We start from the raw sequence: 55087 nt of genomic DNA on the forward strand, positions 1-55087 counted from the left end.
GGTACTAATGGCCCGTGAGGCTTGACCATATAACACCCAAGGAGTCTGGATGACAGACGACGCCGGGTACGCGAGAGACGTATTGTCAGCAGGGTTACATTGACTTTTTTCGCCTGACGACCATAGCGAGTGGGCACCACCTGATCCCATGCCGAACTCAGCAGTGAAACCGCTCAGCGCCGATGGTAGTGTGGGAGTTCCCATGCGAGAGTAGGTCATCGTCAGGCACTTACATCAAAAAAATCCCCCGGGCCTTCCCGGGGGATTTTTTTATGTCCGAACGAACAGCCCGTGGTGCAGGTAGCGGTAAGGCGAATTTCCGGCATTGGGTCTGTTCCGATAGAATGTGGGTTTTCCTTGGTTGGGGCCTGTGCATGACCATCGGAGACCTGATCCGCTTGCTGAGCGATGGCGAGTTCCATTCCGGCGAACAGCTTGGGGAACGGCTGGGTGTTTCCCGGGCGGCGGTGTGGAAGCAGTTGCGTAAACTCGAGTCGCTGGGCATTTCCATGGAGGCGGTGAAGGGGCAGGGGTATCGCCTTGCTGAACCCCTGGAACTGCTCGATGGTCGTGCCATTGTGGCGGGGTTGCCGCGAGAGGCCAGGCGTTGTGTAACGCGTTTGTTCGTCGAGGAGGTGCTGCCTTCGAGCAATCAGTACCTTCGCGAGCGTTTCGAGCAGGGAGCCGGCCATGGCGAGGTTTGCCTGGTCGAGCAACAGAGTGCTGGCAAGGGGCGCCGTGGGCGGACCTGGGTGACCCCCTGGGGGCGTACCCTCATGCTGTCGGTGGGATGGCGCTTCGAGTCCGGCATCGCTGCCCTGGAGGGGTTGAGCCTGGCTGTCGGTGTCGCGTTGTCCCGCGTGCTGGAATCGCACGGTGTGGCACCGCTGCTCAAGTGGCCCAATGATGTGCTGTTGGAGACGTCGGAAGGCGCACTAGGCAAGCTGGCCGGCATCCTGGTGGAGATGAGCGGTGATGCGGCTGGCCCCTGTGAAGTCGTGATAGGTATCGGCATCAATGTCGACCTGTCCGCTGCGTTCCGAGAGGGTATCGAGCAACCGGTGTCTGCGGTCCGCGACCAGGCGCCGGATCTTGCGCGTAACCAATTGGCTATCGAGCTGCTCGCTCAGTTGATGCCGCTGCTGGCCGATTTCGAGCACCAGGGGTTTGCGGCTTGGCAGAGCGCATGGAATGCCCGTCATGCCTTTGCGGAGCGGGAGGTGGAGGTCATTCTGGGGGACCGGCGCGAAATTGCCATCGCCGAGCAGGTGGATGCATCGGGCAACCTGTGGGTCAGGCAGTCTTCCGACCGATGGAAGCTCTCTGGAGGCGAGATCAGCGTGCGGGGCCGTGTATGATTCTCGATCTGGATATCGGGAATACGCTATCGAAGTGGCGGCTCAAGGATGCCGACAGCAGTGAGATACGCTCTCGCGGTGCGGTCTGGACCCGTGAAGAATGGCGTCCGGGGGCGGATATCCCGGACCTGGATGTGGTCGAATCGGTGCGCATCTCCAGCGTGGCCCGCCAGGCAGTGCTTGCCCGAACGGTGACCCTGTTGAGACACCGGGTCGGTGGCGTGCATGTGGCCCGCTCCACGCCCGAGGCGCTGGGTGTGACCAATGGTTATGAAGACCCCGTGCGCCTGGGCGTCGATCGCTGGATGGGCGTACTGGCGGGCTACCAGCTGGCGGGCGGATGCTGTTCGGTGGATTGTGGTAGTGCCATCACCATGGACTTCGTGCTGCCTGGTGGCCGACACCTCGGCGGGTATATTCTGCCTGGGCTGCGCCTGATGAAGGAGAGTCTCCAGCTTGGCACCCGCAACGTGGCCATAGATCCGGACAGTGAGGCCGATGAGTTGCTGGAGCCGGGTGTGCGTACTGTCGAGGCGGTCAATCATGGTATCTACATGGCGGCGGTAAGCGCGGTGAATCGCATCTACAGCGAGGTGTGTGACCGACAGGGCGTCGCATTGCCGCTTCTGGTGACCGGCGGGGATGCCCGTGTCGTCTCCCGAGGTATTCAGGCCCCCCATGCCGTATGGCCCGACATGGTCTATGGCGGACTCGAGGCTTGCTTTCCCTTGACGGCGGCCGAGCGTGCCGGGCGAATGTCGGGGGCGCCAGTGGTGCCACGGCCGGTGGCGCTGGAAAAGATTCGCGCCGGCCTTGCATTCTCCATGCTGCTTTGACAGAATGCGTCGCGTTCCGGAGCGGCAATCCCCTGTGGGTAGGGATGTCCCGTCAGGATGATTGAGAAAACAATCACTTGACACGGAGAGCTGGAGCTGTAAAATGCTCCGCCAGTTGGAGGGGTTCCCGAGTGGCCAAAGGGAGCAGACTGTAAATCTGCCGCGAAAGCTTCGGAGGTTCGAATCCTCCTCCCTCCACCAGGTTTCTGCCGTGCTCGCCGGGCGAGAATGGCGCAAGAGTGGGCAGGCGGGCATAGTTCAATGGTAGAACCTCAGCCTTCCAAGCTGATGATGCGGGTTCGATCCCCGCTGCCCGCTCCAGTTTTTGGCATTTGATGCCGATTGTTAGTGCTCATGTAGCTCAGGGGTAGAGCACACCCTTGGTAAGGGTGAGGTCGACGGTTCAAATCCGTCCATGAGCTCCATTGCGAAAAGGCGAGCGAGCGCTCGCCTTTTCTTTTTCTCTCGGGAGTGAGCGTGCCGGGAGGGGTTGCCAGGCGAGAAGGCTTTCGCTATCATGGCGCCCGCTGTCGCTCGGGGTCGCTGCAAAGGCGGGCCTTGAAGGCATACAGGCCAGTAGCTCAATTGGCAGAGCAGCGGTCTCCAAAACCGCAGGTTGGGGGTTCGAGTCCCTCCTGGCCTGCCAGTCTTCCCCAGGCTGGCAATATCCCGTATACTGTCTTGTTTTCGATTGCTGCCCCTGAGGAGTCTCGTGGTCATGAAACATAACGCCGAGGTGCAGGAGTCGCGCCACGACGGGCTCAAGTGGGCGGTTGTCGTTGTTCTGTTGGTTCTGGCCGTGGTCGGCAATACATACTTTGCCGACATGGCTCTACTTTATCGTGTGCTCGGTGTCGTCGCGCTCAGCGTGGTGGCGGCGCTGGTGGCGTTGACCACCACGAAGGGGCGCGAGCTGCTCGAGCTGGCCCGCAATGCGAAGAAAGAGATTCAGCGCGTTGTCTGGCCGACTCGTCCCGAAACCATCCAGACGACCGCCATCGTGCTGGTCGCCGTGCTGGTGGTGGGGCTGATGCTGTGGCTCATCGACACGCTTCTTGGCTGGGCGATGTCCGGCGTCATTGGTTAGGAGTCCGCATGTCCAAGCGTTGGTACGTCGTACACGCCTATTCCGGCTTCGAGAAGCATGTCATGCGCTCGCTCAACGAGCGCGTGAAGCTGTATGGCATGGAAGATCGCTTCGGCGAGATTCTGGTGCCGACCGAAGAAGTCGTCGAAGTGCGTGACGGCAAACGCCGCAAGAGCGAGCGCAAGTTCTATCCCGGCTACGTCCTGGTCGAGATGGAAATGGCCGATGAGACTTGGCATCTGGTCAATGAAACCCCGCGTGTCATGGGGTTCATCGGTGGTACCAAGGAAAAGCCAGCACCCATCACGCAGCGTGAGGCGGACGCCATCCTGAGTCGTGTCAAGGATGGCACCGAGCAGCCGCGGCCGAAGACCATGTTCGAGCCGGGGCAGTCGGTGCGTGTCATCGATGGGCCTTTCGCCGATTTCAATGGTGTGGTCGAGGAAGTCAATTACGACAAGAGCCGCCTGCAGGTCAGCGTGCTCATCTTCGGTCGCTCCACGCCCGTCGAGCTGGAATTCGCTCAGGTCGAGAAAGAGTGACCCGAGCATGAACGTGGCGGTCGCCGTGGCGGCCGCTTGATCCGGGGAGCCGCAAGGCGTTACTACCCATCTGGAGATTTATCATGGCCAAGAAAGTACAGGCTTACATCAAGCTGCAGGTCGCAGCTGGTAAGGCCAATCCGAGCCCCCCCGTGGGTCCCGCGCTGGGTCAGCACGGCGTCAATATCATGGAATTCTGCAAGGCCTTCAACGCCGAAACGCAGAATCTCGAACCGGGTCTGCCGACGCCGGTCGTCATTACCGTGTATTCCGACCGCAGTTTCACCTTCGTCACCAAGACGCCGCCCGCGGCCGTCCTGCTGAAGAAGGCGGCTGGTATCAAGTCCGGCTCTGGTGAGCCGAACAAGAACAAGGTCGGTACCGTGACCCGTGAACAACTCGAAGAGATCGCCCAGGCCAAGGAGCCGGATCTGACGGCCGCCGATCTCGACGCCGCGGTGCGCACTATCGCTGGTAGCGCCCGTAGCATGGGCCTGAACGTGGAGGGTCTCTGATCATGGCCAAGCTGACCAAGCGTGCAAAGCTGTTCCGTGAAAAGGTCGACCCGAGCAAGGCGTACAGCCTGGATGAGGCCGTCGAGCTGCTTTCCGAACTGTCCACGGTGAAGTTCAAGGAATCTGTCGACGTTGCCATCAACCTGGGTGTCGATCCGCGCAAATCCGACCAGGTCGTGCGTGGCGCTACCGTCATGCCCAATGGTACTGGCAAGGACGTGCGTGTTGCCGTCTTTACCCAGGGCGCCAACGCCGATGCCGCCAAGGAAGCCGGTGCCGATATCATCGGCATGGACGACCTGGCCGAGCAGGTCAAGAAAGGCCAGCTCGATTTCGACGTGGTCATCGCCTCGCCGGATGCCATGCGTGTCGTCGGCCAGCTGGGCCAGATCCTCGGTCCGCGCGGCCTGATGCCGAACCCCAAAGTCGGCACTGTGACGCCTGACGTCGCGACCGCGGTCAAGAATGCCAAGGCCGGCCAGGTGCGCTTCCGTACCGACAAGAATGGCATCATCCACACCACGCTGGGCAAGGTCGACTTCGATGCAGCTGCCATCCGGGGCAACCTGGAAGCACTGATCGCCGATCTGAAGAAGCTCAAGCCGAGCACGTCCAAGGGTGTGTATTTCAAGAAGGTCTCCCTGTCCACCACCATGGGCCCGGGTGTGACCGTCGACCATTCCGCGCTGGTCTGAAGCGCGGCGCAGTAACAGGCAAGAAACTTTGCGGTCCCCGTGTGCTGTTTCGACAAGAGCCGGCGGGGCACCGTCAAAGACCGCAGGTGCCGCTTCTGCACGAAGCGGCTTAATCATCCTCCATGGAGGCCTGCGCAGATGGTGTGGCCGCCAGTCAGCTGGTGAGCACCATCACCCAGGACCCTCGTCGCTTGCGGCGAGGGAGATGGTAACCACCGGAACGCTCTTGTGAGGTTCCGGCACGAAGGAGTGATCACTGTGCCACTAGCACTTGAAGGCAAGAAAGCGATCGTTGCCGAGGTCAGTGAAGCGGCCAAGGATGCTCTCTCCGTCGTTGTTGCCGATTCTCGTGGTGTCTCGGTCGGCAAGATGACCGACCTGCGCAAGCAGGCTCGCGAGAATGGCGTGCAGATCCGTGTTGTGCGCAACACTCTGGCACGCCGCGCCCTGGAGGGCACTCAGTGGGAGTGCCTGAATGAAAGCTTCGTGGGTCCGACCCTGCTGGCCTTCTCCACCGATCATCCGGGCGCCGCCGCTCGTTTGTTCAAGGAGTTCGGCAAGTCAGAGAAGAACTTCGAAGTCAAGGCGCTGGCCTACGAAGGCGAGTTCATTCCGGCAAGCGATCTCGATCGCCTGGCAACCCTGCCGACCCATGACGAGGCCATCGCCAAGCTGATGTCCGTCATGAAGGAAGCGTCCGCCGGCAAGTTGGTTCGTACCCTTGCTGCGCTGCGTGACCAGAAGCAGGAAGAAGCCGCCTGAGCCAAGAGCTCGGGCGCGTCATGCGAATCGAACATTGAATCACCGAGTCGTCGAATCATCGAGGCTCCCGCAAAGTTAGGAACGTGAAAATGGCACTGACCCAAGAAGACATCATCAACGCCGTCGCCGACATGTCCGTGATGGAAGTCGCCGAGCTCATCGAAGCGATGGAAGAGAAGTTCGGCGTGTCCGCCGCTGCTGCTGTCGTGGCCGGCCCGGGTGGTGGCGAAGCCGCTGCCGAGGAAGAGCAGACCGAGTTCGACCTGGTGCTGACTGGCGCCGGCGAGAAGAAGGTCAACGTCATCAAGGCCGTCCGCGAGATCACCGGCCTTGGCCTGAAGGAAGCCAAGGGCGCCGTCGATGGCGTGCCGGCGACCCTGAAGGAAGGCATGTCCAAGGAAGATGCCGAAGAAGCCAAGACCAAGCTGGAAGAAGCCGGCGCTTCCGTGGAGCTCAAGTAACCCTTGGGCCTACGGCTTTACGCGCGGCGTAAGCTTGTACGGCTGGTGGCGGTACACCCGCTGCCGGCCTTTTTCTGTTGTCGCTAACCGGTGCTCCTTAGGAGCGCCGGTTGGCCGAATTCCGATGGCGAGCCTCTTCCGGGGGCTCGCCGTCAGCGCCTGACGGAGCCGACCCCGTCGGGTGGCGCCGACACGCATCGGTCACCCATGGTGAACAAGCTGGGGAATACAGATGGCTTACTCATACACTGAGAAAAAACGCATCCGCAAGGATTTCGGCAAACTGCCCCAAGTGATGGATGTGCCTTACCTGCTGGCCATCCAGCTTGATTCCTATTACGACTTTCTCCAGCAGGACCGCTCACCCGAAGAACGTCTCGACGTCGGCCTGCATGCCGCTTTCCGCTCCGTCTTCCCGATCGAGAGCTTCTCCGGCAACGCCGCTCTGGAATACGTCAGCTACCGTTTCGGCACGCCGGCGTTCGACGTCAAGGAATGTCAACTGCGTGGCGTCACCTACTCGGCCCCCTTGCGCGTCAAGGTTCGCCTGATCATCTACGACAAGGATTCGTCGAACAAGGCAATCAAGGACATCAAGGAGCAGGAAGTCTACATGGGGGAGATCCCCCTGATGACCGAGAACGGTACCTTCGTCGTCAATGGTACCGAGCGAGTCATCGTCTCGCAGCTGCACCGTAGTCCGGGTGTCTTCTTCGACCATGACAAGGGCAAGAGTCACTCCTCCGGCAAGCTGCTGTATTCCGCCCGGGTCATTCCCTACCGCGGTTCCTGGCTGGACTTCGAGTTCGATCCCAAGGACAACGTCTTCGTGCGCATCGATCGTCGCCGCAAGCTGCCGGCAACCGTTCTGATGCGCGCGCTGGGCATGAGCGCCGAGGAGATCCTCGACGAGTTCTTCGAGACCAGCACCTTCCACATCGAGAAATCCGGCTTCTCCGTGGACCTGGTGCCGTCGCGCCTGCGCGGCGAAACCGCGACCTTCGACATCAAGGACGGTGATGGCAATGTCATCGTCGAAGAAGGGCGTCGTGTTACCCAGAAGCATATTCGCCAGCTCGAGAAGAGCGGCCTCGAGCGCCTCGAAGTGCCGATGGACTATCTGTTCGGCAAAACCCTGGCGAAGGATCAGGTCAACCCCAACACGGGGGAGCTGATCTGTCCCTGCAACACCGCGATCACGCCCGAGCTGCTGGAAAGCCTGGGGCAGGCCGGCATCACCACGATCGAGACGCTCTACACCAATGACCTCGATTGCGGCCCGTTCATCTCCGATACGCTCAGGCTGGATACCACCGGTTCCCAGCTAGAGGCGCTGGTCGAGATCTATCGCATGATGCGTCCCGGTGAGCCGCCCACCAAGGAGGCCGCCGAGACGCTGTTCAACAACCTGTTCTTCACCGAAGACCGCTATGACCTGTCCGGTGTCGGTCGCATGAAGTTCAACCGCCGCCTGCGTCGTGATGCCGACACGGGATCCGGGGTGCTCGATCAGCGGGATATCCTCGATGTGCTGGGTGAGTTGATCAACATCCGTAACGGTTTCGGCGACGTCGACGACATCGACCACCTGGGTAACCGCCGCATTCGCTGCGTCGGCGAGATGGCCGAGAACCAGTTCCGCGTCGGCCTGGTGCGCGTCGAGCGTGCCGTCAAGGAACGCCTCTCCATGGCCGAGAGCGAAGGCCTGATGCCGCAGGATCTGATCAACGCCAAGCCGGTGGCCGCGGCGGTGAAGGAGTTCTTCGGCTCCTCCCAGCTGTCGCAGTTCATGGACCAGAACAACCCGCTGTCCGAGGTGACCCACAAGCGCCGCGTCTCCGCCCTCGGCCCGGGTGGCCTGACCCGCGAGCGGGCCGGCTTCGAGGTGCGCGACGTTCACGCCACCCACTATGGCCGCCTGTGCCCGATCGAGACACCGGAAGGTCCGAACATCGGCCTGATCAACTCGCTGGCCACTTACAGTCACACCAATAGCTACGGCTTCCTCGAGACGCCGTATCGCAAGGTGACGGACAGCCAGGTGACCGACGATGTGGTACACCTCTCCGCGATCGAGGAGGGCGACTTCGTCATCGCCCAGGCCTCGGCCACCGTGGACGAGAGCGGCCGCCTGGTCGACGATCTGGTGCAGGTCCGCCACCGTGGCGAAACGACCTTCATGCGCCCCGAGCAGGTCACCCTGATGGACGTCTCGCCGCGTCAGGTGGTGTCCGTGGCGGCGGCATTGATTCCGTTCCTCGAGCACGATGACGCCAACCGCGCCCTGATGGGGGCGAACATGCAGCGTCAGGCCGTTCCGACCCTGCGTGCCGAGAAGCCGCTAGTGGGGACCGGCATGGAGCGTTTCGTGGCGCGCGACTCCGGCGTCTGCGCCGTGGCGCGTCGTGGCGGGGTGATCGACTCGGTCGATGCCAAGCGTATCGTGGTGCGGGTCAACGAAGATGAGATCATCGGCGGCGAAGCCGGTGTCGATATCTATAACCTGACCAAGTACCTGCGTTCCAACCAGAACACCTGCCAGAACCAGCGTCCGATCGTGCGTACGGGCGATGCGGTAGCACGCGGGGACATCCTGGCCGACGGCCCGTCCGTCGACATGGGCGACCTGGCGCTGGGTCAGAACATGCGCATCGCCTTCATGCCGTGGAACGGTTACAACTTCGAGGACTCCATCCTGCTCTCCGAGCGGGCCGTCCAGGAGGACCGTTTCACGTCGATTCATATCCAGGAGCTGACCTGCGTCTCCCGCGACACCAAGCTGGGTGCCGAAGAGATTTCCTCGGATATCCCCAACGTGGGTGAGTCGGCGCTGTCCAAGCTGGATGAGGCCGGTGTGGTCTACATTGGTGCCGAGGTCGGCCCGGGCGACATCCTGGTCGGCAAGGTCACGCCCAAGGGCGAGACTCAGCTGACACCGGAAGAGAAGCTGCTGCGCGCGATCTTCGGCGAGAAGGCGTCCGATGTGAAGGACACCTCTCTGCGTGCGCCGACCGGCATGAAGGGCACGGTCATCGATGTCCAGGTGTTCACCCGCGATGGTGTGGAGAAGGATTCCCGGGCACTGTCCATCGAGCAGATGCAGCTCGATGAGGTGCGCAAGGATCTTCAGGAAACCTATCGTATCGCCGAGGACGCCACCTTCGAACGCCTCAAGCGGACCCTGTCCGGCCAGGCGGTCAACGGTGGGCCCAAGCTCAAGAAGGGCGACGTGCTCTCCGACGAGTACCTCGAGGAGTTGCCGCGCCAGCAGTGGTTCAAGCTACGCATGCAGGACGAGTCGCTCAATGAACTGCTGGCCCAGGCCGACGAGCAGCTCGAGAATCGTCGCAAGGAAATGGACGAGCGTTTCGAGGACAAGAAGCGCAAGCTCACCCAGGGCGACGACCTGGCCCCCGGCGTGTTGAAGATCGTCAAGGTCTACCTGGCCGTGAAGCGTCGCATGCAACCGGGCGACAAGATGGCCGGCCGCCACGGCAACAAGGGTGTCATCTCGGCGATCATGCCGATTGAGGACATGCCCTTCGATGACAATGGCGAGTCCATCGACCTGATCCTCAACCCGTTGGGTGTGCCATCGCGGATGAACGTCGGGCAGATTCTCGAGACCCACCTGGGTATGGCGGCCCGTGGCCTCGGCGTCAGGATCGAGGAGATGCTGCGTGAAGCTCGGGACCAGCAGGTCGGCGAGATCCGTGAGTTCCTGGGGCAGGTCTACAATACAGCCAGCAGCACCCGGGTCGAAGAGCTGGATTCGCTGTCCGATGACGAAGTCATCGCCCTGGCGAAGAACCTCAAGGCGGGCGTGCCGATGGCCACGCCGGTCTTCGATGGCGCCCGCGAGCATGAAATCAAGCACCTGCTGGACCTTGGCGGTCTGCCCGAGTCCGGTCAGATGACACTCTACGATGGCCGGACCGGCGAAGCCTTCGACCGCCCGGTCACCGTGGGCTACATGTACATGCTCAAGCTCAACCACCTGGTGGATGACAAGATGCATGCGCGTTCCACCGGTTCTTACTCGCTGGTCACCCAGCAGCCGCTGGGTGGCAAGGCGCAGTTCGGTGGTCAGCGTTTCGGAGAGATGGAGGTCTGGGCCCTGGAAGCTTACGGCGCCGCCTACACCCTCCAGGAGATGCTCACCGTCAAGTCCGACGACGTGGAGGGCCGCACCAAGATGTACAAGAGCATCGTGGATGGCGACCATGCCATGCAGGCGGGCATGCCGGAATCCTTCAACGTGCTGGTGAAGGAGATCCGCTCGCTGGGTATCGACATCGAACTGGAGAGCTGAGGCTGCCGTAACGGCGCTTCGCAGTATGACGGTCCGCGGGGGCGTGTGCGCCCCCGCCCATGACAACTCCGCAACGGAGCCGACCCATGAAAGATTTGGTGAAAGTCCTCAAATCGCAGTCTCAGTCCGACGAGTTCGACGCGATCAAGATTACCCTGGCGTCGCCGGACATGATTCGCAGCTGGTCCTTCGGCGAGGTCAAGAAACCCGAGACCATCAATTACCGTACCTTCAAGCCGGAACGCGATGGCCTGTTCTGTGCCAAGATCTTCGGTCCGGTGAAGGATTACGAGTGCCTGTGCGGCAAGTACAAGCGCATGAAGCACCGTGGCATCATCTGCGAGAAGTGCGGCGTCGAGGTCACCAAGGCCGCCGTTCGTCGTGAGCGGATGGGCCACATCGAGCTGGCCAGCCCGGTCGCTCACATCTGGTTCCTCAAGTCGCTGCCGTCGCGCATCGGCATGTTCCTGGACATGACCCTGCGCGATATCGAGCGTGTGCTCTATTTCGAGAGCTTCATGGTCGTCGACCCCGGCATGACCACGCTCGAGCGTGGCCAGCTGCTCAATGACGAACAGTATTTCGAGGCACTCGAAGAGTTCGGCGACGACTTCGACGCCCGCATGGGCGCCGAGGCGGTGCAGGCCATGCTCAAGGACATCGATCTCGATGAAGAGATCGAACGTCTGCGCGAGGAGATTCCGCAGACCAACTCCGAAACCAAGATCAAGAAGCTGTCCAAGCGCCTCAAGCTGCTGGAAGCCTTCCAGGGCTCCGGCAATGATCCGGCCTGGATGATCATGGAAGTGCTGCCGGTGCTGCCCCCGGACCTGCGTCCGCTGGTGCCGCTGGATGGCGGTCGTTTCGCGACCTCGGATCTCAACGACCTCTACCGTCGCGTGATCAACCGTAACAACCGCCTCAAGCGTCTGCTCGATCTCAATGCGCCGGACATCATCGTGCGCAACGAGAAACGCATGCTGCAGGAAGCGGTCGACGCCCTGCTCGACAACGGTCGTCGCGGTCGGGCCATTACAGGGTCGAATAAACGGCCTCTCAAGTCCCTGGCCGACATGATCAAGGGCAAGCAGGGCCGCTTCCGCCAGAACCTGCTCGGCAAGCGTGTCGACTACTCAGGCCGCTCGGTCATCACTGTCGGTCCGACCCTGCGTCTGCACCAGTGCGGCCTGCCGAAGAAGATGGCGCTGGAGCTGTTCAAGCCGTTCATCTATTCCAAGCTGCAGGCCAGCGGCCAGGCGTCCACCATCAAGGCCGCCAAGAAGATGGTCGAGCGCGAGCTGCCCGAGGTCTGGGACATCCTGGCCGATGTCATCCGTGAGCATCCAGTGCTGCTCAACCGGGCACCGACGCTTCACCGCCTGGGCATCCAGGCCTTCGAGCCGCTGCTCATCGAGGGCAAGGCCATCCAGCTTCACCCGTTGGTCTGCGCCGCCTACAACGCCGATTTCGACGGTGACCAGATGGCGGTTCACGTGCCGCTGACCCTGGAGGCCCAGCTCGAATCGCGTGCCCTGATGATGGCCACCAACAATGTGCTGTCACCGGCCAACGGCGAGCCGATCATCGTACCGTCCCAGGACGTGGTGCTCGGGCTGTACTACATGACCCGCGAGCGCATCAACGACAAGGGCGAGGGCATGGTGTTCTCCGGCCTGGACGAGGTCGAGCGCGCTTTCGGCACCCAGAGCGTTTCTCTGCACGCCCGTATCAAGGTGCGTCTCGACGAGGTCATCATCGAGGAAGAGGGCGCCGAGAAGACCTACAGTCGCAAGATCTACGACACCACCGTGGGTCGCGCACTGCTGTACCGGATTCTGCCCGAAGGAGCCCCCTTCTCGCTGGTCGACCAGCCGATGAAGAAGAAGGCGATCTCCAAGCTGATCAACGAAGTCTATCGTCGTGCTGGTCTCAAGCCCGCGGTGATCTTCGCCGACCAGTTGATGTATACCGGCTTCCGCATGGCCACCTGGTCCGGCGCTTCCATCGGCGTCAATGACTTCGTCATCCCGGATGCGAAGGCGGAAATCGTCGAAGGTGCCGAGGAAGAGGTCAAGGAAATCGAGGATCAGTTCTCCTCCGGTCTCGTGACCGCGGGCGAGAAGTACAACAAGGTCATCGATATCTGGGCGCGCGCCAACGACCAGGTCGCCAAGGCGATGATGACCGGCATCTCGAAGGAAAGCGTGATCGACCGTGAGGGCAATGAGGTCGAGCAGGACTCCTTCAACAGCGTCTTCATCATGGCCGATTCCGGGGCCCGGGGCAGCGCGGCGCAGATCCGTCAGCTGGCCGGCATGCGTGGCCTGATGGCCAAGCCGGATGGTTCGATCATCGAGACGCCGATCGTTGCCAACTTCCGTGAAGGCCTGAACGTTCTGCAGTACTTCATCTCGACCCACGGGGCGCGCAAGGGCCTGGCGGATACGGCACTCAAGACCGCCAACTCCGGTTACCTGACCCGCCGCCTGGTCGACGTGGCGCAGGACATGGTCATCACCGAGGCGGATTGTGACACCGAGAATGGCCTGACCCTGCACCCGGTCATCGAGGGCGGCGATATCATCGTTTCCCTGGCGCAGCGCGTGCTGGGTCGTGTGGTGGCTCAGGATGTCGTCGACCCGAACACCGAAGAGGTCCTGATTCCGCGCGGCACACTGCTCGACGAGAAATGGTGTGCAGAGCTCGACACCATGGGTGTCGACGAGATCGTGGTGCGCTCGACCATCACCTGTGGTACCAGCCACGGTGTCTGCTCGGCCTGCTATGGCCGCGATCTGGCGCGGGGCCATCAGGTCAACGTCGGCGAGTCCGTGGGCGTCATCGCCGCCCAGTCCATCGGCGAGCCCGGTACCCAGCTGACCATGCGGACCTTCCACATCGGCGGCGCGGCCTCTCGTGCTTCCGCCGTGGACAGCGTTCAGGTCAAGCACGGCGGCAAGGTCCGGCTGCACAACATCAAGCACGTCGAGCGCGCCGATGGCAAGCTGGTGGTGGTGTCCCGCTCCAGTGCCCTGGCCGTCGCTGATGGACATGGTCGTGAGCGCGAGTACTACAAGCTGCCCTACGGTGCCGAACTGTCGGTCAAGGATGGTGATGAGGTCGAGGCTGGCCAGGCCGTGGCCAAGTGGGATCCGCACACCCACCCGATCGTCGCCGAGGCCGAAGGTCAGGTGCAGTACGCCGATATGGATGAGGGCGTCACCATCCACCGCAGCGTGGACGAGATGACCGGCCTGTCGTCCATCGAAGTGATCGAGTCGGCGGCACGCCCGATGGCCGGCCGCGACAAGCGCCCGATGATCCTGCTCGCCGATGAAGCCGGCAAGCCGGTGACGGTGACGGGTTCCGACACCCCGGTGCAATACCTGCTGCCCGGCAAGGCGGTGGTGACCGTGGACAACGGCTCGCGCATCGGTGTCGGTGAGGTCGTCGCCCGGATCCCGGTCGAAGCCACCGGCAACAAGGACATCACGGGTGGTCTGCCGCGCGTTGCCGACCTGTTCGAAGCGCGCAAGCCCAAGGAACCGGCGATCCTCGCCGAGGTCAGCGGTGCCATCAGCTTCGGCAAGGAGACCAAGGGCAAGCGTCGCCTGACGATTACCCCCGAGGATGGCGAGCCGTTCGAGATGCTGATCCCGAAATGGCGTCAGATCGCGGTCTTCGAAGGCGAAACCGTCGAGAAAGGCGAGGTCATCTCGGATGGGCCGAGCAATCCGCACGATATCCTGCGCTTGCTGGGCATCGCCGAGCTGGCCAAGTACATCGTCGCCGAGGTGCAGGATGTCTACCGCCTCCAGGGCGTGGGCATCAATGACAAGCACATCGAGGTGATCGTGCGTCAGATGCTGCGCAAGGTGGAGGTCACCGACGCCGGCGACTCCGACTTCATTCCGGGCGACCAGGTCGAACTGGTGCGCGTGCTCGAAGAGAACGCCCGCCTGGCGAAAGAGGACAAGTTCCCGGCCAAGTACCAGCGCCTGCTGCTGGGTATCACCAAGGCCAGCCTGGCGACCGAGTCGTTCATCTCCGCGGCTTCCTTCCAGGAGACCACGCGGGTGTTGACCGAAGCGGCGGTCACCGGCAAGCGCGATTATCTGCGCGGCCTGAAGGAGAACGTCGTGGTGGGGCGTCTGATTCCGGCCGGTACCGGCTTGACGCACCACGCGGAGCGGCGCCGCAAGCGGGAAGATGCGGAGCGACTGCTCCACCCGTCTGCCCAGGACGTCGAACAGGAGCTGGGGGCACAGCTCACGGCGCTGGACTCGGACGACGACGATATCTGATGCGGCCACCATCGGCGTGGCGCCCGTGTGACGGGCGCCACGCTTGACGGGCAGCCGTTTCAGCCATTAGAATGCGCAGCCTTTAACAGTGGGGCGGGTGCGCTCGCACCATTGGTAAAGCGCGCAAGACAGGAAGCGAACGGCTACTCGCTTCCGCCAAGGCAACCCATTTGGAGCAATAAATGGCAACGATCAATCAGCTCGTGCGCAAGCCGCGCAAGCGCCAGGCCGCCAAGAGCGACGTGCCGGCGCTGCAGGCTTGCCCGCAGAAGCGCGGCGTCTGCACCCGCGTTTATACCACCACACCGAAGAAGCCGAACTCGGCCCTGCGTAAGGTCTGCCGTGTGCGCCTGACCAACGGCTATGAGGTGGCTTCCTACATCGGTGGTGAAGGCCACAACCTTCAGGAGCACTCCGTGGTCCTGATTCGTGGCGGCCGGGTCAAGGACCTTCCGGGTGTCCGTTATCACACCGTGCGCGGTGCTCTGGATACCTCCGGCGTTCAGAATCGTAAGCAGGGCCGTTCCAAGTACGGCACCAAGCGTCCGAAGGCCTGATCGAGGCGTTCGACGCAGCGGCTACGGCCACCGAAAGTTTCATAGTCACGGTCTGATAAGAGTAAGGTCGAGCGCCATTGCGTCGTCTCGGGTTTACCTGAAGGACCCTTCGAACGAGGGCTTATCATGCCTAGAAGAAGAGTTGCGGCCAAGCGCGAGATTCTGCCGGATCCGAAGTTCGGATCCGAGCGCCTGGCGAAGTTCATGAACCACCTGATGATCAGCGGCAAGAAGTCCGTAGCTGAGCGTATCGTCTATGGTGCGCTGGACAGGGTTGCCGAGCGTAGCAAGGAAGAGCCGCTGGAGATCTTCGACAAGGCGCTGGAAACCATTCAGCCCATGGTCGAGGTCAAGTCTCGTCGTGTCGGCGGGGCGACCTATCAGGTGCCGGTCGAAGTGCGCCCGTCCCGCCGTCAGGCGCTGGCCATGCGCTGGATGGTGGATGCCGCTCGTCGCCGCGGCGAGAAGACCATGGTGCAGCGTCTGGCTGGCGAGATGCTGGATGCCGCCGAAGGCAAGGGTTCGGCCGTCAAGAAGCGTGAGGACGTGCATCGTATGGCAGAGGCCAACAAGGCCTTCTCTCACTATCGGTTCTAAGTTCAGCGCTTCTAAACCGCATCGCCAACCAACGGGAGTTACATCGTGGCTCGCAAGACTCCGCTCAAGCGTTACCGCAATATCGGTATCGTAGCCCACGTCGACGCCGGTAAGACGACTACTACCGAGCGTATCCTGTTCTATACCGGCCTTTCTCACAAGGTCGGCGAAGTCCATGATGGTGCCGCCACCATGGACTGGATGCAGCAGGAGCAGGAGCGTGGTATCACCATCACCTCCGCGGCGACCACCTGCTTTTGGCAGGGCATGGACAAGCAGTTCGATGAGCACCGCATCAACATCATCGATACCCCGGGACACGTCGATTTCACCATCGAGGTGGAGCGTTCCCTGCGCGTGCTCGACGGCGCGGTGGTGGTGCTGTGCGGCAGCTCCGGCGTGCAGCCCCAGACCGAGACCGTCTGGCGTCAGGCCAACAAGTACGAAGTGCCGCGCATGGTGTTCGTCAACAAGATGGACCGCGCCGGTGCCGACTACTTCATGGTGCTCGACCAGCTCAAGAGCAAGCTGGGCGCCAATGTCGTGCCGATCCAGCTCAACTGGGGCGCTGAAGACGAGTTCAAGGGCGTCATCGATCTCATCCGCATGAAGGCCATCCAGTGGGATGAAGGCAACTTCGGGATGAACTACGAGTTGGTCGATATTCCGGCCGACCTGGCAGAGACCGCTCAGAAGTATCGCGAGCAGATGGTCGAGTCTGCCGCCGAGGCGTCCGAAGAGCTGATGGACAAGTATCTCGAAGAAGGGGATCTGTCCGAGGAAGACATCAAGGCTGGTCTGCGTCGCCGCACTCTCGATAACGAGATCGTGCTGGTCACCTGTGGCTCCGCGTTCAAGAACAAGGGCGTGCAGGCGGTGCTGGATGGCGTGATCGAGTACATGCCGTCGCCCACCGAGGTCAAGGCCATCGAAGGTGAGCTGGACGACAAGGACGGTACCGTCGCGACCCGTGAGGCCGACGACAGTGCGCCCTTTGCCGCCCTGGCCTTCAAGATCGCCACTGACCCCTTCGTCGGTACCCTGACCTTCATTCGCGTCTACTCCGGCGTGTTGAAGTCGGGCGACAGCGTCTACAACTCCGTCAAGGAGAAGAAGGAGCGTGTCGGCCGTATCGTCCAGATGCACTCCAACTCCCGCGAGGAGATCAAGGAAGTGCTGGCCGGCGATATCGCCGCCTGCATCGGCCTGAAGGATGTCACCACCGGCGACACCCTGTGTGACCTGACCGACAAGATCGTTCTGGAGCGCATGGAATTCCCGGATCCGGTGATTTCCGTGGCGGTCGAGCCGAAGTCCAAGCCTGACCAGGAAAAGATGGGCACGGCGCTGGGCAAGCTGGCTCAGGAAGATCCGTCCTTCCAGGTCAAGACCGACGAAGAGACGGGCCAGACCATCATCTCCGGCATGGGCGAGCTGCACCTCGACATCATCGTCGATCGCCTGCGTCGCGAGTTCAAGGTCGATGCCAATATCGGCAAGCCGCAGGTGGCGTACCGCGAGACCATTCGCCACAGCGTCGAGCAGGAAGGCAAGTTCGTCCGTCAGTCCGGTGGCCGCGGTCAGTATGGTCATGTGCACCTGCGCATCGAGCCGTTGACGGCCGAGGACAAGGGCGACGACGAAGACATGCACTTCAAGTTCGCTTCTGAAATCGTCGGCGGCGTGGTTCCGAAGGAATACGTGCCCGCTGTCGAGAAGGGAGCCTATGAGCAGCTCCAGAACGGTGTCATCGCGGGCTACCCGATGATTGACGTCAAGGTTACGCTGTTCGACGGTTCCTACCATGACGTGGACTCGAACGAGACCGCGTTCAAGGTCGCCTCTTCCATGGCGATCAAGGAAGGCGCACCCAAGGCCAAGGCCGTGTTGCTCGAGCCGGTGATGAAGGTCGAAGTCGTGACACCCGAGGAGTTCATGGGGGATGTCATGGGTGACCTGAACCGCCGCCGAGGCCTGGTTCAGGGGATGGATGACACGCCCGCCGGGAAGGTCATCCGCGCCACCGTTCCGCTGGCTGAGATGTTCGGTTACGCAACAGACCTGCGTTCTCAAAGCCAGGGCCGCGCAAGCTACACCATGGAGTTTGCGGATTACGAAGAGGCGCCGTCCAGCGTCGTTGAAGCCGTCATCAATCAGAACGGTTAACCGTTAGCTAACGTAAAGAGGTCATAGCAGTGGCTAAGGAAAAATTCGAACGTTCCAAAACGCACGTCAACGTCGGCACCATCGGTCACGTCGACCATGGCAAGACCACGCTGACTGCGGCCCTGACTCGTGTGTCCGCGGAAGTCTTCGGCGGTGATGCCCGTGCGTTCGACTCCATCGACAACGCACCGGAAGAGCGCGAGCGCGGTATTACCATCGCCACCGCTCACGTCGAGTATCAGTCCGAAGAGCGTCACTACGCTCACGTCGACTGCCCGGGGCACGCCGACTACGTCAAGAACATGATCACCGGTGCCGCCCAGATGGACGGTGCTATCCTGGTCTGTTCTGCCGCCGACGGCCCCATGCCGCAGACTCGCGAGCACATCCTGCTGTCTCGCCAGGTCGGCGTGCCGACCATCGTCGTGTTCCTGAACAAGGCCGACATGGTCGACGACGAAGAGCTGCTCGAGCTGGTCGAAATGGAAGTCCGCGAACTCCTCAACGAGTACGACTTCCCGGGCGACGACTGCCCGATCATCACCGGTTCCGCCCTGATGGCGCTGGAAGGCAAGGATGACAACGGCATGGGTACCACCGCCGTTGCCAACCTGATCAAGGCTCTGGACGCCTACATCCCGGAGCCGGAGCGTGCCATCGATCAGCCGTTCCTGATGCCGATCGAGGACGTCTTCTCCATCTCTGGTCGCGGTACCGTGGTCACCGGTCGTGTCGAGCGCGGTGTCGTCAAGGCTGGCGAGGAAGTCGAGATCGTCGGTATCCGTGATACCGCCAAGACCACCGTTACCGGTGTCGAGATGTTCCGCAAGCTGCTCGACGAAGGTCGTGCCGGCGAGAACATCGGCGCCCTGCTGCGTGGCACCAAGCGTGACGACGTCGAGCGTGGCCAGGTCCTGGCCAAGCCGGGCACCATTACGCCGCACACCAAGTTCGAGGCCGAGGTCTACGTTCTGTCCAAGGACGAGGGTGGTCGTCACACGCCGTTCTTCAAGGGCTATCGTCCGCAGTTCTACTTCCGTACCACCGACATCACCGGTACCTGTGAACTGCCGGAAGGCGTCGAGATGGTCATGCCGGGCGACAACGTCAAGATGGTCGTCAGCCTGATCGCTCCGGTCGCCATGGATGACGGCCTGCGCTTCGCCGTTCGCGAAGGCGGTCGTACCGTCGGCGCCGGTGTCGTGGCCAAGATCATCGAGTAAGCGCTACGCTTCTCGCTCGATCGAAGGGGGCTCCGGAAGGGGCCCCTTTCTGCGCACCGTGATGAGGGTTTGACTCTCGTTTTTGGTGCGCCTATAATGCGCATCCTTTGAATGCGTGGGTTGACGGCTCGCGCCGTCAAGATCCATTGGAGTTTAGGGCAAATGCAGAACCAGAAGATTCGCATTCGGTTGAAGGCTTTCGACCATCGCCTGATCGACCAGTCCGCTGCGGAGATCGTGGATACCGCCAAGCGTACCGGCGCCCAGGTCCGGGGTCCGATCCCTCTGCCGACCAATCGCGAGCGCTATACCGTGCTGATCTCGCCGCACGTGAACAAGGATGCTCGTGACCAGTACGAGATTCGTACGCACAAGCGGGTGCTCGATATCGTCGAGCCCACCGAGAAAACCGTTGACGCCCTGATGAAGCTCGACCTCGCCGCTGGCGTGGACGTGCAGATCAAGCTCGACTGATACCACACTAGACACTCGCGGCCCAGCGTTCCTCACACGAATCATCGAGGTCCAGCAGCCGCCACGCCGGGATGGCGTCACACAACGTGCTAGTGGAATGCTCTGGAAAGGGCAGCCATAGCGGGTGATAGCCCCGTACACTAAAGGAGACTAAGCATGACTATCGGTTTGGTCGGTAAAAAGGCCGGGATGACCCGTGTCTTTACCGAGGACGGTGCCTCCGTGCCCGTGACCGTTATCGAGGTTGAGCCCAACCGCGTGACGCGTGTGAAGTCCGTCGACTCCGACGGTTACGCTGCGGTTCAGGTGACAACCGGCTCCCGCAAGGCCAAGCATCTGTCGAAAGCCCAGGCTGGGGAATTCGCCAAGGCAGGTGTCGAGGCCGGTCGTTCGCTGATGGAGTTCCGCCTGGACGAAGGCGCCGAGGCTCCGGAAGTGGGCGGCGAGCTCACCGTATCCCTCTTCGAAGCTGGTCAACGTGTCGACGTGACCGGTACCTCCAAGGGTAAGGGTTATCAAGGCGCCGTGAAGCGCTGGAATTTCCGTACCCAGGACAATAGCCACGGTAACTCCCTGGCCCACCGTGCACCGGGTTCCATCGGCATGTGCCAGACCCCGGGTCGCGTATTCAAGGGCAAGAAGATGGCCGGTCAGATGGGCAACGCCCGCTGCACCGTTCAGACCCTGGAAGTCGTCCGTGTCGATGCCGAGCGCAATCTGCTGCTGATCAAGGGTGCCGTACCCGGTGCCACCGGCAGCGATGTCATCGTGCGCAGCACCGTCAAAGCAGGCTGAGGGGAGTTAACCGATGAATCTGAATCTTGCAGGCGCCGGTGCCGGCACCGTCGAAGTGTCCGACGCTACCTTCGCCAAAGAATTCAACGAAGCGCTCGTGCATCAGGTTGTCACCGCCTATCTGGCCGGTGGTCGCCAGGGCACTCGCGCCCAGAAGAACCGCTCCGATGTGCGTGGCGGCGGCAAGAAGCCGTGGCGCCAGAAGGGCACCGGTCGTGCCCGTGCCGGCACCATTCGCTCGCCGATCTGGCGTGCCGGTGGCGTGACCTTTGCGGCCCGTCCGCAGGACCACGCTCAGAAGGTCAATCGCAAGATGTATCGTGCGGCCATGCGTTCGATCCTGTCCGAGCTGGTTCGTCAGGAGCGCCTGGTGGCCGTCGATGCCTTCGGCGTCGAGAGCCCCAAGACCAAGCAGCTGGTCGCCAAGCTCGGTGAGCTGGGTCTGGAGAAGGTGCTGATCGTCACCGAAGAGGTTGACGAGAACCTCTACCTCGCCGCCCGCAACATCCCCAACGTGGATGTGGTGGACGTCGCCGCCGCCGACCCGGTGAGCCTGGTCGCCTTCGACAAGGTACTGGCCACCGTCTCCGCTCTGCGCAAATTCGAGGAGAAGCTGGCATGAACCAGGAACGTGTATTCAAGGTGCTGCTGGGTCCGCACGTGACCGAGAAGGCCGCCATGGCCGCCGAGCGCAACCAGTACGTGTTCAAGGTGGCGGACGACGCGACCAAGCCCGAGATCAAGGTCGCCGTACAGGAACTGTTCGGCAAGAAGGTTGACCGCGTTCAGGTGCTGAACATCAAGGGCAAGACCAAGCGCAGCGCGAACGGTCTCGGTCAGCGCAAGGGTTATCGCAAGGCGTACGTGACACTGGCCGCCGGCGAAACGCTTGAAGACTTCTCTGGCGCCGAATAAGGGCAGGAGTACGGATCATGGCAATCGTCAAGACTAAACCCACATCCGCCGGTCGTCGCCACGTCGTCAAGATCGTCGGCGAGGAACTGTACAAGGGCCGCGCCTACGCGCCGCTGCTCGAGAAACAGTCCAAGTCCGGTGGGCGTAACAACAACGGTCGTATCACCACCCGCCACGTGGGCGGTGGGCACCGTCAGCATTATCGGATCATCGATTTCAAGCGCACCAAGGATGGCGTTCCGGCCATCGTCGAGCGTCTGGAACACGATCCGAATCGCAGTGCTCATATCGCGCTGCTCAAGTACCTGGACGGCGAGCGTCGTTACATCATCGCCCCGCGCGGCGTGAGTGCCGGCGACCGTCTCGAGTCCGGCGTCAACGCGCCGATCAAGAAGGGCAACGCCCTGCCGCTGCGCAACATCCCGCTGGGTTCCACCGTGCATTGCATCGAGCTCAAGCCCGGCAAGGGTGCTCAGATCGCGCGCAGTGCCGGTACCAGTGCGCAGCTGGTCGCCCGTGAAGGCAACTACGCCACCCTGCGTCTGCGCTCCGGCGAGATGCGCAAGGTGCTGGCCGAGTGCCGTGCGACCCTGGGTGAAGTGAGCAACACCGAGCACAGCCTGCGTCAGCTTGGCAAGGCCGGTGCGAAGCGCTGGAGAGGTGTGCGCCCGTCTGTTCGCGGTGTGGCCATGAACCCGGTGGATCACCCCCATGGTGGTGGTGAAGGCCGCTCCAGCGGTGGTCGTCATCCGGTGTCTCCGTGGGGTATCCCCACCAAGGGCCACAAGACCCGCAAGAACAAGCGCACCGACAAGCTGATCGTCCGTCGCCGCAAGGCCCGGAAGTAAGATCCAACGCCAAGACATCAAGAGGTAACGGCTGTGCCACGTTCACTGAAGAAAGGTCCTTTTATTGACCTTCACCTGTTGAAGAAGGTTGAGGTTGCAGTGGAAAAGAACGACCGCAAACCGATCAAGACCTGGTCGCGTCGTTCGATGATCCTGCCCAACATGGTCGGGCTCACCATTGCAGTCCATAACGGTCGCCAACACGTCCCGGTGCATGTCTCCGAGGAAATGGTTGGCCACAAGCTGGGCGAATTCGCTGCCACCCGCACGTATCGCGGTCATGCGGCGGACAAGAAAGCCAAACGGTAAGCCGAGAGAGGATTAGAGATGGAAGTCACAGCAAAGCTGCGTGGCGCTCGTTTATCCGCCCAGAAGGCCCGTTTGGTGGCTGACCAGGTGCGCGATAAGCCGGTCGCCGAGGCGCTCGACCTGCTGACCTTCTCCCCGAAGAAGGCCTCAAAGCTGGTCAAGAAGGTGCTGCAGTCCGCCATCGCGAATGCGGAAGAAAACAACGGCATGGATATCGACGAGCTGCGTGTCTCGACCATCTGCGTCGATGAGGGCATGACGCTCAAGCGCATCCGGCCGCGGGCCAAGGGCCGTGCGGACCGTATCCTGAAGCGCACCTGCCACATCACCGTCAAGGTAGCCGAGAAGTAGGAGTCGACCAGATGGGTCAGAAAGTCAATCCGACAGGCATTCGCCTGGGTATCGTCAAGGACCATACCTCGGTCTGGTATGCCGAGCGCGGCGCCTATGCCGACAAGCTGAACAACGACCTCGAAGTGCGTCGCTTCCTCGAGGAACGGCTGAAGAATGCCTCGGTGAGCAACATCATCATCGAGCGTCCGGCCAATAACGCCCGTATCACCATCCATACCGCGCGTCCGGGTATCGTGATCGGCAAGAAGGGCGAGGATGTCGACAAGCTTCGTCGTGACCTTGCTCAGATGATGGGCGTGCCGGTGCACGTCAACATCGAGGAAGTCCGCAAGCCGGAACTCGACGCCAAGCTCGTGGCACAGAATATCGCCGGCCAGCTCGAGCGTCGTGTGATGTTCCGTCGCGCGATGAAGCGTTCCGTCCAGAATGCCATGCGCCTGGGCGCCGGCGGTATCAAGGTGCAGCTCTCCGGCCGTCTCGGCGGCGCGGAAATCGCCCGTACCGAGTGGTACCGCGAGGGTCGTGTGCCGCTGCATACCCTGCGTGCGGACATCGACTTCGCCACCTACGAAGCTAAGACCACCTACGGCATCATTGGTGTCAAGGTCTGGATCTTCAAGGGTGAAATCCTCGGGGGCATCGAGGAGGTCCGCGCCAAGGCCAAGCAGTCCCAAGGCGCGCCCTCCAAGAAGAAAGGTTCCAGGTAAGGGGAGAGCGAATCGATGTTACAACCCAAGCGTCTCAAGTTCCGCAAGGTGCAGAAAGGTCGTAATCGCGGCCTCGCGCATCGCGGCAACAAGGTAAGCTTCGGCGAGTATGGCCTCAAGGCCACTGGCCGGGGTCGTGTCACCGCCCGTCAGATCGAAGCTGGTCGTCGTGCGATCACGCGTCACGTCAAGCGTGGCGGCAAGATCTGGATCCGGGTCTTCCCCGACAAGCCGATTTCCAAGAAGCCGTTGGAAGTCCGCATGGGTAAGGGCAAGGGCTCCGTCGAGTACTGGGTCGCACAGATTCAGCCCGGCCGTGTCCTGTACGAGATCGAAGGCGTATCCGAGGAGCTGGCTCGCGAGGCATTCGGCCTGGCCGCACAGAAGTTCCCGGTCTCCACCACCTTTGTGAAACGGACGGTGATGTGATGAAAGCCCAGGAAATTCGCGAGAAGTCAGCAGAACAGCTCCAGGAGCAGCTCTTCGAACTCCTCCGTGAGCAGTTCAACCTGCGCATGCAGAAGGCCACCGGCCAGTTGAGCCAGACTCATCTGCTCAAGCAGGTTCGTCGGGATATTGCCCGTGTGAAGACTGTGCTCAACGAGAAGGCAGGTGTCTGAGATGGCCGAAGCAAAGAAAGCCCGTACGCTCACCGGCAAGGTGGTGAGCGACAAGATGGACAAGTCCATCGTCGTCATGATCGAGCGTCGTGAGCGCCACCCGATCTATGGCAAGTACGTCAAGCGCTCCACCAAGCTGCACGCCCACGACGCGACCAACCAGGCCAAGGCCGGTGACACGGTGTCCATCGAGGAGTGCCGTCCGCTGTCCAAGAACAAGGCTTGGACGCTGGTCGAAGTCGTCGAACAGGCCAAGGGTTGATCGGCTAACGCCAGTCAAGCCTGCGCAGTCAGATTAGGTTTGGAGAAAACCGATGATTCAGACTCAGACAATGCTGGATGTCGCCGACAACAGCGGGGCGCGCCGGGTGCAGTGCATCAAGGTGCTCGGTGGTTCGCACCGCCGTTATGCCCGCGTCGGCGATATCATCAAAGTCACGGTGAAGGAAGCCATTCCGCGTGGCCGGGTCAAGAAAGGCCAGGTCCTCAAGGCGGTGGTGGTCCGCACCCGTAGTGGCGTCCGTCGTAACGACGGCTCGCTGATTCGCTTCGATGGAAATGCGGCCGTTTTGTTGAACAACATCAACGAACAGCCGGTCGGTACCCGGATCTTTGGGCCGGTGACCCGTGAGCTTCGTAACGAGAAGTTCATGAAGATCATTTCCTTGGCGCCTGAAGTGCTGTAAGGAGCGAGGCGGATATGCAAAAGATCAAACGTGACGACGAAGTGATCGTCATCGCCGGCAAGGACAAGGGCAAGCGTGGCACGGTCAAGCGCGTCCTCCAGGACGAACGCTATGTCGTGTCCGGTGTGAACATGATCAAACGTCACACCAAGCCCAATCCCATGGCGGGTAATCAGGGCGGTATCGTCGAGCGCGAGGCTCCGATTCACGCGTCCAACGTTGCCATCTTCAACCAGGAGACCGGTAAAGCGGATCGCGTCGGCTTCCAGGTTCAGGAAGACGGTACCAAGGTACGTATCTACAAGTCGACGCAAGCGCAGATCGACGCTTAACGCGAGTCGGGTAGCAAAATGGCGAACTTGAAAGAACGTTATCAAAACGAGGTGGCGGCTCAGCTGCAAGAGCAGTTCAGCTACGCCAACGTGATGCAGGTGCCCCGGATCACCAAGGTGACTCTGAACATGGGCATCGGCGACGCGATCAGCGATAAGAAGCTGATCGACAACGCCATCGGCGACCTGGAGAAGCTGTCCGGTCAGAAGCCGCTGGTAACCAAGGCACGCAAGTCCATCGCGGGCTTCAAGGTGCGTGAAGGCTGGCCGATCGGGATCAAGGTGACCCTGCGCCGTGAGCGTATGTGGGACTTCCTCGATCGCCTGGTGAATATCGCGATCCCCCGCGTTCGTGACTTCCGTGGTCTCAACCCGAAGTCCTTCGACGGTCGTGGCAACTACTCCATGGGGGTGCGTGAACAGATCATCTTCCCGGAGATCGAATATGATAAGATCGATCGGATCCGTGGTCTGGATGTCACCATTACCACCACCGCCAACACCGATGAAGAAGGTCGTGCGCTGCTTGGCGCGCTGAACTTCCCGTTCAAGAGATAAGGGTGGGATCATGGCAAAGAAAAGCATGGTAGAGCGTGAGGCGAAGCGCGCCAAGCTGGTGGAGAAGTACTCCGCCAAGCGCGCCGAGCTCAAGGCGATTATCCAGGACGTGAACGCTTCTGACGAAGAGCGCTTCGATGCACAGCTCAAGTTGCAGCAGCTGCCGCGTGACTCCAGCCCGGTGCGCAAGCGCAACCGCTGTCGCGTCACCGGCCGTCCGCACGGCTACTACAACAAGTTCGGCCTCGGCCGTAACAAGCTGCGTGAAGCCGCCATGCGTGGCGACGTGCCCGGGCTCAAGAAGTCCAGCTGGTAACGCCACGTAGAATCATCAGGAGCGCAACGTAAATGAGCATGCAAGACACTCTGGCGGATATGTTTACCCGTATCCGCAATGCGCAGATGGCCACCAAGGAGACGGTTTCCATGCCGTCTTCCAAGCTCAAGGTCGAGGTGGCCCGCGTGCTGAAGGAAGAAGGGTACGTCACTGACTATGACGTCAGCGACTCGGCCAAGCCCGAGCTGAACGTGACCCTCAAGTACTTCGAAGGCAAGCCGGTCATCGAGCATCTGCAGCGGGTCTCCAAGCCGTCCCTGCGCAACTACAAGGGCAAGGAATCTCTGCCCAAGGTTGCCGATGGCCTGGGTATCGCGATCGTCACCACCTCTCAAGGGGTGATGACAGACCGTGCGGCTCGCCAGGCTGGTGTCGGTGGTGAAGTCATCTGCACCGTATTCTAGGAGTTTGGAATGTCCCGCGTAGCCAAATATCCGGTTAAACTGCCCAGCGGCGTCGAGATCAAGCTCGATGGCGATCAGCTGTCCGTGAAGGGCGGCCAGGGCACGCTGTCCATGGCCGTGCACCCCGACGTGGCGATCGGCCAGGAAGACGGTCAGCTGTCTTTCAAGCCGAGCGAGTCCGCCAAGAGCTGGGCAATGGTCGGCACTACCCGTGCCCTGGTTCAGAACCTGGTCACCGGTGTGTCCGAGGGCTTCACCCGGACCCTCGAAATCAACGGCGTCGGTTATCGTGCCCAAGCCAAGGGCCAGACGCTCAACCTGACACTGGGCTTCTCCCACCCGGTCGACTATGAACTGCCCGAGGGTGTCACGGCGGAAACGCCGAAGAACACCACGATCGTGCTGAAAAGCGCGGACAAGCAGAAGCTCGGCCAGGTCGCTGCGGAAATCCGTGCCTTCCGTCCGCCCGAGCCCTACAAGGGCAAGGGGATTCGGTATGGTGACGAGCAGATCCGTCGCAAAGAAGCCAAGAAGAAGTAAGGCAGGGTTATGAACGCGAAGAAAGAATCTCGTCTCCGTCGTGCCCGCCGCGCTCGTGCCAAGATCCGCGAGCTGGGCGTGCATCGCCTGTGCGTCAATCGTACCCCGCGCCACATCTATGCGCAGATCATCTCGCCGGATGGTGGCAAGGTCCTGGCCAGTGCGTCCACGCTGGACAAGGCCCTGCGCGAGGGAGCGACCGGCAATGTCGACGCTGCCAGCAAGGTCGGCGAAATGATTGCCGAGCGCGCCAAGCAGGCTGGCATCACCCAAGTGGCTTTCGATCGCGCCGGTTTCAAGTACCACGGCCGCGTCAAGGCCCTGGCCGACGCCGCTCGTGAAGGCGGCCTGGAATTCTAAAGGGTTTTACGATGGCGAAGAACGAACAGCAAAACGGCGATCTGCAGGAAAAGCTCGTGCAGGTCAACCGTGTCGCCAAGGTGGTCAAGGGGGGGCGAATCTTCGGCTTCACCGCCTTGACCGTCGTGGGCGACGGTAACGGTCGTGTCGGCTTCGGTCGCGGCAAGGCTCGTGAGGTCCCGGTGGCCATCCAGAAGGCCATGGACCAGGCGCGCCGCAACATGGTCAAGGTCAACCTTTCCGGCAATACCCTGCAGTATTCCGTCAAGGCCCGTCACGGCGCCTCCAAGGTGTACATGCAGCCGGCTTCCGAAGGTACCGGGATCATCGCTGGCGGTGCCATGCGCTCCGTGCTCGAGCTGGCCGGTGTCCACGACGTTCTGGCCAAGTGCTACGGCTCCACCAATCCGGTGAACGTGGTACGGGCGACTGTCAATGGCCTGACCGCTCAGCGGTCGCCGGAAGACGTGGCTGCCAAGCGCGGTCTGTCAGTCGAAGCGATCACGGGGTAAACACCATGTCAGCAACGATCAAGGTTACCCAGACCCGCAGTACCATCGGCGTGCTGGCCAAGCACAAGGCCACCATGAATGGCCTCGGCCTGCGTCGTATCGGTCACACGGTCGAACTGGAAGACACCCCTGCCGTGCGCGGCATGATCCACAAGGTGAATTACCTTGTGCGTGTTGAGGGAGAGTAATCCATGAAACTCAATAGCCTGAGCCCGGCACCGGGCTCCAAGCACGCCGAGAAGCGCGTCGGCCGTGGCATGGGCTCCGGTCTGGGCAAGACCGGTGGCCGTGGCCACAAGGGTCTCAAGTCGCGTAGTGGCGGTAGCGTGAAGCCCGGCTTCGAGGGCGGTCAGATGCCGCTGCAGCGTCGTCTGCCGAAGTTCGGTTTCACCTCTGCCAAGGCCCTGGCTTCCGAGGAAGTCCGCCTGGCCGAACTGGCCCGGGTCGAAGGTGGCGAGGTCACCCTGGAAACCCTCAAGCAAGCCAACGTGCTCAAGGATGCCACACGGTATGCCAAGGTGATCCTTTCCGGCGAACTGAACCAAGCGGTTACCGTCCGCGGCCTCAAGGTCACCAAGGGTGCCCGTGCCGCGATCGAAGCTGCTGGCGGCAAGGTAGAGGACTAAATGGCCAAGTCAGGAAACATGCCGGCGATGGGCAGCGGTCTGAGTGAACTATGGGCGCGTCTGCGCTTCGTGCTCCTCGCCATCGTGGTCTACCGTATCGGTGCCCACATCCCCGTTCCCGGTATCAATCCTGACCAGCTTGCTGCCTTGTTCAGGGAGCAGCAGGGCACCATCCTGGGCATGTTCAACATGTTCTCGGGCGGTGCCCTGGAGCGCATGAGTATCCTCGCCCTGGGCATCATGCCCTACATCTCGGCGTCGATCATCATGCAGCTGCTGACCGCCGTCTCGCCCCAGCTCGAGCAGTTGAAGAAGGAAGGCGAGGCCGGGCGTCGCAAGATCAGCCAGTACACGCGCTATGGCACCGTGCTCCTGGCGCTCATCCAGGCCACCGGCATGTCCGTCGGCCTGGCGAGTCAAGGGATCGCCTATACGGCCGATTTCAGCTTCTATTTCACCGCCATCGTGACCTTCGTCTGCGGGGCGGTGTTCCTGATGTGGCTGGGCGAGCAGATCACCGAGAAGGGTATCGGCAACGGCATTTCGCTGCTGATTTTCTCGGGGATCGTCGCTGGGTTGCCGGGTGCCGTGGGGCAAGCTTTCGAGCTGGCCCGCAACGAGGGCGCCTGGAACGTGCTGCCGCTGTTGGCCCTGTCCGCGCTGGGCATCGCCACCGTGGCCTTCGTGGTATTCATCGAGCGTGGCCAGCGCCGCCTTACGGTGAACTATCCGCGTCGTCAGGTCGGTAACAAGATGTATGCCGGCCAGAGCAGCTACCTGCCGCTGAAGGTGAACATGGCGGGCGTGATTCCGGCGATCTTTGCCTCGAGCATCCTGCTGTTCCCGGCATCGCTGGGGCAGTGGATCGGTGCCGGGGACGGCATGGAGTGGCTGCAGCGGGCATCCCAGGCCCTGGGTCCTGGTCAGCCGCTTTACATCTTGCTTTTCGCGGCGGCGGTGGTATTCTTCTGCTTCTTTTACACAGCGCTGGTCTTCAACCCCAAGGATGTCGCCGACAATCTCAAGAAGTCGGGGGCCTTCCTGCCGGGTATCCGTCCCGGTGAGCAGACCGCTCGCTACGTCGACAAGGTCATGACGCGCTTGACCTTGTTCGGTGCTCTCTACATCACTGCGGTTTCCCTGATGCCCCAGTTCCTGATCGTGGCCTGGAACGTGCCGTTCTTCTTCGGCGGTACCTCGCTGCTGATCGTGGTCGTGGTCATCATGGACTTCATGGCCCAGGTGCAGTCGCACCTCATGTCGCATCAGTACGAGTCGGTGATGAAGAAGTCGAACCTGAAAGGCTACGGCAGCGGCGGCATGATGCGCTGAAGGCGCCGTCGACCGATTTGACGCGCCGCGAGCCGAATTTGGAGAAAGAACGATGAAAGTTCGAGCTTCCGTGAAGAAAATGTGCCGCAACTGCAAGATCATTCGTCGCAATGGCGCCGTGCGCGTCATCTGCAGCGAGCCGCGGCACAAGCAGCGCCAGGGCTGAGTCCCTGGGCTGTCATGAACCGGGTGCCGGCATGCCCCTTGCCCTCTGGTAGGGAAAGGGGTATGCTGTTGCGCCTTTTGTAGATGATTAAACGAGCAAGCCGCTCAGAAAACGCCGACTGAATCGGCGTGCGGAGTGAAGCGCTAGGCGCACGGCGCGCAGGAACCAGAGCCTATTGGTATAGGTGAGGATTTCGAGCACCGCGCAACGAAGCGATTCGCCCGGGCAGCCATTCAAGCGGTTTTTCGCAAACTTCGGAGTAAGCTGATGGCCCGTATTGCAGGCGTCAATATCCCGGACAACAAGCATGCGGCGATCTCGCTGACCTATATCTTCGGGATTGGCCGTACGCGCGCTCAGGAAATCTGTGTCGCGGCCGGCATCGCACCGACCACCAAGGTTCAGGAACTGTCCTCTGAAGAAGTGGACACCCTTCGTGCCGAGGTCGGCAAGCATACCGTTGAAGGCGATCTTCGTCGTGATGTGACGCTGAACATCAAGCGTCTCATGGACCTGGGTTGCTATCGTGGTCTGCGTCATCGTCGTGGTCTTCCGCTGAACGGTCAGCGTACCAAGACCAATGCGCGTACCCGCAAGGGCCCGCGCAAGCCGATTCGCAAATAACACGCACGTTCTGGCGTAACGACAGGAATAGACATCAACATGGCTAACCCGCGTAGCAACCGTAAAAAGGTTAAAAAGCAGGTAGTGGATGCCGTCGCGCATATCCACGCCTCTTTTAACAACACGATCATTACGATCACAGACCGCCAGGGCAATGCGCTCTCCTGGGCGACTGCCGGTGGTTCGGGTTTTCGTGGTTCTCGCAAGAGCACCCCGTTCGCTGCTCAAGTGGCAAGTGAACGTGCAGCGACTGCTGCAGCCGAGTATGGTGTGAAAAACGTCGACGTGCTGGTCAAAGGCCCCGGTCCGGGTCGTGAATCCGCCGTGCGTGCACTGAATGCCGCCGGCTTCCGCGTGCAAAGCATCACCGACGCGACGCCCATTCCCCACAATGGCTGCCGTCCGCCGAAGAAACGCCGCGTTTAAGGAGACAGATTCATGGCTCGTTATATTGGACCGAAGTGCAAACTGTCTCGTCGTGAAGGCACCGACCTCTTCCTCAAGAGCGGTGTCACTCCCTTCGAGAAGAAGTGCAAATCCGAGCAGATCCCGGGTGTGCACGGCCAGCGTCGTCAGCGTATTTCCGACTACGGCTTGCAGCTTCGCGAGAAGCAGAAAGTACGTCGCATGTACGGCGTGCTCGAAAAGCAGTTCCGCAACTACTACAAGGAAGCAGCCCGCCTGAAGGGTGCGACCGGTGAGCTGTTGCTGCAACTGCTTGAATCCCGACTGGACAACGTCGTCTACCGCATGGGCTTCGGCTCCACGCGTTCCGAGGCACGTCAGCTGGTCAGTCACAAGGCGATTGCCGTCAATGGCAAGACCGTCAATGTGGCGTCCTACCAGGTCAAGCCGGGGGATGTGGTCTCCGTTCGCGAGAAGGCCAAGAACCAGGCCCGCATCCAGAATGCCCTCGGCATCGCCGCCAACCGTGGCGACGTGGCCTGGGTCGAGATCGATGCCAAGAAGATGGAAGGCACTTTCAAGGCTCTGCCTGAACGCGGTGACCTGTCTGCCGACATCAACGAAAACCTGATCGTCGAGCTGTACTCGAAATAAGCGGCCGGGCCGCGCCGCTTCCCGTTGACGGGAAGCGGCTTTCAGAACCGAGTATCCGTTTGGCAGCCTGAAAGGTGTTCATATGCAGCGTTCAGTGACAGAGTTTCTCCGTCCTCGCGATATCAAGGTCGAAGAGATCAGCGCACACCACGCGAAGATCGTGCTCGAACCCTTCGAGCGTGGCTTCGGCCACACGCTGGGGAATGCACTGCGTCGCATCCTGCTCTCGTCCATGCCCGGCTGTGCCGTGGTAGAGGCCGAGATCGCCGGTGTTGACCATGAGTACAGCGCGATCGAGGGTGTCCAGGAAGATGTCATCGAAATCCTCCTGAACCTCAAGGACGTGGCGATCAAGATGCATAGCCGCGACGAGGCGGTGCTCTCGCTGAACAAGCAGGGCCCGGCCGTCGTGACTGCGGGAGACATTGCCATCGACCATGATGTCGATATCGTCAATCCCGAGCATGTCATCGCCCACGTCAACGAGGGTGCAGAGCTGAAGATGCAGCTCAAGATTGCACGTGGCCGCGGCTACGAACCGGCCGACGTGCGTGGCGATGCCGACGACGAGTCTCGTGCCATCGGCCGCCTGCAGCTGGATGCGACCTTCAGCCCCGTACGTCGGGTTTCCTACTCCGTCGAAGCGGCGCGCGTCGAACAGCGTACCGACCTCGACAAGCTGATCATTGATCTGGAAACCGACGGTACCCTGGATCCGGAAGAGGCGATCCGTCGCAGCGCGACCATTCTGCAAGAGCAGTTGGCCGCGTTCGTCGACCTGGAAGCCGACAAGGAACAGGAAGTCGAGGAGGAAGAGGATCACATCGATCCGATCCTGCTGCGCCCCGTGGACGATCTCGAGTTGACCGTTCGCAGCGCCAACTGTTTGAAAGCCGAGAATATCTATTACATCGGGGACCTGATCCAGCGCACCGAGGTGGAGCTGCTGAAGACCCCGAACCTCGGCAAGAAGTCCCTGAACGAGATCAAGGACGTGTTGGCCGCCCGCGGTCTGTCCCTCGGCATGCGGCTGGAGAATTGGCCGCCCGCTAGCCTGAAGGACGACAAGGCCTCCGCGTGAGCGTCGACTCGAGTCCCAGTTTGGTAAGGAATCACAACCATGCGTCATCGTAAGAGTGGTCGTCACCTGAATCGTACCAGCTCACATCGTCAGGCCATGTTCAAGAACATGTGCGTGTCGCTGGTCGAGCACGAAGTGATCAAGACAACCCTGCCCAAGGCCAAGGAGCTGCGTCGTCATATCGAGCCGCTGATCACCCTGGCCAAGCAGGACAGCGTCGCCAACCGGCGTCTGGCCTTTAGCCGTACCCGCTCCAAGGAAACGGTCGGCAAGCTCTTCAATGAGCTGGGTCCGCGTTATGCCGAGCGCCCGGGTGGTTACGTCCGTGTGCTGAAGTGCGGTTACCGCACCGGCGACAACGCCCCCATGGCCTATGTCGAACTGGTCGACCGTCCGGTCGTCGAGGAAGCCGCCGAGGACTGATCCTCGTGCCGCGACCTCAAGGTCCGACAGCAAAACCGGCTCCCCTCGGGGAGCCGGTTTTTTTAGTTTGAAGCTTGAAGAACGGCGCTGCGCGCCTGGAAGCTGGAATACGAGCTACGAGCTACGAGCTACGAGCTACGAGCTACGAGCTACGAGCTACGAGCCCGAGTCGCGACTTTGCGCTGCTCGTGGCTCGCGTCTCGTCACTCGTTTGAGCTTCGCGCCCGGCTCAGGCCTCCGCGCTGCTTGTGGCGCGCGGCTCGCCGCTCGTGGCGCGTTCGAGCATCGGTTTGAGGAAGCGGCCGGTGTGCGAGGTGCTGTCCTTGGCGACCTGTTCCGGGGTGCCTTCGGCGATGATGCGGCCGCCGCCGGAGCCGCCTTCGGGGCCCATGTCGATGAGCCAGTCGGCGGTCTTGATGACGTCCAGGTTGTGCTCGATCACCACGATGGTGTTGCCGTGGTCGCGCAGCCGGTGGAGCACCGTCAGCAACTGGCGGATATCCTCGAAATGCAGGCCGGTGGTCGGCTCGTCGAGAATGTAGAGCGTCTTGCCGGTGTCGCGCTTGGCCAGTTCGCGGGCCAGCTTGACCCGCTGGGCTTCGCCGCCGGACAGGGTGGTGGCGCTCTGGCCCAGGCGGATGTAGGACAGCCCCACGTCCATCAGCGTCTGCAGGCGTCGGGCGATGGCCGGCACCGGCGAGAAGAATTCCAGGGCCTCCTCGACGGTCATCTCGAGCACTTCGTGGATGCTCTTGCCCTTGTAGGCGATCTCCAGGGTTTCGCGGTTGTAGCGCTTGCCCTTGCAGACATCGCAGGGCACGTAGATGTCCGGCAGGAAATGCATCTCCACCTTGATCATGCCTTCGCCCTGGCAGGCCTCGCAGCGGCCACCCTTGACGTTGAAGGAGAAGCGCCCCGGCTTGTAGCCGCGTGCGCGGGCCTCCTGAGTACCGGCGAACAGTTCGCGGATTGGCGTGAAGATGCCGGTGTAGGTGGCCGGGTTGGAACGCGGCGTGCGGCCGATGGGGCTCTGGTCGATGTCGATGACCTTGTCCAGCGCCTCGAGCCCTACGATCTTTTCGTAGGTAGAGGGGCTCATGGCGGTCGCTCGGTTGAGCTCCCGGGCGGCGATGGGCATGAGCGTCGAGTTGATCAGCGTCGACTTGCCGGAACCCGAGACGCCGGTCACGCAGACGAAGAGCCCCAGCGGCAGCGTCAGGGTGACGTCCTGCAGGTTGTTGCCGGAGGCTCCGGACAGCACGACCTGCTTCTCCGGATTGCCGGGGATTCGCCAGGGCGGTATCTCGATGCGGCGCTGCCTGGCCAGGTACTGCCCGGTCAGTGACTCTGGTGTCGCCATGATGTCGTCGGGCGTGCCCTGGGCGACGATGCGACCGCCATGCACGCCGGCCCCGGGGCCGATGTCGAGCACGTGGTCGGCGGCCCGAATGGCGTCCTCGTCATGTTCGACCACGATGACGGTATTGCCTAGGTCGCGTAGTCGCTCCAGGGTCTGGAGCAGGCGATCGTTATCGCGCTGGTGCAGGCCGATGGAAGGCTCGTCGAGGATGTACATGACGCCCACCAGGCCGGCGCCGATCTGGCTGGCCAGGCGGATGCGCTGGGCCTCGCCGCCGGAGAGCGTTTCGGCGCTGCGCTCCAGGTTGAGATAGTCGAGTCCCACGTTGACGAGGAATTCCAGTCGCGCGCGGATCTCGTTGAGGATCTTTTCGGCGATTTCCCCCCGGCGGCCGGGCAGCGATAACCCCTGGAAGTAATCCAGCGATTCGCCGATGGGCAGGCCGACCACGTCCGGCAGGGTGCGCTCATCGATGTAGACGTGGCGAGCTTCCTTGCGCAGTCGGCTGCCCTGGCAGGCGGGGCAAGCCTGGGTCGAGATGTAGCGGGCGAGCTCCTCGCGTACCGCGCTGGATTCGGTCTCCCGGTAGCGGCGCTGCATGTTGGGCAGCACGCCCTCGAAGGGGTGTTCGCGGGTCACCTTGCGGCCCCGGTCGTTGACGTAACTGAAGGCGATGTCGTCGCCACCGCTGCCGTGGAGGACGAGCTCGCGCTCGTGGCGCGCCAGGTCCTGCCAGGCGGTTTCCAGAGTGAAGCGGTAGTGATCGGCCACGGCCTGGAGCTGATTGAAATAGTAGACGCTGCGCCGGTCCCAGCCCTTGATCACGCCTTCGGCGAGCGACAGTTCAGGGTGGCTGATCAGCTTGTCCGGCGCGAAGAACTGCTGGACGCCCAGGCCATCGCAGGTGGAGCAGGCACCGGCCGGGTTGTTGAAGGAGAACATCCGGGGTTCGAGCTCGGCGATGGAATAGCCGCACACCGGACAGGCGAAGCGTGACGAGAAGGCGATATCCTCGGCCTCGCCGTCCATGAAATGCACCACGGCGGTGCCGTCGGCCAGCCCCAGGGCCGTCTCGAAGGACTCGGCCAGGCGCTGTGACAGACCGTCGCGGACCTTGATGCGGTCGACCACCACGCTGATGTCATGCTTCTTGTTCTTGTCCAGCGGGGCGATGTCGTCGAGTTCGAGCACCTGGCCATCGACCATTGCACGGACGAAGCCCTGGGCGCGCAATTCGGCGAGCAACTGCAGATGCTCGCCCTTGCGGCCACTGACCACCGGCGCCAGCAACATCAGCTTGCTGCCTTCGGGCAAGGCCAGCACCTGGTCGACCATCTGCGAGATGGTCTGGGCCTCGAGGTCTTCGCCGTGTTCCGGGCAGCGCGGCGTGCCGGCACGGGCATAGAGCAGGCGCAGGTAGTCGTAGATTTCGGTAATGGTACCGACGGTGGACCGCGGGTTGTGGGACGTGGACTTCTGCTCGATGGAGATCGCCGGCGACAGCCCCTCGATATGGTCGACGTCCGGCTTTTCCATCATCGACAGGAACTGGCGGGCATAGGTGGAGAGCGATTCCACGTAGCGTCGCTGGCCTTCCGCGTAGAGCGTATCGAAGGCCAGCGACGACTTGCCGGAGCCCGACAGGCCGGTGACCACGATCAACTTGTCCCGCGGCAACTCGACGTCGATCTGCTGGAGGTTGTGGGTGCGCGCACCCCTGACCAGAATCTTGTCCATTCCCACCTCGCGAGACGCGGCAAAAGGCCGATTATACGTGGCCGCTCATGGCCCCGGCAAAGCCTCGGCTCGCTTCGGCTTCCCCCAGGTGGTGACGAAACGCTAGAATATGCGGTCCATTCAAGGGCGCCAGCCCGTTCACGGAAACGCGATTCCTATGCGAAAGGTCTCTGGACTGCTGTTGGCTTCCGAGCGTCGTGCCATCACCGGCCTGGCGGGGCTCTATGCCTCGAGGATGCTGGGGTTGTTCATGGTGCTGCCGGTGCTGGCACTGCATGCGGAAGACCTCAGTGGTGCGACACCGTTGCTGGTTGGCCTGGCACTGGGCATTTACGGCCTGACCCAGGCCGCCCTGCAGATCCCGTTCGGTCTGGTCTCGGATCGTATCGGCCGCAAGCCGGTCATTGCCTTCGGTCTCTGTCTGTTCATGGTTGGCAGCATGGTGGCGGCTCAGGCCGACAGCATTGCCGGCATCATCATCGGGCGCTGTCTGCAGGGGAGTGGCGCCGTGGCCGCCGCCATCATGGCGTTGCTGGCAGATCAGACCCGTGAGCAGGTGCGCACCGCGGCCATGGCCACCATCGGGCTATCCATCGGCGTGGCGTTTGCCGTGGCCATGGTCCTGGGGCCGCTGGTCGCGTCCCGGTTCGGGCTGGCCGGCGTATTCTGGTTCACCGCCGGACTCTCCGCGGTGGGGCTGGCTGTGCTGTGGAAGCTGGTGCCGCCGGCGCCGCGGCGTGGCCATCATCGTGATGTGGGGCTGGACCGTGGACAGCTCGCCGGCATTCTCGGGCGGGTCGATCTGTGGCGCATGGATGTCTCGATCTTTTCCCTGCATCTCATCCTGATGGCGATCTTCGTTGCCGTGCCGTTCCGCCTGGTCGATGCCGGGATCGAAAGCGCGCAACAGGGCTGGGTGTATCTCGGTGTCATGGCGGTGGCCTTCATCGCCATGGTCCCCTTGGTGATCGTGGCCGAGAAGCGGCGCCAGATGAAGGTCATGTGCCTGGGGTCGATTGCCGCGATCACCCTGAGTCTGGTCGGCCTGGCCGGTTTTGCCGAGGGCCTGCGCGGCCTGCTGGTGTGGTTGCTGGTCTTCTTCACGGCGTTCAATCTGCTCGAGGCGACCCTGCCGTCGATGCTCAGCAAGCTGGCGCCGGCCGGCGCCAAGGGAACGGCCATGGGGCTCTACTCCACCAGTCAGTTCCTGGGCGCTTTCCTGGGCGGCGTGCTGGGGGGGTGGCTGTCTCAGCAGTGGGGGCTTGCCGCGGTGTTCGTAGGATGTGCCATGCTGGGAGGCGTCTGGCTGGCACTGATGGCCGGCATGACACCGCCACGACATCTTTCCAGTGAAGTGGTCGCGCTGGACGAGCGACATCGCGACGATGCACTGGATACCCTGATGGCGAAGTTTGCCGATGTCGCAGGCGTCGAGGATGTCTTGGTGGTACCGGAAGAGCGACTGGCCTACCTCAAGGTCGACCGTCAGCGTCTCGATGAAACGGCCCTGGCGGAACTGGTCGCCCGGGGCAGGGAGCAGGACGGTGCTTGAACCCACCGGGTCGTGAGACCCTGACATGATGGCGGTGCCGGTACGCCGGCGCCAAGGAATCCGCAGCACTACGTATTCATAAGGAGTCAACCATGGCCCGTGGCGTCAACAAGGTCATACTCATCGGCAACCTCGGGCAGGACCCGGAAGTGCGCTTCACGCCCTCCGGTACCGCGGTGGCCAATCTCAACCTGGCAACCACCGATACCTGGACCGACCGTCAGAGCGGTCAGCGTCAGGAGCGCACCGAGTGGCACCGGGTGGTGATGTTCAACAAGCTGGCCGAGATTTCCCAGCAGTATCTGCGCAAGGGCTCCAAGCTGTACGTCGAAGGGCGCCTGCAGACCCGCAAATGGCAGGATCAGAACGGCCAAGATCGTTACAGCACCGAGATCGTCGCCAACGACATGCAGATGCTCGACTCGCGCGGTGGCGACATGGGCGGAGCTCCACAGGGCGGCTTCGGTGGTGGTCAGCCTCAGCCGCAGCAACAACCTCAACAACCTCAACAGCCGCAACAGGGCGGTTTCGGCGGTCAGCCGCAGCAGGGCGGCAGCTATGGCGGTGGCCAGCCGCAGCAGCGTCCCCCGCAGCAACCGGCCCCGAATCAAGGTGGCCAGCAGGGTGGCAACTACGGAGCGCCCGATCCGGGCAGCTTCGATGATTTCGATGACGAGATCCCGTTCTAGGGGATGCTGTCCTCCCCACGTAACGCCCCGCTTCGACGGGGCGTTTCGCTGTCTGGGGGTACCCGGCATGGCGCGTCAGCCCCTCCGCGCGTTCGGCATGCCGGAGCCGCTCAGGTCTCGGCAATCCGCTCGATCAGCGGCCGCCAGTCTGGGCTGACGGCCAGGCCGAAGGCTTCACGAAGGGTATGCTCCAGGCCGTCGGCATCCAGCAGGGTGCGCGTCTGTTGGCCGTCGATCGTGCGCACCGTGAGTCGTCGATCCGCCAGGCTGTAGCGTGCCTCCGGGGTGCTGAGTGCCACGGTCAGGTGATGGCGGAAATGCGACGCCGGGTGCGCGGCGGTGTACCAGTTGGGCAATGCGTAGTCACTGTCGAGTTGCGGTGTCGGCGCGAGCTCGTAGAGGGAGTGCCAGCGGTCGTCGATCCACACCTGCAGCCGCCAGCCATCGCCGAAGGGCAGGACCCGGTAGAGGCCATGGGAGGTCGGTTGTGGCGCGCTGGACGTCATGTCGAGCGGTGTCGTGGGCATGTTGCCGCCGAAGCCGACATCGACCAGCCAGGGGGTGTCGCCCAGCCAGACCCGGAGGGCCATATGGGTCGGTAGGCCGGGGGCGCTGCCGGCCGGGGCCTGCCAGAGCACTCGCGCGATCAGGCCGTCGACGCGAAAGCCGAAGGCTTCAAGGGCGCGCTTGAAGAGGTTGTTGTGCTCGAAGCAGTAGCCGCCGCGCCGGCCGTCGATCAGCTTGGCATCGATGCGCTCGGGACTCAGGTCGATGGTCTTGCCCAACAGGACATCGAGATTCTCGAAGGCGATGGCGGCGGGATGGTGTTCCTGCAGCGCCGTGAGTGTGCGGAGGCTTGCCTCCCTGGGGCCCCGGTAGCCGATTCGTTCGCAGTAGGCGTCCAGGTCGGTCGTGGCTGTGGCCTCGCCATCGAGGACCGAGATGACGCGGGATACCGCAAGCGAGGCGGGGGCCTCGAGCAACGGGGTGTGCGAGCCGAGTAGCTCGAGGGCTCGGTGGCGCTCGGCTCGAGGAGTGTCGGGGGCATGGATGCCTACGTCGAACCCGGGGTTGGCAAGGTGCGCAACCGATGCTTCTTCGCCCGTCGCGACGCCGAGTTCGGTCAGCTCGTCACGCAATGCCTCCAGCGTCCGGGGCGCATAGCCCAGCAACAAGGCCCGTTTCGTTGTCGTGGCGCCATGTCGGTTCTGGGCTCGAGGCTGTGTGACGGCCCCATCATGCTGCTGGGTGCGATCACCAGGATTGAGGGATGATGACATCTGGCGTGTCTCCTTGGTCGTGGGTCGAGAGAACACGTCAGGTTATAGGTCCTCAAGTATAGTTGAGGTCAAGGCCTTGCCGAGACGCCGGTCTGCCCCTTGAAGCGGGTGCCGAATGCCGGACTATCATCGAGGGAGTGGCCGCGTGTGGTCGGGAGATCGTGTAAAATACGGAGCCCTGGACCGCCAAAGCGTCGATCGTCAGGGCGCGTGACGCGACGCGGTCGCCCCATGGCCGAGTAAGGAGCCGCCGTGAAGCTGCTGATACTGGATGCCGGTCACTGTCTGAGCCTGGCGCTGGCTCGAGAGAGCAATCGGCGCAGTGATGTCGAACTGGTTATCGAGCCCGGGCTGGACCTGTCGCCCGAACGCCTCGATGAGGTGGTTCCCGATGCGCTGATCATCCCGCCGCTGTCGCACCCGATCAATGCCGATCCGGCCTCGGTGACGGCGCATGCCGAGGCGGTAGAAGCCTGTATGCGGGCCTGTCGCGAGCGCGACGTTCCGCTGGTCTGGTGTGTTTCCGATCAGCTCTATGAAGAGGGCTTCGAGGGGCCCATCGATGAACATGTGATTCCCGAGCCGCGGGATGATGGCCTGAGACACCTGGTGCGCACGGGAGACCGTATCCGCGCCGAGCTGCCCCGCCATCTGATCGTTCGTCTCGGCCCGCTCTTCGCCCTCGAGGGCAGTCATGCCTGGCTCGGCGAGTTGCTCGACAGCCTGACGGAAGGGGACGAACTGCGCGCCGCCGCCGATGTGATCTTCTGCCCCACGTCCTCCGATGCCGTCGCCATGGCGTTGATCGGCATGCTGCAGCAACAACATTGTGGCGCCAATGCCTGGGGCAGCTATCACCTGGCGGGCACGGAACCGGTCAGTGCCTACACCTTCGTCTCGATGGTCCGTACCCAGCTGGCCACGCGTCTCGAGGGGCGCGGCGAGTCGGTCGAGCTGGGTAGCGTCAAGGCACTGAGCCATCATCATGACCAGCCGCTGCGCCGGGTGCTCAATTGCCGTCGTGTCCTGGAGGCCTTCGGCGTGCATCAGAAACCCTGGCGACTCGAGGTGGGCCGCATGCTGGACCTGTGGTGCCTGGCGAGGGACGAAGAAGAGAGTACGACAGGGGAGCCCGGGAAGGCATGAATGTCATTCGCAGCACGGTTTTCTACATCGGCTACTTCCTGGCCATGCTCATCTGCGGGGTGTTGTTCCTGCCGCCTTCGCCTTTCCTGCCACTGGCGCATCGCTATCGTCTGCTCAACCTCTATAACCATTTCATCATCGCCTGGTTTCGGCTGACCTGCGGCGTGCGTTACGAGGTTCATGGGCGTGAACGTCTGCCCGATGGCCCCTGTGTCCTGCTGGCCAACCACCAATGCGAGTGGGAAACCGTCTATCTACAGTTGCTCAAGCCGCCGGTCTGCACGGTGCTCAAGAGGGAGCTGCTCAATATCCCGATCTTTGGCTGGGGGTTGCGGCTGCTGCACCCCATCGCCCTGGATCGCAGCAAGCCGGCCCGTGCCATGAAGCAGGTGCTGACCCAGGGCAAGCAGCGTCTCGAGGAAGGGCTCTCGGTGCTGATCTTTCCGGAGGGAACCCGTGTCGAGCCCGGGCAACGGCGGCGCTACAACAAGAGCGGTGCCGTGATCGCCTGTCGGGCCGGCATGCCGGTGGTGCCGGTAGCCCACAATGCCGGTGAGCGCTGGCCGGGGCGTCACTGGGTCAAGCGCCCGGGGCGTCTGACAGTGGTGGTCGGTGAGCCTATCGAGACCGTCGGGCGCACCGCGGAAGAGGTGCTGGCCGAAACCGAGGCCTGGATCGAGGCGCAGCTCGCCGAGATCTCCGAGGTGCCGCGGCCGCGCAACGAGCGCCAGGCGGTTGATGGCGAAACCCAGCCGAGCTGATTTTCCCGAGAACGCAGCCGGGAGGCGCCTGGCACGAGAAGGGCGCCTCTGGGACGCCCTTGACGGTCTGCCTTGCAGGTGACCGGTGTCAGTCGTGGTATCGCTGCAGCACCAGACAGGCGTTGGTGCCACCGAACCCGAAGCTGTTGGATAGCACGCGCTCCACTGGCGTGTCGCGGCGCTCGGTGACGATATCGAAGCCTGCGGCCTGCTCGTCGAGATTTTCCACGTTGGCCGAGGCGGCGATGAAGTCGTTTTCCATCATCAGCAGCGAGTAGATGGTTTCCTGCACCCCGGTGGCGCCCAGCGAGTGGCCGGTCAACGACTTGGTGGAGCTCATCGCCGGCGTGGTATTGCCGAATACCTCGCGCACGGCCTGGAGTTCAGCCACATCGCCCACTGGCGTGGACGTGCCGTGGGTGTTGATGTAGTCGATGTCGCCATCCACGGAAGCCATTGCCTGACGCATGCAGCGCACCGCGCCTTCCCCGGATGGGGCGACCATGTCATGGCCGTCGGAGGTCGCGCCGTAGCCCACCAGCTCGGCATAGATCTTGGCGCCGCGGGCCTTGGCATGCTCCAGTTCCTCGAGTACCAGCATGCCGCCGCCACCGGCGATGACGAAGCCGTCACGGGCCTGGTCATAGGGGCGAGAGGCCTGCTCGGGGGACTCGTTGTACTGGGTCGACAGTGCGCCCATGGCATCGAATAGGCAGGACAGTGTCCAGTGCTCTTCTTCGCCGCCGCCGGCGAAGACCACATCCTGCTTGCCGAGCTGGATCTGTTCCATGGCATTGCCGATGCAGTGTGCCGAGGTGGCGCAGGCCGAGGAAATCGAATAGTTGACGCCCTTGATCTGGAAGGGCGTGGCCAGGCAGGCGGAGACGGTGCTGCCCATGGTGCGGGTGACGCGGTAGGGGCCAACGCGACGCAGCCCTTTTTCGCGCATGACATCGGCGGCCTCCACCTGGTTGGCACTGGAGGCGCCGCCGGAACCGGCAATCAGGCCGGTACGCTCGTTGGAGACTTGTTCCGGGGCGAGGCCCGAGTCCTCGATGGCCTGGGCCATGGACACGTAGGCATAGGCTGCCGCGTCGCCCATGAAGCGCCGCAGCTTGCGGTCGACCAGCGTCTCGAGGTCGATGTCGACGACGCCCGCGACCTGGCTGCGGAAGCCCCGCTCGGCGTAGTCGTCCTTGAAGCGAATGCCCGAGCGTCCCTGGCGCAGTGCCTCGAGAACGTGTTGTGCGTCGTTGCCCAGGCAGGACACGATGCCCAGGCCGGTGACTACCACTCGTCGCATGGAAGCCTCCTGTTCAGAAATTCGCGGTGGAGGTGAACAGGCCGACACGAAGGTCGTTGGCCTGATAGATGTCGCGGCCATCGACGGAGACGGTGCCGTCGGCCATGCCGAGGATCAGGCGCCGGGTGATGATGCGCTTGATATTGATATGGTAGGTGACCTTTTGGGCCTCGGGCAGGATCTGGCCGGTGAACTTGACCTCTCCGCAGCCTAGCGCGCGCCCTCGACCGGGATGGCCCAGCCAGCCCAGATAGAAGCCGACGAGCTGCCACATGGCATCGAGGCCAAGACAACCCGGCATCACGGGGTCGCCGGGAAAATGGCAGTCGAAGAACCACAGGTCCGGGTGAATATCCAGCTCGGCGATCAGTTCGCCCTTGCCGTGTTCGCCACCCGCTTCATGGATGTGCGTGATGCGATCGAGCATCAGCATGTTGGGCGCCGGCAATTGGGCGTTGCCGGGGCCGAACAACTCGCCACGGCTGCATGCCAGCAGTGCTTCGCGATCAAAGGAATGTTGCTTGGTCACTGAATCGTTCCGAGAGTCGAGATTACTGTATGCCGTTTTACGGCATGCGACCGCCAGGCGGCACCGCCTAGTCTACTGTTCGCGTTCGTCGAATGCACGCCGAGCGGGCATTGAGCTTTTCCCCTTGCCTTGGGGTACAGTGATTCGCTTTGCGGTCGATAACCATAGCATGCCATCGGTTTGACACCGGAGGCGACATTCATCAGACAGTCGGCGCCGAGACTATGTGGCCTGTTTTCACCTTGAATCGACCGCTGCCATGGCTTGCCGTGGCAGCACTGCTGATGACCCCCTGGGCTCCCGGCATCCCGTTGCGACTGGGGGCCGTGTCCTTGATCGGTCTCGGCATATGGGATGCCTGGCGGCAGGTGCGTGTTTCACAGCGACGAGAAGCGCTCGGCCGAGAAGCCCTGGCATTGACCGAAGAAGGCATGATCGTCACCGATGCCGAGCACCGCATCCTGACCGTCAATCCTGCTTTCACACAGATTACCGGCTATACCCCCGAGGAGGTGAACGGCCTCAATGCCACATCGCTGGCCGCCCCTCGGCACGACAAGGCCTTCTTCGAGCGACTATGGCAGACGGTGCAGGCCAGCGGCCTCTGGGAGGGAGAGGTCTGGCACCGCCGTAAGCAAGGCGATGAATATCCCGAATGGCTGAAGCTCAAGGCCATCACCGACTCGCGTGGGCGGGTCCGCCACCATGTCTGTCTGTTTTCCGACATCTCCACCCGCAAGGCCCGCGATCGTGACCTGCGCCGCATCGGCTTCGAGGACCCGCTGACCGGCTTGCCCAATCGCCGGCGTCTGCACGACCTGCTGGGGTCGCGAATTCGCCATTTGCTGGCCGGGGAGAGCCTGGACATGGCGATCATCGATATCGATGGCTTCAAGGCCGTCAACGATGGCCTCGGCGTCGAGCTCGGCGATCGGTTGCTGGCGCGTATCGGCCGGCGACTGGCGGGGCATGTGGCCGGAGGCATAGTGGGGCGCCTGGGAGGAGATGAGTTCATGGTCATCCGCACCACGACCTTCGATGACCATGATAGCTGGGTCTCGGGGCTCCAGTCCCACCTGGGCGAGCCCTTCGAGCTCGATCGCCACTCTCTGCGGCTCGGAGTGACCATCGGCAGCTGTCGAGCGCCAGAGGATGGCCAGGGGGCAAGTGTCTTGTTCCAGCGGCTGGAGTCGGCGCTTTTCACTGCCAAGCGCAATGGGCGCAATCATGCCCAGCGGTTCCGTCCGGCGCTGGATGTCCAGGACAGCCCACAGCTCGGCATGGTCAACGAGCTGCGCAATGCCTTGGCGACCGGCGGGCAGCTGGAATTGCATTACCAGCCCCAGTACCGCCTCCATGATAGCGAAATGATCGGGCTCGAGGCCCTGCTGCGCTGGCGCCATCCCCAGGATGGCCTGATTTCGCCCGGGGATTTCATTCCGCTGGCTGAGCGCCATGGCCTGATGGCCTCGCTGGGCAACTGGGTGATCGACCAGGCACTGGCACAGCTGGCGCATTGGCGGGATCAGGGCATGCCGACCGTACCGGTCTGGATCAACATCTCTGCCCTGCAGTTGTTCCAGGGTGACCTTGAGGCAGCGCTGTCGTCCGGGTTGGCGCGCCATCGTATCCCGGCCAGCATGCTGGGCCTCGAACTCACCGAGTCGGTCCTGCTCGATGAGCGGGCCGGCGATATCGCGCCACGCCTGGAAGGCCTGCGGGAGCGTGGTCACCCGGTCGCGATCGATGACTTCGGGACGGGGTATTCATCACTCGGCTACCTCAAGCAGTTGCCGCTGGACAAGCTCAAGCTCGACCGCACCTTTGTGCGGGCGCTTCCTGATGATCGCGCTGACGCCGCCATCGTCGGTGCGGTGATGGCCATGGCACAAGGGCTATCTCTCGATGTGGTCGCCGAAGGGGTGGAAACCGAGGCACAGCGGGATTTCTTGCTGAGAGCCGGTTGTGGGCAGGTGCAGGGATTCCTCTATGCTCGGCCGCTGACGGTGGAGACGCTGGAGGCAGGCTGGCGCGACGCCTCGCGCTCAGTGGCTCGACCGAAGGGGGCGAACTCGCCCGCCGAGGCGATGGCATAGCCAACGGCACAGCAGCAGCCAGACCAGGGCTTCCGCGATCAGAAGCCAGGGGGCCAGGCTCACGCCCGCCAACCGCGCCCCGGTATAGTAGGAGAGGGGGGCTCCGGTGGCGCCGCAGAGCATGGCCAGCCAGGGATGCCGCCAGAGCCACGCCAGACCATGCTGCACCACCCCGCCGAATAGTGGCCAGAGGAGCCACAGCCAGAGAGGCAGGGGGCCGAGTCGAAGGTCGGACGAGGTGAAGCCGAAGCCGCCGGCCAGTACCAGTCCACCGTCGATGACCAGGCCGGCAACCGCAAATCCCGCCAACCATCGCCACTCACCGGGCCGTGCCAGCCAGCGCAGGTGTGCGGCCATCAGCACGGCGACCACTGCCAGGCCGACCTCGCTTCCGCCGAGGACACAGGCGAACCAGCCGAGCTGAAAACCGGCCAGGTTGGCCATGAGGCGCCAGTTCACGGCGCCCCCGTCAGCGGGGAAGGGCGTGCCCCTGGCTTGGCCAGCAGCAGTTGGCAGGTGCCGATGGTGCGTTCCAGGAAGCCCCCCTCGCAGTAACCCAGATAATAACGCCACATGCGGATGAATCGCTCGTCATAGCCCAGGCGACGGACCGTCTCGATATTGGCCTCGAAGCGATGACGCCACTCGCGCAGAGTTCTGGCGTAGTGCAGGCCTATCTCATCCAGCGCCAGCAGGTTCATCGAGGTGCGTCGGGCGAGACTCTCGAGGATGGCATGGTGGGAAGGCAGGAAGCCGCCGGGGAAGATGTAGCGCTTGATGAAATCCATTTCGCGACTCGCCGCCTCGAAGCGTTGGTCGCGGATGGTGATGGCCTGGAGCATGGCGAGGCCATCATCGGTCAGCAGGCGGTCCAGGGTGGCCAGGTAGGTATCCAGGTACTGGCGGCCAACGGCCTCGATCATTTCCACCGAGACCAGCCGGTCATAACGACCCGTCAGCTCCCGGTAGTCTTGCTTGAGCAGGGTGACGCGATCCGTCAGCCCTTCCTCGGCCAGGCGCCGGGCCGTGTGGGCATACTGCTCTTCGGAAATGGTGGTCGTGGTGACATGGCAACCCCGGGTGCGAGCGGCGTGGATGGCGAGCCCGCCCCAGCCGGTGCCGATTTCCAGAAGTCGGTGGTGCGGCTGAACATCGAGCCTGTCGAGCAATAGGTCGAGCTTGTGGGTCGACGCACACTCCAGGCTGGCGTCGGGATGCGGGAAGACGGCGCTGGAATACATCCAGTGATGGCGGTCGAGGAAGGTCGCGAAGAGATCGTTGCCGATGTCGTAATGAGCGGCGATGTGGCGACGCGCCCCGCCGAGCGTATTGCGCCGCAAGCCATTGGCGAGGCGCAACAGCCACCGGCCGAGAGACGCCGTACCGTTCTCAAGGCCACCATTGACCCGCTCCAGGTTGGCGGCCAGCAGGCGTACCAGGGTCACCAGGTCGTCGGTATCCCAGTCGCCATCCATATACGCTTCGGCCGCCCCGATGGTGCCCCCCAGCGCGAAACGTCGCCAGGCACGCGGGTGGTGTATCCGGAGAGTGGCACAACGCTCACCTGCCTGCCCCAGGTGCTGGCATTGCGTGCCCTCGATGAGCGTGAGGCGACCACCTTCCAGGCGCGCCAGCTGGGGGATGAGGCGCGACCGACACCAGCGCGACACTCGATATTCCTTGTGTTTCAGGCTGTTGACGTCGAGGGAGCGAGGCGTATTCACGGGGGAGTCTCCTCATGGTGGGAACGGGAATACGATGGGATGCGTTTCAGCCACAGGCGCAGTGCCTCGAGATGAATGCCGGCCAGGGTCTTCAGGGGCATCAAGGGGTGCCGGGCCAGAGTGGCGAGCAGTGCTCGGCGGGTCGCCGGTCGTGCGTGAAGTGCCAGGGTGGCGTCGAGGTGACGGGTGCCGCCCTGCCAGATATCCATGTGCAGGTTCAAGGCATCCCCCGGGGTGTTGAAGCGCCATTGATACTGCATATCCATCGGCAGGAAAGGAGAAACATGCATGGCCTTGGTGAAGACCGCCCGATGGCCATGGCGCTCAGGGTCGACGGCGCAGGCATAAGTGGTGCGATCCCGCCAGGGCGTGTTGGTCACCTCGCCGAGCACGGCGCACAGCCGATCATCGGCATCGAAGGCGTAATACAGTGAAATGGGATTGAAGCCCACCCCGAGCGTGCGCAGCTGGGTGAGCAGGCAGATCCGGCCTGGCGGTATCTCTCCGAGCTGGCGGCGCAGCTCCTCCCGTACGGCCTGTTTCAATGACGGCTCGGAAGGGGCCAGGTAGTCCGCACGCCGAAAACGCACCAAGGCCGGTCGTCGCGCGCTGAAGCCGGGTACACCGTCGAAGAGCTCGGGGAGCTCATCGAGGTCGAGCCAGGCCATCCACAGTCGATAATGGAAGGCATGAGGGCGGGGGACGAAGCGGCGATGCCGTACCCAGCCTCGATAGAGTCGGGATCGCGGTGCGGTCAGCATATCGGCCCTCCGAGCGTGGGCTCTTCTACGCCCATGGCCCTGGCCACGCGCAAAGCGCTCCAGACGCCGTCTTCGTGGAAACCGTTGCGCCAGTAGGCACCGCAGAAGTGGGTGCGCCAGGCCGTGCCGGAGATCTCGGCATGGCGGTGCTGAGCGGCCTGGCCGGTCAGGGTGAAACGCGGGTGGGCATAGGTGTAACGTCCGATGACCCGGTCCGGTGCGATATCGGCGTCGTCGTTCAGCGTGACGCAGAAGGTGTGCGGTGACGTGAGGCGCTGCAGGATGTTCATGTTGTATGTCACCGACGTCCGCGCCTGGTCGCCGCGTTCGTCCAGTCGATAGTTCCAGCTGGCCCAGGCACGTCGGCGACGTGGCAGCAAGCGCGTATCGGTATGCAGCACCACGCTGTTGTCCTGGTAAGGCATGGCGCCGAGGACATCCCGTTCGGCTGGCCGGGCATCCTCGAGTAGTGCCAGGGCCTGGTCGGCGTGGCATGCCAGCACGACCTGGTCGAAGGTCGTGTCCCCCTGTGGGGTGCGCAGCCGGACGCCCCGGGCATCACGACGCAGCCCGAGGACTGGTGTATCGAGGTGGATGCGCCTGGCATAGGGGGCCGTAAGCGCCGGTATGTAGCAGCGCGAACCGCCCGTCAAGGTGTACCACTGGGGGCGGTCATTCACCGACAGCAGGCCGTGGTGGTGGAAGAAGCGCACGAAGAAGGACAGCGGAAAACGGCGCAGGTCCTCGATGCTGGCCGACCAGATCGCCGCCCCCATCGGCAGCAGATAACGGCGCTGGAAATCGGCACCGTACCCGTTGGCCTCCAGGTAGTCGCCGAGGGTCAAGTCCGCGGGCAATCGTGCGGTGGCCAGATCCCGTGATGACTGGCGGTTGAAGCGCAAGATGTCGCGCAGCAATCCGAGGAAGGCGGGGCGCAGGGCGTTGCGCCGTTGGGCGAAGAGGGTATTCAGGGTATGCCCGTTATATTCGAAGTCCCGGCGGGTCTCGTGGACCGAGAAGCTCATCTCGGTAGGTTGAATCGACACCTCCAGTGCCTTCAGCAATCGCTGGAAATGCGGGTAGGTCCGATCGTTGAAGACAATGAAACCGGTGTCGATCGCATGGGTGTGTCCGTCGAAGTCGACATCGACGGTGGCGGTGTGTCCACCGAGTCGTGAATCGGCCTCGAACAGCGTGACCGAGTGGCGGCGGGACAGGTACCAGGCGGCGGCCATACCGGCGATGCCGCTGCCGACCACGGCAATGCGTTGGTCCGCGGGTGTGGCATCGCGCAGCGTCATGGGTGTTGCTCTCCCGTATCGTCATCGCGGGTCAGGCGCAGCCCCAGACGATAGCGCAGTCGCGACGGCAGGCGGCCCAGCAGCTTCAGCAGCAGCGTGAAACGACGCGGGAAGTGGACATCCAGCCGTCTGGCGTCGAGCCCACGAAGGATGGCGTCGGCGGCGGTCTCGACATTGACTCGCATGGGCATGGGAAAGTCGTTGCGGTCGGTCAGGGGCGTTGCGACGAAGCCGGGATGGATGATGCTGACGCCGATGCCTTCGCGGTGCAGGTCGAGGCGAAGCGACTCGAGGAAGTGGCTGAGTGCCGCCTTGGAGGCCCCGTAAGCCTCGGCGCGGGGAAGCGGTAGATAGGCGGCGGCGCTGGAGGTGGCGGCCAGAAGAGGATGGCCGCCTTCCGCACGTGCGCGTCGCAGCAAGGGCAGAGCGGCCTCCACGCCATACAGGGTGCCGAAGAGGTTCGTCGTGAAGACCCGCTCGATCAGGGCGGTGTCGAAATGACGGGCGTCCAGATACTCACAGGTGCCGGCGTTGAGGATCACCAGGTCCAGGGCGCCGAAAACCGCGTCCAGGCGGCGTCCGGCTGCCTGCACCGCGTCATGATCGGTGATGTCCAGAGGCAGTGTCAGGGCGTTGTCGTATCCGGCCGCCAGGTCTGCCAGCTCGGTCTCGCGCCGAGCGCTCAAGGCCACCCGGTGGCCCTGTTCGAGCAGGCGTCGGGCCAGGGCAAGCCCGATGCCGGATGTGGCGCCGGTCAACCATATGCGTCGCCGCGGTGGCAATGACGACATGTCCGTCTCCTGTCGCAGATCCCGTGGGGGTATTTCATGGGTACGTTGGAGACGTGGTGCCGGTTTCAGTCTCCTGCGCGCCGCTTTATCAGGCGTATCGTCGGCCCCAGTAGCGGCAGGTGCTCGTAGAGCAGTTCGCCGACATCGAAGTAGTCGCGGTGGCGGCATACTCTGCCGGAGGCATCGTCTGCGAAGACCAGGCGCGAACAGCCTTCGACATCGATGCGCTTGCCTCCTGCCAGGCGCGGGTGCTTCAACGACATCGTCCATACCAGGAAGGCGTCGTCGCCTAGCCGCTGTCCTTCATGGAACGTGAAGCGACACTCTGTGACGTTTTCGTACAAAGCAGAAAAGTACTGTTGTAGCGCCGTTATTCCCGTTATCCGATGCAGTGGGTCACGAAATTCGATGTCATCAGTGTAAGCCTTGTACAGCTTATTTGTACAATGTTTGTCCAGCTTATGGAAGACGTCACAGAACTCGGCCAACTGGGGATCCTGGATCATGGCGAGCCACCTCGAGCGAATGGTGTCAGCGTGTCAGGCCCTTGAAGGCCTCGAGTGCCCTGGCGCGAGCGGTGCGATGTTCGACGACCGGTGCCGGGTAGTCTCTGGCCGCGCGCTGCTCGGGCGAGGGGTCATGTCGGTCCTTGGCGGGCAGGTCGGCCAGTTCCGGTACCCAGTTGGCGATGAAGCGCCCGTCGGGGTCGAAGCGACGCGACTGGGTCGTGGGGTTGAAGATCCGGAAATAGGGTACGGCATCGGTACCGGTGGAGGCCGCCCATTGCCAGCCGCCGTTGTTGGCAGCGAACTCGCCATCGACCAGGTGTTCCATGAAGAAGGCTTCCCCCTTGCGCCAGTCGATGAGCAGGTGCTTGGCGAGAAACATGGCGGTCACCATGCGCAGTCGGTTGTGCATCCAGCCGGTGGCACACAACTGGCGCATGGCGGCATCGACCAGCGGGTAACCGGTGCGGCCTTCCTGCCAGGCCTGCAAGCCGGCCTGGTCGTCCCGCCATGGCAGCGCCTCGGTGTGCGTCTGGAAGGCGCGGTGGCGGCATACGTCGGGAAAGCCGACCGCCACGTGCTGATAGAACTCTCGCCAGATCAGTTCGCCGACCCAGGTTGTGAGGCCGGCATCGCCCTCGGCGAGTCCCCCGTCGTTCTCGGCGAGCACCGCCTGCATGCATTGGCGATGCGATATCATGCCCAGTGCCAGATAGGGAGAAAGGGCACTGGTACCGGATTCGGCGGGGAAGTCCCGGCGCCCGGCGTAATGTCGACCGCGAAAGCGCAGGAAACGCTCCAGGCGATCGGCGGCGGCGTCCTCCCCGGCTGGCCAGTCTCCCGGAGCGGCGGGAGAGCGGTCGAGTCTCGGGGGCTCGGGGGCCGGGTCGCTGTCGGTGGGCGGGCGGCCCTGTATCCCGGGCGTATCGCGCAGTGCGAGGCGTTCGGGCGTCAGCTGGCGATGCCAGGCCTTGGCGAAAGGCGTGAAGATGCCATAAAAATCGCCCTTGCCGGTGAGCAACTCCCCCGGGGCAAAGGCCACGCCATCATGGTGTCCGACAGCGGTGAGCCCGGCGTTGTCGAAGGCGGATGTGACGCTGATATCGCGCCGGGCTTCGTTGAGCGGGTATTCGCGATTGAAGTGCAGGCGACGGGCGCCGGTCTCGCGAGCCACTGCCAGCAGGACGTCGGGGGCGCTGGCGAAGTCGTCGATATCGCGGTGCAACAGGGGGATGCCTAACCCGTGCAGGGCATCCCGCAGGGCCAGGACGCCTCGGTGCCAGAAGTCCAGCTTGCTGGCGCCATGACCATGCTCGCGCCATTGCGCCGTGCTGCGCAGGAAGACGGCGACCACAGGGCCTTCCGAGGCCGCGGCGGACAGGGCGGTATTGTCGTGCACGCGAAGATCGTTGCGAAACCAGATCAGGCTGGGTGTCATCGAGGGCTCCCGGTTTCAGGGGGCGGCATGGCCATGGGGCCGGACGGGGTCTGGTTCAGGCCCCTTCGTGCGAGGTCTGGGTCAGCAGGGCATTCAGCCGTGACGCGGCGGCAGGGAGGTCATCGCCCAGGGTGGTGACCCGAGTCTCCGCGAGATCTGTTGCCCGAATGCGCGCGACCGGGCCACACAGCACCAGGGGGACGCCCAACTGGTCGGCGAGGCGGGGCAACTGGCGCCTCACCAAGTCGAGTTTCTCGGCCTTGCCGCTGGTCAGCAGCAGAGCGTCGGCACCGAGTCGCTCCACCGCCAGGTTCAATTCCTGGAGAGGCAACGACGCGTCCAGCAGTTGAACACGGTGTCCCTGTTCGCTGATCAGCAGCGCCGCCAACAGGCACCACAGGGGACTGTCGGCCTCGGGCAGCGGGGCGATGAGGACCTGTGTCTGCCCGGCCTGCGGGTTGGCATGGTAAAGGCGGGTGCCGATGCGAGTGCGCAGGAAGGCCTCCAGCGTCCGACGCTGCAGGGTGGCGCCCAGCCGGTCGTCCCAGCGCTCTTCCAGGCTGCTGAGGACCGGCTGCCAGAGCTTCTCGACGCAGACATTAGCAGGGTAGAGCGCCAGAACCTGGTTGAACAGGTCGTCCAGTCGAGCGGTGTCCAGGGCCTCGATAGCGGCGATCAACTGCTGGCGCTGGCTTGCCCAGTCGTCGACACCGGGGCGGGTGTTCGCCGGAGAATCGGGTTGCTCGAGCAGCTCTCGTACCTGGCTGACCGGGACGCCTCGATGCAGCCACTGGAGGATGCGTTCGACACGCTCGATATCCTCGCGAGCATAGAGCCGGTGCCCCTTGGGGGTGCGATGGGGCCGCAACAGGCCATAGCGGCGCTCCCAGGCCCGCAAGGTGACCGAGTTGACGCCGGTCAGACGCGAGACCTCGCGAATCGGATAACGGGGCGTGTCGCCCGGGGGATTCGCCTTGTCGCTCATGCGGGCCTCATGATGTGGTGATGGATGACATGTGAATTTGGCAATTGTTGTACAAAATGCCGATGATGTACAACTCGTTTGTCTTATTCTCCCGCATGTTCGGCGATCACCGCCGCCAGCGCCTCGATGAAATCGGGATGTTCGCCCACTGGCGGTAGCAGCGTCAGGGCGATGTCGGGATGCCGAGCGCCGAGGGTTTCCACCTGAGCCGGCACATCCTTGCGCAGGTGTCGACCGGCGGCGAAGAACAGCGGCAGGATCTCGGCGCGCTCGATGCCGGCCTCGGCCAGCTCGGCGACGGTCGTTTCCAGCGAAGGCTCGCTGAGTTCCATGTAAGCTAGTCGCAACGGTGTGGCGAGTCGCTCGTCGAGCGCCTGGTAGACGCGCTCGAAGGGGGCCCGCCAGCGCGGGTCGCTCGAGCCGTGGGCCATCAGGATCAGGGCCTTTTTCATGATGGAACCTCCAGCGGGTAAGGGAAACATTGCTTAAATGCCTGCGCGTGCAAATCGCTGTGCTATAGCCGCCATCCTTGGCGGCTACCCTGCGGGCCCGTCTAAAGACGGTTCAAATTCGCTCCTGGCGAATTTGTGCGCGGTGCTCGAAAGCTCGTCTAACTAACTGTTATGTCTCGCTTTCTGTGCTCCGTGCGCCTTGCGATTCACTACGCTCGCCAATTTATGCAGCGTTTCCTAAGGTCGTAACGAAAGGTGGAGCGTTTCGTGTCGAATGCGATGCAAGCGTCACCGTGCCTCGCTAGACTAACAGAGGTGTACAAAGGCTGTATAACACACCGCCACCAAGGAGAGTCCCATGCGTGTATTGATCACCGGCGGTAGCGGGTTCGTGGGGCAGGCGCTCTGTCCGCTGCTGAAGGACAGCGGGCATCGGCCGATGGTCGTGTCGCGAACTCCCGAACGCGTGCGCGAGCGCCTGCCGAGCGGAACCGATATCCGACGTTCGGCGCTCGATTTCGTCGATACGCCTCCGGATGCCATCGTCAACCTGGCGGGCGAGCCGATTGCCGCTCGGCGGTGGAGCGAGACGCAGAAGGAGCGCCTGATCGATTCCCGGATCAATATCACCCATGAACTGGTCACTCTGTGCGAGCAGCTAGCGCAGACGGGAACGGCGCCCCGTGTGATGGTATCGGGCTCGGCCATGGGCTTCTATGGCGATCAGGGCGATCGGGAGGTCGATGAAGAGACGCCGCCCCATGATGAATTCGCTCACCGCCTGTGTCGGCGATGGGAAGAGGCTGCCCAGGACGTCACGGAACACGGTACTCGATTGACCATCCTGCGCATCGGGCTGGTGCTCGACCAGGGAGGCGGCACCCTGCAACGCATGTTGCCGCCGTTCCGTCTCGGCCTGGGAGGCCGCTTTGGACATGGGCGGCAGTTCATGCCCTGGGTTCATCGCCAGGACCTGGTCCGGATGATCATCTTCCTGCTCGAACACGAAGCCCACGAGGGCGTCTTCAATGGCAGTGCGCCGCAACCGGTGACCAATGCCGAGTTCACGCGGCAGCTGGCGCAGCACCTGAAACGGCCCACCTTGCTGCCCGTGCCGGCCTGGTTGCTGGAAAGCGTGTTCGGCGAGATGTCGCGGCTGTTGCTGACCGGTGCCGACATGCGCCCTCGGCGCTTCGAAC

The 55087-nt window shown here is 62.8% G+C and carries 61 protein-coding genes, 4 tRNA genes and 1 rRNA gene (1 of these 66 cut by a window edge); 53 read left to right on the forward strand and 13 right to left on the reverse strand.

Going from position 1 to position 55087, the window contains the following annotated elements:
* Window positions 1-112 precede the first annotated feature (112 nt).
* From rrf to rplQ, 47 genes are all read left to right on the forward strand, one after another.
* Window positions 113-227: ribosomal RNA gene (rrf, locus tag RSO41_RS08785) — 5S ribosomal RNA — on the forward strand.
* A 147-nt stretch (window positions 228-374) separates the two neighbouring features.
* Window positions 375-1358 (forward strand): biotin--[acetyl-CoA-carboxylase] ligase, encoded by a 984-nt coding sequence (locus tag RSO41_RS08790; protein WP_315618743.1) that lies wholly within the window; start codon window positions 375-377, stop codon window positions 1356-1358.
* On the forward strand, window positions 1355-2194 hold the full coding sequence (locus RSO41_RS08795) for a type III pantothenate kinase (RefSeq protein WP_315618744.1): 840 nt from the start codon (window positions 1355-1357) through the stop codon (window positions 2192-2194). The genes RSO41_RS08790 and RSO41_RS08795 overlap by 4 nt, the downstream gene beginning before the upstream one ends.
* Before the next feature lie 117 nt (window positions 2195-2311).
* Window positions 2312-2395: transfer RNA gene (locus RSO41_RS08800), tRNA-Tyr, on the forward strand.
* A gap of 46 nt (window positions 2396-2441) precedes the next feature.
* Window positions 2442-2515, forward strand: a tRNA-Gly gene (locus RSO41_RS08805).
* Window positions 2516-2544: 29 nt separating this feature from the next.
* Window positions 2545-2619 (forward strand) — tRNA-Thr (locus RSO41_RS08810).
* Between the two features lie 145 nt (window positions 2620-2764).
* Window positions 2765-2840 (forward strand) — tRNA-Trp (locus tag RSO41_RS08815).
* Between the two features lie 72 nt (window positions 2841-2912).
* Window positions 2913-3281, forward strand: coding sequence for a preprotein translocase subunit SecE (gene secE, locus RSO41_RS08820; RefSeq protein ID WP_315618745.1), 369 nt, complete (start codon window positions 2913-2915; stop codon window positions 3279-3281).
* Window positions 3282-3289: 8 nt separating this feature from the next.
* On the forward strand, window positions 3290-3823 hold the full coding sequence (gene nusG, locus RSO41_RS08825; protein ID WP_315618746.1) for a transcription termination/antitermination protein NusG: 534 nt from the start codon (window positions 3290-3292) through the stop codon (window positions 3821-3823).
* An 83-nt stretch (window positions 3824-3906) separates the two neighbouring features.
* Window positions 3907-4338, forward strand: coding sequence for a 50S ribosomal protein L11 (rplK, locus tag RSO41_RS08830; protein WP_149322629.1), 432 nt, complete (start codon window positions 3907-3909; stop codon window positions 4336-4338).
* Between the two features lie 2 nt (window positions 4339-4340).
* Window positions 4341-5033 (forward strand): 50S ribosomal protein L1, encoded by a 693-nt coding sequence (gene rplA / locus RSO41_RS08835; protein ID WP_315618747.1) that lies wholly within the window; start codon window positions 4341-4343, stop codon window positions 5031-5033.
* Between the two features lie 258 nt (window positions 5034-5291).
* Window positions 5292-5795 carry a 50S ribosomal protein L10 gene (gene rplJ, locus RSO41_RS08840; RefSeq protein WP_315618748.1) on the forward strand — a complete coding sequence of 168 codons (504 nt, stop codon included), beginning with the start codon at window positions 5292-5294 and terminating at the stop codon, window positions 5793-5795.
* A gap of 89 nt (window positions 5796-5884) precedes the next feature.
* Complete coding sequence (gene rplL, locus RSO41_RS08845) at window positions 5885-6256, forward strand: 50S ribosomal protein L7/L12 (RefSeq protein ID WP_275288026.1); 372 nt, start codon at window positions 5885-5887, stop codon at window positions 6254-6256.
* A gap of 232 nt (window positions 6257-6488) precedes the next feature.
* The gene (gene rpoB / locus RSO41_RS08850; RefSeq protein ID WP_315618749.1) at window positions 6489-10568 is read left to right on the forward strand and encodes a DNA-directed RNA polymerase subunit beta; all 4080 of its coding nucleotides are present in this window, start codon (window positions 6489-6491) and stop codon (window positions 10566-10568) included.
* An 86-nt stretch (window positions 10569-10654) separates the two neighbouring features.
* On the forward strand, window positions 10655-14872 hold the full coding sequence (rpoC, locus tag RSO41_RS08855) for a DNA-directed RNA polymerase subunit beta' (protein WP_315618750.1): 4218 nt from the start codon (window positions 10655-10657) through the stop codon (window positions 14870-14872).
* Between the two features lie 182 nt (window positions 14873-15054).
* On the forward strand, window positions 15055-15429 hold the full coding sequence (gene rpsL / locus RSO41_RS08860; protein WP_013330988.1) for a 30S ribosomal protein S12: 375 nt from the start codon (window positions 15055-15057) through the stop codon (window positions 15427-15429).
* A gap of 126 nt (window positions 15430-15555) precedes the next feature.
* A complete protein-coding gene (gene rpsG, locus RSO41_RS08865; RefSeq protein ID WP_013330989.1) occupies window positions 15556-16026 on the forward strand; it encodes a 30S ribosomal protein S7 in 471 nt (156 codons plus the stop codon).
* Window positions 16027-16071: 45 nt separating this feature from the next.
* Window positions 16072-18192, forward strand: a complete 2121-nt coding sequence (gene fusA, locus RSO41_RS08870) for an elongation factor G (RefSeq protein WP_315618751.1) — start codon at window positions 16072-16074, stop codon at window positions 18190-18192.
* A gap of 29 nt (window positions 18193-18221) precedes the next feature.
* The gene (gene tuf / locus RSO41_RS08875) at window positions 18222-19415 is read left to right on the forward strand and encodes an elongation factor Tu (RefSeq protein ID WP_275288022.1); all 1194 of its coding nucleotides are present in this window, start codon (window positions 18222-18224) and stop codon (window positions 19413-19415) included.
* 162 nt (window positions 19416-19577) lie between these two features.
* Window positions 19578-19889 carry a 30S ribosomal protein S10 gene (rpsJ, locus tag RSO41_RS08880; RefSeq protein ID WP_010626466.1) on the forward strand — a complete coding sequence of 104 codons (312 nt, stop codon included), beginning with the start codon at window positions 19578-19580 and terminating at the stop codon, window positions 19887-19889.
* A gap of 156 nt (window positions 19890-20045) precedes the next feature.
* A complete protein-coding gene (rplC, locus tag RSO41_RS08885) occupies window positions 20046-20684 on the forward strand; it encodes a 50S ribosomal protein L3 (protein WP_275288021.1) in 639 nt (212 codons plus the stop codon).
* A gap of 13 nt (window positions 20685-20697) precedes the next feature.
* A complete protein-coding gene (gene rplD / locus RSO41_RS08890; RefSeq protein ID WP_275288020.1) occupies window positions 20698-21306 on the forward strand; it encodes a 50S ribosomal protein L4 in 609 nt (202 codons plus the stop codon).
* Window positions 21303-21599 carry a 50S ribosomal protein L23 gene (rplW, locus tag RSO41_RS08895; protein ID WP_013330994.1) on the forward strand — a complete coding sequence of 99 codons (297 nt, stop codon included), beginning with the start codon at window positions 21303-21305 and terminating at the stop codon, window positions 21597-21599. Before rplD ends, rplW begins: the two co-directional genes overlap by 4 nt.
* A gap of 17 nt (window positions 21600-21616) precedes the next feature.
* Window positions 21617-22447, forward strand: a complete 831-nt coding sequence (gene rplB / locus RSO41_RS08900) for a 50S ribosomal protein L2 (RefSeq protein ID WP_275288019.1) — start codon at window positions 21617-21619, stop codon at window positions 22445-22447.
* A gap of 33 nt (window positions 22448-22480) precedes the next feature.
* Window positions 22481-22756 carry a 30S ribosomal protein S19 gene (gene rpsS / locus RSO41_RS08905; protein ID WP_013330996.1) on the forward strand — a complete coding sequence of 92 codons (276 nt, stop codon included), beginning with the start codon at window positions 22481-22483 and terminating at the stop codon, window positions 22754-22756.
* Between the two features lie 18 nt (window positions 22757-22774).
* Window positions 22775-23107, forward strand: a complete 333-nt coding sequence (rplV, locus tag RSO41_RS08910) for a 50S ribosomal protein L22 (RefSeq protein ID WP_275288018.1) — start codon at window positions 22775-22777, stop codon at window positions 23105-23107.
* Window positions 23108-23118: 11 nt separating this feature from the next.
* On the forward strand, window positions 23119-23817 hold the full coding sequence (gene rpsC, locus RSO41_RS08915) for a 30S ribosomal protein S3 (RefSeq protein WP_064700139.1): 699 nt from the start codon (window positions 23119-23121) through the stop codon (window positions 23815-23817).
* A gap of 15 nt (window positions 23818-23832) precedes the next feature.
* Window positions 23833-24246, forward strand: coding sequence for a 50S ribosomal protein L16 (rplP, locus tag RSO41_RS08920; protein ID WP_149322616.1), 414 nt, complete (start codon window positions 23833-23835; stop codon window positions 24244-24246).
* The gene (gene rpmC, locus RSO41_RS08925) at window positions 24246-24437 is read left to right on the forward strand and encodes a 50S ribosomal protein L29 (protein ID WP_013331000.1); all 192 of its coding nucleotides are present in this window, start codon (window positions 24246-24248) and stop codon (window positions 24435-24437) included. The genes rplP and rpmC overlap by 1 nt, the downstream gene beginning before the upstream one ends.
* Window position 24438: 1 nt before the next feature.
* The gene (gene rpsQ, locus RSO41_RS08930) at window positions 24439-24699 is read left to right on the forward strand and encodes a 30S ribosomal protein S17 (protein ID WP_275288017.1); all 261 of its coding nucleotides are present in this window, start codon (window positions 24439-24441) and stop codon (window positions 24697-24699) included.
* A gap of 52 nt (window positions 24700-24751) precedes the next feature.
* Window positions 24752-25123 (forward strand): 50S ribosomal protein L14, encoded by a 372-nt coding sequence (rplN, locus tag RSO41_RS08935; RefSeq protein WP_064700141.1) that lies wholly within the window; start codon window positions 24752-24754, stop codon window positions 25121-25123.
* A 14-nt stretch (window positions 25124-25137) separates the two neighbouring features.
* On the forward strand, window positions 25138-25455 hold the full coding sequence (gene rplX, locus RSO41_RS08940; protein ID WP_315618754.1) for a 50S ribosomal protein L24: 318 nt from the start codon (window positions 25138-25140) through the stop codon (window positions 25453-25455).
* A gap of 18 nt (window positions 25456-25473) precedes the next feature.
* Window positions 25474-26013, forward strand: a complete 540-nt coding sequence (gene rplE / locus RSO41_RS08945) for a 50S ribosomal protein L5 (RefSeq protein WP_275288016.1) — start codon at window positions 25474-25476, stop codon at window positions 26011-26013.
* A gap of 10 nt (window positions 26014-26023) precedes the next feature.
* Window positions 26024-26329: a 30S ribosomal protein S14 gene (gene rpsN, locus RSO41_RS08950; protein ID WP_315618755.1), complete on the forward strand. Its 306-nt coding sequence runs from the start codon at window positions 26024-26026 to the stop codon at window positions 26327-26329.
* Between the two features lie 32 nt (window positions 26330-26361).
* Entirely contained in the window at window positions 26362-26754 is a 393-nt protein-coding gene (rpsH, locus tag RSO41_RS08955) for a 30S ribosomal protein S8 (RefSeq protein WP_275288014.1), read from the forward strand.
* A gap of 9 nt (window positions 26755-26763) precedes the next feature.
* Complete coding sequence (rplF, locus tag RSO41_RS08960; protein ID WP_315618756.1) at window positions 26764-27294, forward strand: 50S ribosomal protein L6; 531 nt, start codon at window positions 26764-26766, stop codon at window positions 27292-27294.
* 9 nt (window positions 27295-27303) lie between these two features.
* The gene (gene rplR / locus RSO41_RS08965) at window positions 27304-27654 is read left to right on the forward strand and encodes a 50S ribosomal protein L18 (RefSeq protein WP_315618757.1); all 351 of its coding nucleotides are present in this window, start codon (window positions 27304-27306) and stop codon (window positions 27652-27654) included.
* An 11-nt stretch (window positions 27655-27665) separates the two neighbouring features.
* Window positions 27666-28166 carry a 30S ribosomal protein S5 gene (gene rpsE / locus RSO41_RS08970; RefSeq protein ID WP_315618758.1) on the forward strand — a complete coding sequence of 167 codons (501 nt, stop codon included), beginning with the start codon at window positions 27666-27668 and terminating at the stop codon, window positions 28164-28166.
* A gap of 5 nt (window positions 28167-28171) precedes the next feature.
* Complete coding sequence (rpmD, locus tag RSO41_RS08975) at window positions 28172-28354, forward strand: 50S ribosomal protein L30 (protein ID WP_040183116.1); 183 nt, start codon at window positions 28172-28174, stop codon at window positions 28352-28354.
* A gap of 3 nt (window positions 28355-28357) precedes the next feature.
* The gene (rplO, locus tag RSO41_RS08980; RefSeq protein ID WP_315618759.1) at window positions 28358-28792 is read left to right on the forward strand and encodes a 50S ribosomal protein L15; all 435 of its coding nucleotides are present in this window, start codon (window positions 28358-28360) and stop codon (window positions 28790-28792) included.
* A complete protein-coding gene (gene secY, locus RSO41_RS08985; protein ID WP_315618760.1) occupies window positions 28793-30124 on the forward strand; it encodes a preprotein translocase subunit SecY in 1332 nt (443 codons plus the stop codon).
* A 52-nt stretch (window positions 30125-30176) separates the two neighbouring features.
* Window positions 30177-30290: a 50S ribosomal protein L36 gene (gene rpmJ, locus RSO41_RS08990; RefSeq protein ID WP_008959154.1), complete on the forward strand. Its 114-nt coding sequence runs from the start codon at window positions 30177-30179 to the stop codon at window positions 30288-30290.
* 267 nt (window positions 30291-30557) lie between these two features.
* Window positions 30558-30914 carry a 30S ribosomal protein S13 gene (rpsM, locus tag RSO41_RS08995; RefSeq protein ID WP_149322606.1) on the forward strand — a complete coding sequence of 119 codons (357 nt, stop codon included), beginning with the start codon at window positions 30558-30560 and terminating at the stop codon, window positions 30912-30914.
* A gap of 39 nt (window positions 30915-30953) precedes the next feature.
* A complete protein-coding gene (rpsK, locus tag RSO41_RS09000; protein ID WP_013331014.1) occupies window positions 30954-31340 on the forward strand; it encodes a 30S ribosomal protein S11 in 387 nt (128 codons plus the stop codon).
* Window positions 31341-31352: 12 nt separating this feature from the next.
* Window positions 31353-31973 carry a 30S ribosomal protein S4 gene (gene rpsD, locus RSO41_RS09005; RefSeq protein ID WP_275288010.1) on the forward strand — a complete coding sequence of 207 codons (621 nt, stop codon included), beginning with the start codon at window positions 31353-31355 and terminating at the stop codon, window positions 31971-31973.
* 82 nt (window positions 31974-32055) lie between these two features.
* The gene (locus tag RSO41_RS09010; RefSeq protein ID WP_315618761.1) at window positions 32056-33054 is read left to right on the forward strand and encodes a DNA-directed RNA polymerase subunit alpha; all 999 of its coding nucleotides are present in this window, start codon (window positions 32056-32058) and stop codon (window positions 33052-33054) included.
* 39 nt (window positions 33055-33093) lie between these two features.
* Window positions 33094-33477, forward strand: a complete 384-nt coding sequence (gene rplQ, locus RSO41_RS09015) for a 50S ribosomal protein L17 (protein WP_013331017.1) — start codon at window positions 33094-33096, stop codon at window positions 33475-33477.
* 229 nt (window positions 33478-33706) lie between these two features.
* Here the strand turns inward: rplQ and uvrA are convergent, their stop codons facing one another.
* Entirely contained in the window at window positions 33707-36574 is a 2868-nt protein-coding gene (uvrA, locus tag RSO41_RS09020) for an excinuclease ABC subunit UvrA (protein WP_315618762.1), read from the reverse strand.
* A 157-nt stretch (window positions 36575-36731) separates the two neighbouring features.
* Between uvrA and RSO41_RS09025 the strand changes: the two genes are divergently transcribed.
* A complete protein-coding gene (locus tag RSO41_RS09025; protein WP_315618763.1) occupies window positions 36732-38126 on the forward strand; it encodes an MFS transporter in 1395 nt (464 codons plus the stop codon).
* Window positions 38127-38218: 92 nt separating this feature from the next.
* A complete protein-coding gene (gene ssb, locus RSO41_RS09030; RefSeq protein ID WP_315618764.1) occupies window positions 38219-38815 on the forward strand; it encodes a single-stranded DNA-binding protein in 597 nt (198 codons plus the stop codon).
* Between the two features lie 110 nt (window positions 38816-38925).
* Here the strand turns inward: ssb and RSO41_RS09035 are convergent, their stop codons facing one another.
* Window positions 38926-40095 carry an arylamine N-acetyltransferase gene (locus RSO41_RS09035; protein ID WP_315618765.1) on the reverse strand — a complete coding sequence of 390 codons (1170 nt, stop codon included), beginning with the start codon at window positions 40093-40095 and terminating at the stop codon, window positions 38926-38928.
* Window positions 40096-40347: 252 nt separating this feature from the next.
* Between RSO41_RS09035 and RSO41_RS09040 the strand changes: the two genes are divergently transcribed.
* Window positions 40348-41241: a sugar nucleotide-binding protein gene (locus tag RSO41_RS09040; protein WP_315618766.1), complete on the forward strand. Its 894-nt coding sequence runs from the start codon at window positions 40348-40350 to the stop codon at window positions 41239-41241.
* Window positions 41238-42002, forward strand: a complete 765-nt coding sequence (locus RSO41_RS09045) for a lysophospholipid acyltransferase family protein (protein WP_315618767.1) — start codon at window positions 41238-41240, stop codon at window positions 42000-42002. The genes RSO41_RS09040 and RSO41_RS09045 overlap by 4 nt, the downstream gene beginning before the upstream one ends.
* An 88-nt stretch (window positions 42003-42090) precedes the next feature.
* Here the strand turns inward: RSO41_RS09045 and fabB are convergent, their stop codons facing one another.
* Both fabB and fabA read right to left on the reverse strand, forming a co-directional pair.
* A complete protein-coding gene (gene fabB, locus RSO41_RS09050) occupies window positions 42091-43305 on the reverse strand; it encodes a beta-ketoacyl-ACP synthase I (RefSeq protein WP_315618768.1) in 1215 nt (404 codons plus the stop codon).
* Between the two features lie 13 nt (window positions 43306-43318).
* Window positions 43319-43834 (reverse strand): 3-hydroxyacyl-[acyl-carrier-protein] dehydratase FabA, encoded by a 516-nt coding sequence (fabA, locus tag RSO41_RS09055; RefSeq protein ID WP_315618769.1) that lies wholly within the window; start codon window positions 43832-43834, stop codon window positions 43319-43321.
* Between the two features lie 224 nt (window positions 43835-44058).
* Between fabA and RSO41_RS09060 the strand changes: the two genes are divergently transcribed.
* Window positions 44059-45930: a putative bifunctional diguanylate cyclase/phosphodiesterase gene (locus tag RSO41_RS09060; RefSeq protein ID WP_315618770.1), complete on the forward strand. Its 1872-nt coding sequence runs from the start codon at window positions 44059-44061 to the stop codon at window positions 45928-45930.
* Here the strand turns inward: RSO41_RS09060 and RSO41_RS09065 are convergent.
* From RSO41_RS09065 to RSO41_RS09105, 9 genes are all read right to left on the reverse strand, one after another.
* Window positions 45880-46389, reverse strand: a complete 510-nt coding sequence (locus RSO41_RS09065) for a DUF2878 domain-containing protein (RefSeq protein WP_315618771.1) — start codon at window positions 46387-46389, stop codon at window positions 45880-45882. The genes RSO41_RS09060 and RSO41_RS09065 overlap by 51 nt on opposite strands.
* On the reverse strand, window positions 46386-47654 hold the full coding sequence (locus RSO41_RS09070; RefSeq protein WP_315618772.1) for a cyclopropane-fatty-acyl-phospholipid synthase family protein: 1269 nt from the start codon (window positions 47652-47654) through the stop codon (window positions 46386-46388). Before RSO41_RS09070 ends, RSO41_RS09065 begins: the two co-directional genes overlap by 4 nt.
* Window positions 47651-48415, reverse strand: coding sequence for a DUF1365 domain-containing protein (locus tag RSO41_RS09075; RefSeq protein ID WP_315618773.1), 765 nt, complete (start codon window positions 48413-48415; stop codon window positions 47651-47653). The genes RSO41_RS09070 and RSO41_RS09075 overlap by 4 nt, the downstream gene beginning before the upstream one ends.
* The gene (locus RSO41_RS09080; protein WP_315618774.1) at window positions 48409-49716 is read right to left on the reverse strand and encodes an NAD(P)/FAD-dependent oxidoreductase; all 1308 of its coding nucleotides are present in this window, start codon (window positions 49714-49716) and stop codon (window positions 48409-48411) included. Before RSO41_RS09080 ends, RSO41_RS09075 begins: the two co-directional genes overlap by 7 nt.
* Complete coding sequence (locus tag RSO41_RS09085) at window positions 49713-50507, reverse strand: SDR family NAD(P)-dependent oxidoreductase (protein WP_315618775.1); 795 nt, start codon at window positions 50505-50507, stop codon at window positions 49713-49715. Before RSO41_RS09085 ends, RSO41_RS09080 begins: the two co-directional genes overlap by 4 nt.
* Window positions 50508-50572: 65 nt before the next feature.
* Window positions 50573-51013, reverse strand: a complete 441-nt coding sequence (locus RSO41_RS09090; protein ID WP_315618776.1) for a nuclear transport factor 2 family protein — start codon at window positions 51011-51013, stop codon at window positions 50573-50575.
* Between the two features lie 25 nt (window positions 51014-51038).
* Window positions 51039-52451 (reverse strand): deoxyribodipyrimidine photo-lyase, encoded by a 1413-nt coding sequence (phrB, locus tag RSO41_RS09095; RefSeq protein WP_315618777.1) that lies wholly within the window; start codon window positions 52449-52451, stop codon window positions 51039-51041.
* Window positions 52452-52506: 55 nt separating this feature from the next.
* Window positions 52507-53436, reverse strand: a complete 930-nt coding sequence (locus RSO41_RS09100) for a MerR family transcriptional regulator (protein ID WP_315618778.1) — start codon at window positions 53434-53436, stop codon at window positions 52507-52509.
* Window positions 53437-53519: 83 nt separating this feature from the next.
* Window positions 53520-53888: a CbiX/SirB N-terminal domain-containing protein gene (locus tag RSO41_RS09105; protein ID WP_315618779.1), complete on the reverse strand. Its 369-nt coding sequence runs from the start codon at window positions 53886-53888 to the stop codon at window positions 53520-53522.
* 358 nt (window positions 53889-54246) lie between these two features.
* On the opposite strand from RSO41_RS09105, the gene RSO41_RS09110 reads away from it, so the two are divergent.
* A protein-coding gene (locus tag RSO41_RS09110) for a TIGR01777 family oxidoreductase (RefSeq protein WP_315618780.1) crosses the window boundary here: on the forward strand, window positions 54247-55087 show its 5' portion. Its footprint extends 68 nt past the window's final position; only the first 841 of its 909 coding nucleotides appear in the window; its start codon is at window positions 54247-54249; its stop codon lies off the right edge, out of view.

The sequence above is a fragment of the Halomonas sp. I1 genome, assembly GCF_032334135.1.
Classification (GTDB): Bacteria; Pseudomonadota; Gammaproteobacteria; order Pseudomonadales; family Halomonadaceae; genus Halomonas.

Coding starts and splice junctions, on each gene's coding strand:
- RSO41_RS08790 (WP_315618743.1), top strand. CDS start 375: ATGACCATCGGAGACCTGATCCGCTTGCTGAGCGATGGCGAGTTCCAT.
- RSO41_RS08795 (WP_315618744.1), top strand. CDS start 1,355: ATGATTCTCGATCTGGATATCGGGAATACGCTATCGAAGTGGCGGCTC.
- secE (WP_315618745.1), top strand. CDS start 2,913: ATGAAACATAACGCCGAGGTGCAGGAGTCGCGCCACGACGGGCTCAAG.
- nusG (WP_315618746.1), top strand. CDS start 3,290: ATGTCCAAGCGTTGGTACGTCGTACACGCCTATTCCGGCTTCGAGAAG.
- rplK (WP_149322629.1), top strand. CDS start 3,907: ATGGCCAAGAAAGTACAGGCTTACATCAAGCTGCAGGTCGCAGCTGGT.
- rplA (WP_315618747.1), top strand. CDS start 4,341: ATGGCCAAGCTGACCAAGCGTGCAAAGCTGTTCCGTGAAAAGGTCGAC.
- rplL (WP_275288026.1), top strand. CDS start 5,885: ATGGCACTGACCCAAGAAGACATCATCAACGCCGTCGCCGACATGTCC.
- rpoB (WP_315618749.1), top strand. CDS start 6,489: ATGGCTTACTCATACACTGAGAAAAAACGCATCCGCAAGGATTTCGGC.
- rpoC (WP_315618750.1), top strand. CDS start 10,655: ATGAAAGATTTGGTGAAAGTCCTCAAATCGCAGTCTCAGTCCGACGAG.
- rpsL (WP_013330988.1), top strand. CDS start 15,055: ATGGCAACGATCAATCAGCTCGTGCGCAAGCCGCGCAAGCGCCAGGCC.
- rpsG (WP_013330989.1), top strand. CDS start 15,556: ATGCCTAGAAGAAGAGTTGCGGCCAAGCGCGAGATTCTGCCGGATCCG.
- rpsJ (WP_010626466.1), top strand. CDS start 19,578: ATGCAGAACCAGAAGATTCGCATTCGGTTGAAGGCTTTCGACCATCGC.
- rplC (WP_275288021.1), top strand. CDS start 20,046: ATGACTATCGGTTTGGTCGGTAAAAAGGCCGGGATGACCCGTGTCTTT.
- rplD (WP_275288020.1), top strand. CDS start 20,698: ATGAATCTGAATCTTGCAGGCGCCGGTGCCGGCACCGTCGAAGTGTCC.
- rplW (WP_013330994.1), top strand. CDS start 21,303: ATGAACCAGGAACGTGTATTCAAGGTGCTGCTGGGTCCGCACGTGACC.
- rplB (WP_275288019.1), top strand. CDS start 21,617: ATGGCAATCGTCAAGACTAAACCCACATCCGCCGGTCGTCGCCACGTC.
- rplV (WP_275288018.1), top strand. CDS start 22,775: ATGGAAGTCACAGCAAAGCTGCGTGGCGCTCGTTTATCCGCCCAGAAG.
- rpsC (WP_064700139.1), top strand. CDS start 23,119: ATGGGTCAGAAAGTCAATCCGACAGGCATTCGCCTGGGTATCGTCAAG.
- rplP (WP_149322616.1), top strand. CDS start 23,833: ATGTTACAACCCAAGCGTCTCAAGTTCCGCAAGGTGCAGAAAGGTCGT.
- rpmC (WP_013331000.1), top strand. CDS start 24,246: ATGAAAGCCCAGGAAATTCGCGAGAAGTCAGCAGAACAGCTCCAGGAG.
- rpsQ (WP_275288017.1), top strand. CDS start 24,439: ATGGCCGAAGCAAAGAAAGCCCGTACGCTCACCGGCAAGGTGGTGAGC.
- rplN (WP_064700141.1), top strand. CDS start 24,752: ATGATTCAGACTCAGACAATGCTGGATGTCGCCGACAACAGCGGGGCG.
- rplX (WP_315618754.1), top strand. CDS start 25,138: ATGCAAAAGATCAAACGTGACGACGAAGTGATCGTCATCGCCGGCAAG.
- rplE (WP_275288016.1), top strand. CDS start 25,474: ATGGCGAACTTGAAAGAACGTTATCAAAACGAGGTGGCGGCTCAGCTG.
- rpsN (WP_315618755.1), top strand. CDS start 26,024: ATGGCAAAGAAAAGCATGGTAGAGCGTGAGGCGAAGCGCGCCAAGCTG.
- rpsH (WP_275288014.1), top strand. CDS start 26,362: ATGAGCATGCAAGACACTCTGGCGGATATGTTTACCCGTATCCGCAAT.
- rplF (WP_315618756.1), top strand. CDS start 26,764: ATGTCCCGCGTAGCCAAATATCCGGTTAAACTGCCCAGCGGCGTCGAG.
- rplR (WP_315618757.1), top strand. CDS start 27,304: ATGAACGCGAAGAAAGAATCTCGTCTCCGTCGTGCCCGCCGCGCTCGT.
- rpsE (WP_315618758.1), top strand. CDS start 27,666: ATGGCGAAGAACGAACAGCAAAACGGCGATCTGCAGGAAAAGCTCGTG.
- rpmD (WP_040183116.1), top strand. CDS start 28,172: ATGTCAGCAACGATCAAGGTTACCCAGACCCGCAGTACCATCGGCGTG.
- rplO (WP_315618759.1), top strand. CDS start 28,358: ATGAAACTCAATAGCCTGAGCCCGGCACCGGGCTCCAAGCACGCCGAG.
- secY (WP_315618760.1), top strand. CDS start 28,793: ATGGCCAAGTCAGGAAACATGCCGGCGATGGGCAGCGGTCTGAGTGAA.
- rpmJ (WP_008959154.1), top strand. CDS start 30,177: ATGAAAGTTCGAGCTTCCGTGAAGAAAATGTGCCGCAACTGCAAGATC.
- rpsM (WP_149322606.1), top strand. CDS start 30,558: ATGGCCCGTATTGCAGGCGTCAATATCCCGGACAACAAGCATGCGGCG.
- rpsK (WP_013331014.1), top strand. CDS start 30,954: ATGGCTAACCCGCGTAGCAACCGTAAAAAGGTTAAAAAGCAGGTAGTG.
- rpsD (WP_275288010.1), top strand. CDS start 31,353: ATGGCTCGTTATATTGGACCGAAGTGCAAACTGTCTCGTCGTGAAGGC.
- RSO41_RS09010 (WP_315618761.1), top strand. CDS start 32,056: ATGCAGCGTTCAGTGACAGAGTTTCTCCGTCCTCGCGATATCAAGGTC.
- rplQ (WP_013331017.1), top strand. CDS start 33,094: ATGCGTCATCGTAAGAGTGGTCGTCACCTGAATCGTACCAGCTCACAT.
- uvrA (WP_315618762.1), bottom strand. CDS start 36,574: ATGGACAAGATTCTGGTCAGGGGTGCGCGCACCCACAACCTCCAGCAG.
- RSO41_RS09025 (WP_315618763.1), top strand. CDS start 36,732: ATGCGAAAGGTCTCTGGACTGCTGTTGGCTTCCGAGCGTCGTGCCATC.
- ssb (WP_315618764.1), top strand. CDS start 38,219: ATGGCCCGTGGCGTCAACAAGGTCATACTCATCGGCAACCTCGGGCAG.
- RSO41_RS09035 (WP_315618765.1), bottom strand. CDS start 40,095: ATGTCATCATCCCTCAATCCTGGTGATCGCACCCAGCAGCATGATGGG.
- RSO41_RS09045 (WP_315618767.1), top strand. CDS start 41,238: ATGAATGTCATTCGCAGCACGGTTTTCTACATCGGCTACTTCCTGGCC.
- fabB (WP_315618768.1), bottom strand. CDS start 43,305: ATGCGACGAGTGGTAGTCACCGGCCTGGGCATCGTGTCCTGCCTGGGC.
- RSO41_RS09060 (WP_315618770.1), top strand. CDS start 44,059: ATGTGGCCTGTTTTCACCTTGAATCGACCGCTGCCATGGCTTGCCGTG.
- RSO41_RS09075 (WP_315618773.1), bottom strand. CDS start 48,415: ATGCTGACCGCACCGCGATCCCGACTCTATCGAGGCTGGGTACGGCAT.
- RSO41_RS09080 (WP_315618774.1), bottom strand. CDS start 49,716: ATGACGCTGCGCGATGCCACACCCGCGGACCAACGCATTGCCGTGGTC.
- RSO41_RS09085 (WP_315618775.1), bottom strand. CDS start 50,507: ATGTCGTCATTGCCACCGCGGCGACGCATATGGTTGACCGGCGCCACA.
- RSO41_RS09090 (WP_315618776.1), bottom strand. CDS start 51,013: ATGATCCAGGATCCCCAGTTGGCCGAGTTCTGTGACGTCTTCCATAAG.
- phrB (WP_315618777.1), bottom strand. CDS start 52,451: ATGACACCCAGCCTGATCTGGTTTCGCAACGATCTTCGCGTGCACGAC.
- RSO41_RS09100 (WP_315618778.1), bottom strand. CDS start 53,436: ATGAGCGACAAGGCGAATCCCCCGGGCGACACGCCCCGTTATCCGATT.
- RSO41_RS09105 (WP_315618779.1), bottom strand. CDS start 53,888: ATGAAAAAGGCCCTGATCCTGATGGCCCACGGCTCGAGCGACCCGCGC.